This is a genomic window from Levilactobacillus tongjiangensis, from assembly GCF_003946345.1.
GTDB lineage: Bacteria > Bacillota > Bacilli > Lactobacillales > Lactobacillaceae > Levilactobacillus > Levilactobacillus tongjiangensis.
In genome coordinates, this window is sequence record NZ_RHNY01000007.1 from 1 (window position 1) to 56,150 (window position 56,150).

The following is a 56,150-nucleotide window of genomic DNA, read 5'->3' on the forward strand; positions in this document are numbered from 1 at the left end:
GAATACCGGAATGAGGCCGCTTAGAGACAACATAAAATTATATTATTTCGTATGACAACTTGACAGGGACTAGTACAGACAAAGGTCTCAGGCCTTTTTGCGTTCTAAACGTCTATCGTCGAACCGTGGTTAGGTGGTTTAACTATTAAACGACTATGCAGGGCCTTCGATTGGATTGGCTGGCGATTCAGGGTATAAATGAGTAACGCTAGTTTTTGGGGATTTCAAAGAGGAGGACTGTGACATGGGGGAACGACTTTCTTTAGAACCAGCAGCGGTAGCGGTCTGTGAGGATAATAGCGCTCATTCGCGCTCATATGAATTGATTCCGGATGCCGGCCGGCAACTGTTAAGTGATTTTCAGGACCGTCCCATCGCTAAGGATGAGGTGACGATTGAAGATGAACCTTGTGACACTGGTGAATGGGGCATTATTAACGTACGCTACATTCGGCCGATTGGCGCGTTTGGTCGGTTGCCCGTCATTTTTTACATTCACGGCGGTGGGTGGGTCTTTGGGGACAGCCATACGCATGATAAATTAATTCGTGAATTGGCGGTCAGGACCCATTCGGTGGTCATTTTTCCAGAATATTCATTGGCGCCGGAGGCTCAGTATCCCACGGCGGTTGAGCAGAACTACGCCGTTCTTTGTCAAACGGCATCCGCTCACGGCCTGTGGGATGCCAGTCACTTGATTGTGGCGGGGGATGGCATCGGTGGCAATTTAGCCACCGTGATGACCTTGTTAGCCAAGCAACGGAAGGGCCCCAGGATTACCGGTCAGCTACTGTATTATCCGGTAACGGATACGGACTTCGAAACGGCCTCCTATCAAGAATTTGGTGAGGGCTATGGCTTAGCTAGCGCTGGGATGCAGTGGTTCTGGGACCAGTATGCGCCTGACCAAGCGGATCGCGAGAAAAGCACAGTGGCGCCGCTAAAGGCGGACCAGTCGGAGCTAGTTGAACTACCAGCTGCCATGATCCTGACGGCGGAAGCAGACGTGACACGCGATGAGGCCGAAGCCTATGCCTGTCGTCTTCGACAGGTTGGGGTGGCGGTAACGCAGGTTCGGTTCCAGGGGATGGTCCATGATTTTGTCATGCTGAACGCATTGGACAAAACCCGAGCTTGCCGGGCGGCGATGGATCTCTCAACCCAGTGGGTCATGCAGCAACAACACTTGTTGGCCAATATTTTTGATTGAAGTAGCGGGTGTGAATTTGCTGGCCACTTGAATTTTAGGTAAAAACCAGCTGAGGAGGCAGACAATCTGTCTGAAACCTCAGCTGGTTTTATTGGTATCTAACTGAAGATTAAAAGCATTGAAGCACTCACTATGCTTGATACAACAGGGGGTGAGCTTTGGTGTTTAGTCAGACATAGTGGGAAATTACCGCCTTACCGTTTGCCAAATTTGGACTGGAACGCTGTGGGAAGGATGGGACAAGCCAAAGTGCGGTCTTGTCCCTCGCTTGAAGCCGCAAAGCACGTCTCCAAGTCGCCATTTTTAAGAAAATCACTTGAAAATCCCACGGCTGAGTCCAAATTTGGCTCACTCTCGGCTACCCAGTGACGCGCCAATACTACTGAGTAACAGTCTCTTCCAGGTCTTTAAACTAGCTTAGTTTCCAAGAACCTGTTTAACCGGAGGAGGTCAGAGGTGGAGCCAGCTGTGTCGACGGTGTTAGCTGATTTTCGGCTTACAGCGTGGGACGTGTTTGAAGACTGGTGGTTTTTCCAGGCTTCAAACCGAGCCGGAGGACCGGTTTCCAGGCCGCAGGCGTTCCCCACAGCAGGCGGAATCTCTGACAGCCGTAGGTGACTGGTGAGACTAATTTTAAGTCTATAACGCCGTTGGCTTGATAACGGTTTTCAACCTTTCAACCTTTTGGCATCTAACTGAAATCAATTCAGTGGATAGTGCGCTTTAAAGTAAGCCGCCATCGTTTGGAGGTGGTGCTCCAGACTGAGTCGCTTGACCACGCCCAACCCAGGAAAGTGGTGTTGCGTGTGATAGGCTGCGAGTTCTTGGGCCGCCGGTGTTTGAACATTGGCGGGTTGCTGCGGCAACCACTCAGCCAACTTTTTAACGGCCTGAAAGAATTTTTCCTTGGGATGCTTGAAGTCTGAGCGGTCGTCAGAAACGAAGCGATGAATGCGGAGCTGTTCACCTGCAAAGTAGGTCAAATGGAGGGTGACCGCCCGAGCTGGGTAGCCGTGTTCGCTATAGTGGCTGCCGCCAATGGTGTAGTCACTGAATCCTTGATAGTGATTCAAGGTGGCTAGTTCCCAGTCGTTACTGAAGAAGCCGTCTTCAATGTCGGCGTAGCTGCGGTCGTGTTCCGGCAATCAGGCGTGATCAAAAAGACTAATGGTTGGCCGCTGTAGGAGTTGGCGAATCCGCGCTTCTGGTGGGACCAATAGGTAAGTGGCATCGGTTAAAATACCAGCATGATGGGCTGCTAAGAGTTCGTCATACTGCCGACCAATCAGTAAAGTTTGGTGACCAGCGACCGGGGGACTAGCTACCGTGGTGGGAGTCAAGATATGGCCAACGATGAGATTGGGATTATCGCGCCAAGTTTGCCAGTCGTAAAGCTTTTGTTGTGTCAGAGCGTAATCACTGACCGTAGGATTTGTGATAACGACCAGCGGCTGATCATGCTCCACGAAGGCGGCCACAGTTTGAGGGAGGGCCCGGATATCTCGAACGGGCTCAATAATGGGAATGATGTTGTGCGGCAATATCTGTTGTTCAGCAATCTTTTTCAAGGCGAGGAGGTCGTACTGTCGGCCACGAAAGTAGGGGAAGTACAACATTATGAACGCTCCTTTAGTTGGTCTTGTAAGGTGTGAAGCTCTAAGTTCAAAGCATCGACCTCAGTCTGTAGGGCCGTCACAGCAGTCGATTGTGTATCTTCAATGAACTGCTCGTAAAAGTTAGCCTCGGGATCGTAGATATCATAGTGTTGGTGGCGCTTTTTGAGTTCCTGGTAGAGACGATCGGTACTGTATTGTTTGAGACCGGTGGCCGTTTGCTTGGCTTTGCCAACTTCACGGGCCTGTGAAGCAATGAACCGGGTAGTTAACTGGCTAGCCGGTACCTGCAAGTCTTGGTGTCGTGGTGGTCGCATTACAGTAAGATACCCCGGCGCAACGGGAGTCTCAGTTGCGGTGGCCAAAAGTTCCTCGGCGAACGGTCGGTAAATGAGAACCCCAATGCCCGCAGGAATTTCGTCAGCCACTTCCTGATAGAGGTCGAGTGGCAGGACAAAGTAGTTGTAATGACCGACGAAGGACAGCTTGGCTTTAGAATGAAAGTCGCTCTTGGTGACCTTGAGTTCATAGCAGCGCCATTCAATGTCGCCACTAGGTAGTTCTTGGTAACTAAGGGTGTCGACGATGCCTTGATCATCTGGCATGGTGACCTCTTCAACGGCAAAGGCACCGGCTTCTCTACAGTAATAATAGAGGGTTTGTTCCATGGAGAGGGTCAATTTAGTTTTCATCGGATACCTCCTGATGCCAAAAATTCTGGATGGCTGTCGTTAATTGTTCCGGTCGATAGAGCCGTTGGAAATGTTGCCAGTGACGTGGATACAGGTGCGTGTAACGGGGACTAGCAAAGCGTTGATCCATTAATAGGATGACACCCACGTCCTTTGATCCCCGGATCAATCGACCGGCAGCTTGAAAGACGTTGTTGAGGCCAGGTAACTGATAGGCAAAGGCGAAACCGTGTTGGGATTGCGCATCAAAGTAGTCGCGAATCAAGTCGGTCTCAGGATTGATACCAGGGAGCCCGACACTAACGATACCGACGCCAATCAAACGGTCGGCCTTGAGGTCGATACCTTCGGCAAAAATACCACCGAGGAGGGCGAACCCAACTAGCGTTTGCGCTGGGTTCGATACAAAATGAGCGAGAAAGGCAGTGCGATCCGCTTCCGCCATTTGGGCCTCTTGGATCACAGTTTTGACGTGCGGGTAGGCTAGCTGAAAGGCCTGACTCACATCGATCAGGTAGCTACGAGAGGGCAGAAAGATGAGGTAGTTGCCTTTCTTTCCGTCGACCATGGTTTTGATTGCCAACAAAATATTGGCGAGGTTGGCGTTACGTTGCTTGTAGGTTGTTTGAATGTAGGTGGTGACCATAATGGCTTGATGCTGCGGTTCAAAGGGCGAATCTAACCGATAGGCCAAACTGTCAGTGTCCCCTCCCAGGACAGTTTGATAGTAGTCCATTGGTGAAAGGGTGGCCGAGAAGAGCACCGCCCCATGACCAAGTGCCAGGCTATCCGCTAGAAAGTCACTAGGGTCCAGACAGAGTTCTTTCAAGGTGATGTTGCCATCAACAATTTCCAAGCGCATGCGGTAAGTCTCATCAAAATATTCACCGATTCGCTGATAGCTGATGGCCGCGAAATAGTAGTCCAAGATAGCCTGTGTGAACGGCGTTTGTGGTTGATCGACGAGCCAATCGTGAATCGCTTCTACCAAGCGGCCAAGGTCGTGGTCGAAGTTTTCGGGTGGTGTGAGGAAGGTACTGTCCGTCTGATTTTCCGCGAGCAGAGGTGCCGCTACGTCGTCAAAGGTGGCACGCAGGTCGAGGAGGCGGCGGTGCAACTTCTTACTAGATTGGGGCAGGTCACGACTCTGGTTGATCAGGTGGTCGAGTGGTTGGCTACTGATGGCTGCAGAGTACATTTCACGGGAACGGTTGACCAAGTTGTGGGCTTCATCGATCAGAAAGAAGTTGTCAGGATCCTCGGTAGCAAAGAAACGCTGGAGGTGGACCTGGGGGTCGAAGAGGTAGTTGTAGTCACCAATAATGACGTCACAAAAAAGGCTGGCATCCAGTTGGAACTCAAATGGGTCCAGGGTGTGCTTGCGCGCGTATTTTTCGATGACGGGGCGGGTCAGTTGATCATTATTCTGAATAAGATCTAGTAACGCGGGTTTTAACCGATCATAGTAACCCAACATGTATGGATTTTCCTCGGGTAGTAAGTCAGCTTCCTCGGGAAATTTAATTTTTTCCTTGGCGGTCAGCGTGATACTTTTTAGCTTGAGTCCTTGTGCGGCCATCATGGTGATGGCTTCTTCAGCCACTCGGCGTGTACTTTGCTTGGCGGTCAGATAAAAAATTCGTTGGATCAAGCTTTCGCCAATGGCTTTGATGCTGGGGAATAAGGTTGAAATTGTTTTACCCGTTCCAGTGGGGGCTTCAGCAAAGAGGCGTTTATTGGTTAGAATCGTTTTGTAAACAGCGACGGCTAGCTCACGTTGCCCCGGTCGATAGTGGTCGAATGGGAAGGTCAACTGATGAATCGTCGGGTCGCGCCGCGCTTGCAGATCCGAGCGAAACTTGAGCCAGGTGACGTACTCAGTGATGACATCATCAAAGAATGTTTGGGCATCTGATTTACTAATTGTCTGAGTCTTCTGGGTGGTGGTTTCAGTATTCGTCTGAAAGTAAGTCAGGGTGAGGGTGACTGCGTTTAAGTCAGATTCCTTTTCCATCAGCAGGTGCGCGTAGATCTTGACCTGGGCCCAGTAAAGGGTCAGGGTGTTCTCACTCAGCTGGTCAAAGACCGTTTCGGAAGTTTTGATTTCTTCAATTTCAGCCGTGTCATCCGTGAGTATCACGCCATCGGCCCGGCCGTGAAGGAGGTATGGATTACCGTTGAGCATTAATTCTTGTTCAAGGTAGTACTCTTTTTGATAGTTTTCGTCGCGTTGTTTCTGAAGACGACGGTGAATCTGGGCGCCTAACAGGGCGGTGTTTTGACTACCTGAAGTGCTACTCAGGTCGCCCGTGCGTAGGGTGAATTCAACTAATTCACGAACCCCCAATTTATTTGTCATACCGGCGTCTCCTCCATTTCTGGCAATATCATACCACACTTTCAACCTGGTTTGAACGCGTGTTCGCGAAGCGGAAAGATTGTGAAAATGTTATAAAAGGTATTGGCAAGTGTAAAGTAAGCGCTTACAATATAAATAGAGGTGAGACAAATGAAGACGATAGGATTTCCTCTTTACCAAAGTATCCCAACGACTGAGCAGACCGATAGCTTACAGAGAGCTTGTCAACACTATCGTGGCACGGCTATTATCAAAATCAATGATGTTGAATTGGACCCCTTGGACCCGGAACTAGGACGTGAATTGGCCCAGTATGAGGGGCAGTTCGTGCAGATCATTACGGACGGTCCGGATGAGGCCAGTCTTGCGTCAACGATTCATCAGGAACTGGTGGCCAAAAAGTTCTGTTACTGATTATCTTGACGGCATTGCGTGATTTCGCTAAGCTCAGAGTAAATATTGAGGAGGCGTTGTACGTGACGCAAGAACAAGTTGAACGGTTATGTCAGATTGCGCCTAAATATGGACTTTACTTGGAGCATCAAGGGTCAGTCATTACCAAGGTCGATGAACAAACCACGGACCTGGACACTGCCAAATATATGCCAGATCAGTTTATTGACCTTCTCTCCCAGATGATTGCAACTAAGATGAAGGCGGATCTCTGGCAATGGCAGTAAATATGTCAACCAAAGAGTGTGCGTCAGAAGGCGATTAGCTGCCTTTCAGCGCACGTTTTAGAAATACAGCAAAAAAGGTTTGAGACTTTGTCCCAAACCTTTTTTGCACTCTGAACGTATATAGTCAAAACGTGAGGCAACAGGCAGTCAACCCCGCTTAACCTCGCTAGACAAACGATTCAAGACCAAGATTATTCGTCTAAGGATGTTAATGCTTATTCACTAACCGCCTCTTGCTTCACTCTCTTTTGCTACGCTTCTTCCCAACGGTCGAAATCTTTAGCGTGACTGTCTAAGTAAGCCAGGGCCTCTTTGGCCAGGGCCTCGCTTGCAGCGGTAAAGTCATGTTCAGTATCTTCGCCATCAGCGTCGGCTTCGTCACGAAGGAAGCCAGCAGCCAGGTCAACATACTTGGTTCGTCGACCAACCCCGTTGTCTTTAAATAGGTCATCTAATCCGGTTAAATCTGTTTTAGCTGCAGCTGACACCTGCTGTGCCAGGTCCTTTTTGGGACCTAACTTGCTAGCAGCGTAATCCATTAAGAAGTCGTTCATGTCAACGATAATGGCATGACGGGCTGCCCGTTCATTTTTCTTTGCCACTTTTGGTCACCTCTTAATTTCATTCTAGTCAATTCCGTTATATTACGCAATTAATTCCCTGAAATTAAATGATTAATCGGTTATGGGGGTCAAATACCGTGATATTAGAGAATTTATACAGAAACTGGCAACATTTACCGAAAATTTACACGATTGCGACGAAGAATTTATATTCATCGCTTAGAATCAAGGTTGTAAGTTAAGGGGAGGCACCACGAGTATTGCTGCTTAGCTTACGTGTGGTGGTTCTACTATTCTTAAAAAAGACATGGAGTGACTGAGATGAATAAGGGATCAAAATTAGCAATGGGGATTGCAACAATTAGTTTACTTTTGGTAGGTTGTGGCAAGGCAACGAGCTCAACTAGTAGCAAGAGTAGCAGTAGCAGCGAGGCTTTATCGGGGAAGGTTACCGCAGTTGGTTCAACCGCGTTACAACCATTGGCAGCCAAAGCAGGTGCTAATTTCCAATCCAAGAACAGCAAGGTTAACTTGACCGTTCAAGGTGGGGGTTCTGGGACTGGGTTAAGCCAAGTGCAAGCCGGTGCCGTATCAATCGGTAACTCAGATATCTTCGCTGAAGAAAAAGACGGCATCAAGGCTGACAAGTTAACTGACCACAAGGTCGCCGTTGTTGGGATGGCTCCCGTTGTGAACAAAGATACCGGTGTTAAGAACTTGAAGATGGCGCAATTAAAGCAAATCTTCACGGGTAAAATCACGAACTGGAAAGAGGTTGGTGGTAAGGATCAAAAGATCGTTATCGTTAACCGGGCACAAGGAAGTGGGACCCGAGCAACCTTTGAAAATGCTGTCTTGAAGGGTGCAACTGCCATCAAGTCACAAGAACAAGATTCTAACGGTGCCGTTCAAAAGATTGTTTCCTCAACTCCCGGGGCTGTTAGTTACTTGGCCTTCTCTTACTTCACGAACAAGTTACAAGCCGTTTCAATCGACAACGTAACGCCAACGGACAACAACGTTGAAAACAACAAGTGGAAGATCTGGTCTTACGAACACATGTACACGAAGGGGACACCTGACAAGGTCACTGCTGCCTTCCTGAAGTACATGGATTCCAAGACGGTGCAAGACAGCTTAGTTAAAGACATGGGCTACATCAGTATCCACGACATGAAAGTGACGAAGGATGCTAAGGGTACGGTTACCCAAAATTAGGCACAACTTAGATTATTAGTGGTAAGTCACAGGGTGGAGGTGCGGTCGTAGCACCTTCATTTTTTTTAAGGGGGAGTCAACCTATGGAACAAACAAATTTTCAACTTAAGAAACAAGACGTCCAGTCCAACGAGTGGTCGGCGCGGCTACACCATGCCACCCGCGCAACGCGTGAGGATTGGCTGGGGCGTGGAATCAGTTATCTCTGTATTGGCGTCATTATTCTAGTAGTGGCTTCGATGCTTTGGTTCATCACGTCTAAGGGATTGGCCACGTTTACTCAGAACCACGTGAACGTTTGGCAATTCTTAACGGGGACTAACTGGTCACCCGATACCGGTCACATTGGGGCTGCGCCGATGATTGTGGGGTCCTTTGCGGTAACCTTTGCGGCAGCCATCGTGGCAACACCGTTTGCAGTAGGAACGGCGATCTTCATGACGGAAATTTCGCCTAACAAGGGGCGGAAGTTGCTGCAACCAGTCATTGAATTGTTGGTGGGAATTCCTTCCGTTGTTTATGGGTTCATTGGTTTGGCAGTAGTTGTGCCATTCATGCGTCACTTGGTGGGGGGCTCCGGGTTTGGGATTATTTCAGCCACGTTTGTCCTGTTCGTCATGGTATTACCAACGATTACGTCAATGACGGTAGACAGTTTGCGGGCAGTTCCTCGTCATTACAAAGAAGCTTCACTGGCACTGGGGGCCACTCGGTGGCAAACAGTTTCACGGGTGATTTTACGTTCTGCCACGCCCGGTATTTTAACGGCAATTATCTTTGGGATGGCGCGGGCATTCGGTGAAGCTTTAGCGGTTCAAATGGTAATTGGGAACGCCGCTGTGATGCCTAAGAACTTAATTTCCGCTGCCTCAACACTGACAAGTCAATTGACTTCGGGTATTGGGGACACGATTGACGGCACGTTGCCCAACAATGCGTTGTGGTCACTGGCGCTGATCCTGTTGCTCATGTCACTGTTCTTTAACGCATTAGTCCGGGTCATTGCTAAGAGGGGGCAACTGAAACATGAACGCTAAACGCAAAGATTTTGTCGCAACGGTGATGATTAACTTGATTGTTGCCGCTGTGGTTGGTATCTTGGTTTTCCTGTTGACGTACATTTTGGTTGCCGGCTTACCGCACGTTAGTTGGACGTTCTTGACGGGAACAACGGACGCCTTTTCTGGAGCAGGTGGCATTGGGGTTCAACTATTCAATTCTTTTTATCTGCTAGTTTTGACGATGCTCATTTCAATCCCGATTTCATTGGGTGCTGGGATTTACTTAGCCGAGTATGCCAAAGATAACTGGCGAACGAGTCTGATTCGTTCGGCCATTGAAGTGCTGAGTTCCTTGCCTTCTGTGGTGGTTGGGTTGTTTGGTTTCCTGTTATTCGTCGTGAAGTTTAAGATTGGGTTTTCTGTTATTTCAGGGGCCATTGCGCTGACCTTCTTTAACCTCCCACTTTTGACGCGGAACATTGAAGAATCATTGAGTGCAGTCTCTAGCAGTCAACGAGAGGCTGGGCTGTCGTTAGGCTTGTCAAAATGGAAAACTGAAATTGGCATTATCCTGCCGGTTGCTTTACCCGGAATCGTGACCGGGGTCGTTCTGAGTGCCGGCCGGGTCTTTGGGGAAGCCGCAGCTTTAATTTACACGGCTGGTCAAAGTGCCCCAGTGACGAACTTTGGTGACTGGAACCCAATGAATGCGGACAGTCCGTTGAATCCATTCCGACCGGCTGAAACTTTGGCGGTTCATATTTGGAAGATCAACACGGAAGGGCTCGCGACGAATGCTGCAGCGTTGTCTGCTGCGGCCTCTGCGGTTCTGATTATTGCCGTGTTACTGTTCAACCTGAGTGCGCGGTTACTGGGAAACTACCTGTATCGTCGCGTGACGGCCAGCAAATAAGGAGGAGCTGCCATGTTAAAACAATATTCATTTGAAAAGACGGCCGTGCAGACCTTCGATGACAGTGTCTCGCTGGCCTTAAAGACGGATAACTTACAGGTGTTCTATGGTGCCAACCATGCCATGCATGACGCCAACCTAGAATTTCCGAAGAACCAGATCACGGCTTTGATTGGTGCCTCGGGTTCCGGCAAGTCCACGTACTTGCGGTCGTTGAACCGGATGAACGATGGAATCGCCACGGTAACTGGTAAGATTTGGTATCACGGGGTTGATATCAACGAACCAGATGTGAACATCTACGAGATTCGGCGGCACATTGGGATGGTGTTCCAACGACCAAATCCGTTTGCTAAATCAATTCGAGAAAATATCGTGTATGCCCTGAAAGCTAACGGTATCAAGGGTAAGGATGAACTGGCTTCTCGCGTTGAGAAGAGTCTCAAGGGGGCGGCTCTCTGGGATGAGGTTAAAGACAACCTCGAAAAGAGTGCGCTCTCCTTGTCCGGGGGTCAGCAACAGCGGTTGTGTATTGCACGCTCAATTGCCATGGAACCCGACGTGTTGCTTTTGGATGAACCTTGTAGCGCGTTGGATTCAATTTCCACGGTGAAGGTTGAAGAAACCCTGCTGGAATTGCAGAAGAAGTATTCAATCATTATCGTGACGCATAACATGCAACAGGCATCGCGGGTCAGCAGTCAGTGTGCGTTCTTCCATCTGGGTCATGTGATGGAGTACACGCCAACGGCCACGATGTTCAGTAATCCCCAGATTCCAGTCACACAAGATTATATTGCCGGTAGTTTCGGCTAAAAAAACTCGTGAGCAACCAATGCTCACGAGTTTTTTGGGTTAATGGTGCATTTTGAATTCTAGGTAACGGTCGTTGTAGAGCTGGACCTTGGCCGGTGAAAGGTCTTGGTAGACCTGCAGGTGTTGCAAGGTTTGCTGGTTCGGGTAGAATTGTTGGTCGTCACGAACCGAGCGGGGAAGCAACGCTTTCGCTGCCTTATTCGGCGTGGCATAGCCAATGTATTTTGCATTTTGCGCGGCATTTTGTGGTTCACTCATAAAGTTGAGGAAGGCGTAAATGGCTTTGGTATGCGTTGCGGTCTTAGGAATCACGAGGTTATCGAACCACAGGTTACTGCCTTCGCTAGGAACAATGTAGTGGAGGTGGGGATTGTTGGCTAACATTTCGGCTGCTTCTCCCGACCAGTCAACGGCCAGCGGGGCTTCGTTTTGAATCATGTACATTTTGATTTCATCAGCGACGACGGCCTTTACGTTAGGAGCTAGGTTGTTCAACTTCTTTTCAGCGGCCGACAACGTTGCTGGATCAGTTGAATTCATGGATTGGCCTTGTGTAATCAATGCCATCCCCATGATGTCGCGAGCGGAGTCGATGAGCATGATTTTATCGTGGAACTTTGGGGACCACAGGTCTTGCCAGTGTTGGACCTCATTAGCTCGAACGTACTTGTCGTTATAAATGATGCCTAGCGTGCCCCAGAAATAGGGCATGGAGTAACGATTTCCGCGGTCAAATGATTGATTTAAAAAGCGTGGGTCGTAGTTGTGCCAACCGGTTAATTTCCGCTGATCTAGTGGTTTTAGTAGGTGAGCCCGTTTCATTTTGGCCACCATGTATTCACTGGGAATGGCCAGGTCGTACTGGGTGCCGCCTTGTTTGATCTTGGTATACATGGCTTCGTTACTGTCAAAGGTTTCCACGTTAACGTGGTAGCCCGTTTCTTTTTGAAATTTTGTCAGGAGGCCGGGATCGATGTAATCCCCCCAGTTGTAGAGGTTGAGCACGTGACTACCGGTGCTCCCACTCGAAGCCTGCAGGCGGTCGCTGGAATAACCCAGTAGTCCACAGATGGCAAGTAGGGCCACGATAATACTAATTAGACGTTTCATGAGGTCACCCCCCGTTTACGTTGCTTGTGACGGTGGCTGGCCTGTTGAATCCAGTAGTAACCACCCACGAGTAGCAATGAGAATAAGAACATGACACCGGATAGGGCGTTGATTTCGAGGTTGATGCCTTGCCGCGCCCGTGAATAGATTTCTACAGATAGGGTTGAGAACCCATTACCGGTTACGAAGAAGGTGACGGCAAAGTCATCAAGTGAATAGGTGAGGGCCATGAAGAATCCCGCAAAAATTCCCGGTGAGATGAACGGAATGACGACTCGTGATAACAGTTGGCGCATCGTTGCCCCCAAATCTTGGGCTGCATCCAGCATGGAGGAGGACATTTCCCGCAGACGGGGCAGCACCATCAGCACAACAATGGGAATCTCAAAGGCAATGTGACTCATCAGTACGGAACCGAATCCCAGTGGAATTCCCAGCATCGTGAAGAAGATTAGGAAGCTGGCCCCAATGATAACATCGGGGGAGACCATTAGAACGTTGTTCATGGTCAACAATGCTTCGCGGGTAACCCGTTTCGTGGTGCGGTTAATACCAAGTGCTCCGAGAGTTCCCACCAGCGTGGCAATCAGTGAGGAGAGCAGTGCAACTAACAAGGTGTTGGCCACAATAGCCAGCATCCGGGGATCAGTAAATAGCGTGTGGTAGTGACTCCACGTGAAGCCGTGGAAGTTGGTCATCGTTTCGCCTTCACTGAAGGAATAGACGATCAGGAAAATGATAGGCGCGTACAAAATAATAAAGACCAAAATTAGGTAAAGGTTAGCCAATTTTCGTTTCATCGTGGCGTCCCTCCCTTCGGCTTCTGGTCACCGGTCAGGAGCATGACGACGACCATGGCAATAATCAGGACCACACCAATCGTTGAACCCATTCCCCAGTTCATCGTCGTCAGGAAATGTTCTTCAATCGCCGTCCCTAAGGTAATAACCTTATTCCCACCAATCAGACGTGTCAGCATGAAGAGTGAGAGTGAAGGAATGAAGACGGCTTGAACACCGGCCTTGACGCCGGGAAGGGTCAACGGAAAGACGACTTTGCTAAACGTCTGCCAGCCACTGGCACCTAGGTCTTGACTAGCATTGATGAATGCCGGATTCAAATCGTCGAGTGCGTTAAAGATGGGTAGAATCATGAACGGAATCTGGATATAGGTTGCCACGAAAATAAAGCTCGCGTTGGTAAACAGAATCTGTTGCGGTCCAATGCCAATAAAGCTGAGAAATTGGTTGGCCAGTCCGGCCTGACTGAAGATACCAATGAATGCGTAGGCCTTCAGTAGAATGTTGATCCAGGTGGGCAGAATGACCAACAACAGCCACAGTTGGCGGTGCTTCAGTCCGTGTAAGAAGTAAGCGGTCGGGTAGCTGATCAAGCCCGTGAAGAGGGTAATCAGGAAGGCATACCAAACCGAGTTGAGGGTCATTTTTAAGTAGGTTGCTGATTGGAAGTAAGCGCTGTAGTTTCCCAGCGTGAAATGATGGCCAAGATCAAAGAATGACTGGTAAATAATCAACGCAACCGGCGCAATGACGAAGAGGGCTAACCACAGGCCATAGGGGATGAAGTAGAGCCACGTTCTACGTTTCGTCAATGGTCTCGTCCTCCGTTTCCTCGTAGGTTTCTAGCCGCGCGTCAAATTCGGCTTCCTTTTCACCAAAACGCATGACGTGTAGGTCCTGTGGTCGGAAAGTGATGCCCACATTTTCACCATCTTCAGCCGGATTGACGGAGTGAATCTGCCAATCGTTGCCTAGATTGTCGGTAGCGGCAATTTCGTAATAGTTGCCCCGGAAAAGCTGGGTATCGATGGTGACGGTCAGCTTGGCCTCTTCGGGCGTGGTGAGGTTCAGGTCTTCTGGGCGAATCACGATTTCGACGGGCTCACCGGCTGGAATCCCAGCGTCTGAACATTCAAACTCGTGGCCACCGAAGGCAACCTGAAAGTCTCCCAGCATTTTGCCTTGAAGAATGTTACTTTCGCCAATAAAGTCGGCGACAAAGTGGTTGATGGGTTCGTCGTAGATGTCCTCCGGGGTGCCGCTCTGTAGGACCTCACCTTGGTTCATGACGAAAATCTCGTCACTCATAGCCAGGGCTTCTTCTTGGTCATGCGTCACGAAGAGAAAGGTAATGCCGAGTCGTTGCTGCAGGTCACGCAGTTCGTACTGCATCTCTCGACGGAGCTTGGCGTCTAAGGCCGATAGGGGCTCGTCTAAGAGCAGAACTTTGGGCTGCATGACAATGGCCCGGGCAATGGCAATTCGTTGCTGTTGGCCACCGGAAAGGGCACTGATGTCGCGATCACCGTAGTCGGCCAGCTGGACCAGCTTTAGAGCCTTGGCGACTCGCTCGGCAATTTCTGCCTTGGGCATCTTTTTCAGGGTCAGTCCGAAGGCCACGTTTTCCGCCACGGTCATGTGGGGGAAGAGCGCGTATTCTTGAAAGACCGTATTAATGTTTCGTTGGTTGGCAGGGACTTTGTTCAGGCGCTTCCCCGCAAAGAGCACGTCCCCTTCAGTGGCGTCACTGAAACCGGCAATAATCCTTAAAATCGTTGTTTTGCCGCAGCCTGACGGTCCGAGAAGCGTGTAAAACGTCCCGGGCTCAAGCGTTAGGTCAACGTTCTTTAGAATGGTGTTGGTTCCGTATCGCTTGGTGACATGTTTCAGCTCAATAATTGGTTGGGTCATCAGGCTACCTCCTCTGGTAAATGAATTTTGGTTGGGAAAAACCCGCAACCTCTTTGATTATATCGAGTTTACCGTGAAAAAGATATGAAAAAAGCAGGACCGCCCCGCTGATAATTAAGGGAGGAAATAAACAGGGTGGTCGATTGGTTTGATGGGGGTAAGTCAAGCTAGGCTGATAAGGGGATGAGAGCGGCGGTTTCATGAAAATTGCTACTAATATCGGGCCATAGTAAACGCTTGCAAGGCTGTCGAAAAATCTCTGAAAATGAAAACGTGCGACTCTCGTTAAGCAACGGGAGTCGCACGCTTAGTTTTAAGCTATTAGTTAGTTTAGAAAATGCCCTTGTATAGGAGTGTAGCTGCGGTTGCACCAGCAATTGGCGCGACGATAGGCACCCAACTGTAGGCAAATTGTGAACTACCCTTGTGGGGAAATGGCCAGATGGCGTGGAGTAGACGAGGACCAATATCTCGAGCAGGGTTCAGAGCTGGACCAGTCGCACCACCAAGGGAGACGACCAGACACATAACCAAGAAACCTAATCCAATAAAATCAGCGCGGGGGTCGACTTTGTCGGCGGTCATGGCGACGGCTCCGAGAACTAACAGGAAAGTTCCCAAGAATTCGTTAATGAATCCGTTCAATTGGCTGTTGGCTGCGTCAATCGTAGAGAAGGTTCCCAGGATTGCTTCCGTATCCGTTGTCCGGTCGTAGAAGGGTTTGTAGGCCAAGACCACTGCTAGTTGGCCGAAAATGGCGCCTAGTAGTTGAGCGACCACGTATGGCAGCACCTCTTGCCAGGGGAAACTACCGGCAACGGCACTGGCAATCGTCATTGCGGGATTGATCTGGGCACCGGAAATCGTGGCGAACATTAGGGCTGGAATCATGACCCCAATACCATAACCAAACCCAATCAGGACCCACCCACCGTGGTAACCTTTGGTATTTTTTAACTCGACGTTGGCAACGGATCCGTTACCGAGGGCAACCATGATGGCCGTCCCAATGAATTCGGCAATGCACCGAACCAATAAAGAATAATGCATGATTTCAACTCCACATAATATTTTTCTTACCGTTCATGTCAGCGCCCACCGACCACCGGTGATGGCTAAAAGACAGCAGTATTTCTATAATACGCTACGGACAGGTTGTTTTCATCATTATTTTCAATTTAAATAATAATTGATGGAAACCATCAGAAAATGGAGATGGTTTGGCGGCAGTTAAGAAAAGGCGCCCGAAGAAGTTGGTCAGCCTTCTCCATGAAGGCGATACACAAGTACCAAAAAGCTCCCGACTTGGTGTGATAGTCGAGAGCTGATTTTTAAAAATAGTCAGGTGAGCCGTTTCAAGGTGGGCCCATGAATTAAGAGGGGGGACCATTCAGGGCATTCAGAACGTGTGGGTGATTATTTTAGAAACTGGTTAGCTTGTTTAACGAAGTCGGCACTAAATTGGAAGACGCCCGCGTGGCCGGCATCTGGATAGATGACGAGTTTACTGTTGGGGAAGGCTTTGGCCAGGTCATAACTATTTGGTTTCGTGGGGACCATTGCATCATGATCACCGTTTGCGACCAGCACTGGAATTTCCAGTTTGGAAAAATCAATTGGTTGCTCAGAGCCCCATTGGTTGATGGCTTTCAGTTGTGTTCGGTAAGCGGGCCAACCGATTGAACGGTCCCGGTTCGTCTGTCGGGTCTTGATACGCTTTAAGAATTCGGCAGCTTCGTGCTTACCATTATTGGTGCGGGTGAAGAACAGGTAGGTTTTCACATCAGTGAAGGTGAAGATGGCCTTCGCTAGGGATTTGTCAGAAATTTTAGTTACGTTTCGAATCCCCTGACCGCCGCGGGGGCCGGTTCCGGTCAACAGAGCTCGACGAATCAACGTTGGTTCTTGATTGATGACTTCTTGCGCAACGAAGCCGCCCATTGAAAAGCCAAATAAGTCAATTTGTTTGAAGCCAAGTGCATGGATGAATTCACGAATCTCTTTGGCCATTCCTTGAATCGTTGGCGCTGCTTTACCACCTGAACCACCAACGCCCTGGTAATCGGGCAGAATCAAGTGGTGTTCCTGGGCAAGGCCATCGATGACGGTAGGATCCCAGTTATCGAGATTACCGGAAAGGTGAATCAACCCAATTACTGGCACCTCGGAGCTCACGCCAATCTCACGGTAGGCAAAAGTTTTGTTCGTCGGGGTAACCAGAGTTTTAGTTGGTACGTCAATGTATGAAGTCATTAGAATAGGTCCTTTCCAGCAAAGTCAGTGGGGTGCTTTGCACTTGGGGGTATTGGTTGTGGATAAATAATTCCACTGTCTGTTTCAGTAATTTTTTTGATTAAGGTCATTCTACACTTAGAAGTGACAAAAATCAATAATTGTTACTTTTGGATTTGTAACATGGTTTTGAGGATGGGGTTGGTTTGTGGGCAATCGTACAGATTGGCCGTAATTACAAAGTGTAGCCTTGTTGGGCTATTTTTGTACAAATCTAATCAACTAGCACCAAGCATAACCTAATAGTTTTTCATAACTGGTACACAATTTGACTATTTTTATTCGAATCGTTTCCCCTCGTTACCAGTGGTATACTTTTACTATTGCGAGGAGGATTTACCTATGAAAAAGTTCAAGCTAGTTTTACTGCTACTACTAGCAACGTTGACCCTAACCGTGCTGTCCCCCACGACGGCCAGTGCCGCCCGTCAAGCGCCGACAATTCCTAGTGCACTGCGGGGAACCTGGTACCTCTGGAATAAGAAGAACCATCAGCGACTGAAGATCAATCGCCACAGCTTTCGGTTATCCACCTACCGCCGCGGTAAATACAAAACGGTCGTTGCCGTCAACGGTAATAAGTGGCTTTCGAAAACAACTAGTTACTTAACGTTTTCCGCACCTAGCAGTAAGCATGGCTTTTGGTATCTCGGTCAAAACTCTGGTGGGGCCAATCTGTATCTGAAACGGACCACTCACAAGCACCACACTGCGATTGCCCGGCAGATTAATGTCGTTGATAATGACGTAAAAACTTCCGCCCATATCGTGTATTACACCCATAAGAAATAGAGGTGAAAAGAAAAATGTGGAAGCTAGCTGTAGATATTTTTAGTCAAATGAGCCCTTTTCTATGGTTTACTACTATTTGTGGGGGAATTTGGACTATAGCCAAACAACATGATGCAGAACAATCAAGAAAAAATACTGAGAAAGAATTGGAATCGTTGAAGCATAAATTGAATGATAAGTCCCACGTTAGTCAAAAACGATTTGATTTGGAATTAGAGATTTATAGAGAACTATCCAAAAGCTTAGTTGAAGCATACGATACTTCGAACTTATTACAGCCAATTATGGATAATTTGCCAGAAAAAACAGATGAAAAGTTAAAAATTATGAAGAAAAGGGATAGGGAGTTTGCTCAAGCGTTTAACAATTTTTCTAAAATTAGACGCGAAGACGCTCCATTTTACTCTAAAGATGTCAACAGTGAATTAGAAATGATTTCTAAAAGCATGAGTGAGTTGCATGATCTTTTTACATATAGATGGTTTATGGAATCTATGAAGGATTTTGCTACAAGTTTGAAGGGAATAGAGCGGAATTTTGAGTTACATAAGACTATAAAAAATAAAACAGATCAAGTTACGAACAAAATACGAGATAGATTAGACAATTTAAGTAATCAAATTTAAGCTCAAAAGTGAGGCCCTTGTCGGTTAGTAATTTACCAATTTTCGAGATTAGTCGTCGATTGAAATGGGTAAAATGAATTGACATTTCATATGGCACACTTTGATATAATTCAAATAGTCAACTATCTATATTTAAAACTAACTTTTACGGTTAATAGAAAAAGCAAAGGTAATAAGGTTCAGTGGCAAGGGGAGCAGTATGAAATCAATGAACTCTTAGATGCTGCCAAGGGTGATCGTCGAATCATTACTTTGCTAATACTGAATACTTATAGTGTCCTGCTATCTAGGGCAACGAAGTCAATGGGGATATGGTTTAAGGACGATGCTACAAGGAAACATGTTGCGGAATGTTTGAAAATAAATTAATAGTATCAGTATCTAAAAGCTCTCGGCCTCAATTGATGGTCGGGGGCTTTTGTACGGCTATGCATTCGGAAGAAGTGAAATAAAAAACTGCTAGCCATTAAGCTAACAGTTCCCACCGCCCTTGCATGATGATTCTTGTGTGCCGGTTACCAGTAAAAATAGTAAAAATTGAGAATGCATTAATACCGCTGTTTACAAGCTGTATTTTACTTCCTGAAACTCACGCAATGGACCCTACCGGATTTGAACCGACGACCTCCTGCATGCGAAGCAGGCGCTCTCCCAGCTGAGCTAAGGGCCCAAAAAAACTACCCACTTATTATAGCACTCTAGTGCCAAAAGTTAATGGGTAGTTCGTGGTTTAACGGTGGCGAATGCTGTGGAACAGGTGTTGCCAGAGACTTTGACTATCCGTCTGTAGCATCAAACGTTGGTATTGCTTCCCAATGTAGACAGAAAATAGGGCAATCGCGACAATCAAAACAGCCAGCGATGAGAGTTGCTCGCCTAGGCCAACGTGACCGTTAATGATTCGCATCGGCATAAAGTATGACGAGAAGAATGGCACGTAGGAGAGAATTTTTACCAGGAACGCGTCCATGTTATTTTGGAAGGGGAAGGTGGCAAAGAAGCCAAACATCCCCAACATAATGACGGGTTGAGCCGCCTTGGAAGCATCCTCGGCCCGAGCCACCAGAGCACCTGAGTAGGCCGCGAGAATCGTGTAGATAATGACCCCTAAGAACAGATACAGGAGGTTCAGACCCAACAGGTTGTGAATCACCGTATCGATCAATGATTGATTTTGTGTAATCAAGGGACTGACTGTCGCATTTCTCGTAGCAATCGCGTAACCGGCCCAACCACCGCACAGGTAGATAATAATCTGGGTGGCAATCACCAACAGAATCCCTAATATCTTACCCACAAAGTAGCTCGTTGCCGTGGTACTGGAGAAGATGATTTCCATAATCTTCGTCCCTTTTTCTGACGCAATTTCTTGCGCCGTGATGGACGAGTACGTAATCAAGATAATGTAAATCAAAGTGACCAGAACCCAGAAGGAAATAATCTTAGCTAAGTTGGCCGTCCCATTCTTCGAGACGATGTGGGTCTTGAGTACCGGTGTGCGAGCTAGTAATTTCTGCTGTTTAGGCGTCAGCTTAGCTTGTTGGTAGTTCTGGGCTTGTTGGTAACCAGTTAAAAAGTTCTGGACCTGGGCCTTGAGTCCCGTCCCCATCGCGTTATTACCGTGGTAGTCGCCCTGAACGGGTTGCCCGGACGTTTTAAATGTTAGATAACCCGCCAATTGGTTGTCAGCCATGGCAGCCTTGGCCGCTTTGGTAGTTTGAATTTTACGATTAACGTTGTTGGAATTCTGTTGCAGATAAGCCTGACGCATTGGCCGTGAATCACTAATGACGGCGATTTCGCGGCTCTTCGAGGTACTGTTAGCACTTACGTAACTGATACCAATGGTTAGGCCAACCATCAGGAAGGGGCCGAGGATCATGAATAGGAAGCTCCAGGATTTAATCTGGCGGAGGTACGTTTCAAAGGTGACAATCCAGGTTTTAGACATTCGTTTCACCCACTTTCATACGGAAGATAGCGTCCAGCGAAGGTGGTTGTTGACTGAATTCTTCAATGTAGTGGCCCTGGGTCAGCGCATCAAAGATGGCTGGACCTGCAGCGGGATCGTCCAGGTGTAAGAGGTAGTGACGACCATGCCGGGACTCAACGGTTTGCACGTGAGGAAGGTCGGCCAATTGAGACTGTGACCAGTCCGTGGTGACGTAAAGTTCAGACTTACCGAATTGATTGCGGACTTCATCCAACGTTCCGTGCAGAACCACGTCGCCCTTACGAAGCATAACCAGTTGGTCACATAACGCAGAGACGTTTTCCATATCGTGACTGGAAAAAATGATTGCTGCGCCGCGGTCCTTAGCTGCCAAGATGGCTTGTTTAAGTAGGTCTGCATTGACAGGATCCAAACCACTGAAGGGCTCATCCAAAATCAGCAGACTGGGTTCATGGATCAGGGTACAGATCAACTGAACCTTTTGCTGATTACCTTTGGAGAGATCCTTGATTTTGCTTTTTCTAGTGCCTTTAACGGCGAAACGAGTTAGCCAATCATCAATCTGGGGACGAATCTCTTTGGCTGAGCGCCCTTTGAGCCGGGCCAAGTAAATAATTTGCTGTTCAATCGTCAACTTGGTCATGAGACTCCGTTCCTCAGGCAGGTAACCAATCTGATTGAAATCGTCGGCGGAAAGGGAGTGGCCTTGCCATTGAATTTGGCCCTCGTATTGAATGAAGTTGAGGATACTGTGAAACGTGGTTGATTTACCGGCACCGTTTTGGCCGATCAAACCCAAAATTTGACCGTTGGGGACGTCAAAGCTCACGTCGTTTAGCGCTTTAACGGTCTCAAAGTGTTTACTGATATGTTGAATGCTTAGCATGGGCAATACTCCTATCCGAATTAATATCCTCATTATACGCGCAGATACTCGCGAAACTAAGAAGATGGGCGCGCTTGGTAAGGTTGTTGTCACGTGGCGACTAGCTGAGACACGGGTAGCTTGCCCGTCGATGAATATAACTAGTTTACCATGAAAAAACTGGCGAACAAAGTCGTTTCTACGATGAATAAGATATAATGTTAATCATAAAATTGCATGGTGGAATTGCTGGTGATGGGGGCTTTCTGAAATTAAAAACTGGTCAAGCTTTTTGGCTTGACCAGCTTCTTGTAAGGAATCTATTTATTCTGTAGTTGGGCCTCGCTGTTGACCTGTACTTGGGCCGGCGCAGTTGCCCGGTGTGGTCGCATATTGAAGATGATGTTTAAGAGGACGGCCGAGAAACTCCCGATGACGACGCCGTTATTAAGAACAATCTGTAAGGATTGCGGCATCGCTTGAAAGATTTGTGGGTAGACGGTTACGCCTAGGCCCAGACCAATTGAAATGGCAGAGACTAACAGATTGTTGTTGTCCTTGAAATCCACTTGCTGGAGCATCCGAATGCCTTGGACCCCGACCATCCCAAACATCACGATCATGGCGCCACCTAACACGGCATCGGGGATAACCGTGGCCAGTGCGCCAATCTTAGGGAGCAGACCCAGCAACATGAGAAACGCTGCTGAAAAATACAGAGGCTGCCGCGTTTTGACACCGGATAGCTGAACAACCCCCACGTTTTCGGAGAAAGTTGAGTAGGGGAATGTGTTGAAGAGGCCGCCTAGAATTACGGCGAGACCTTCAGCGCGGTAGCCCCGTTTTAGGTCCTGAGAGCCAATCTTGTGGCCGGTTAGATCGCCCAGTGCAAAGAACACGCCGGTTGACTCTACCATGGTGGTCAGGGAAACTAGAATCATGGTTAAAATTGAGGACCACTCAAATTTGGGCGTTCCAAAGTAGAAAAATTGGGGCAGGTGGAACCAGCTAGCCTGGCCAACTGCCTTTAAGGAAACCATTCCCATTGCTCCAGCAATGAAGGTTCCAATCAGGATGCCGGCAAGGATGGCAAGGGACTTTAAAAAGCCCTTAGCAAATGCGTTCAACCCGAGGATGATCCCCATTGTCAGAAAACCAACTAGGAGCATCTTGGGGTCGCCAAAGTTCTTAGCTGTCGCGTCCCCGCCACCGAGGTCCTGGAACCCAACTGGAATCAACGTGAACCCAATGATAGTGATCAGCGAACCCGTGACGACTGGTGGAAAGAAATTTTTGATTTTAGAAAACCAACCGGAAATCAGGAGGATGAAGATGCCGGCACTGATAATGGCGCCGTACATGACGCCCACACCATACTGATTACCAATAGCGCTGAGGGGCGTGACGGCCTGAACGGCACATCCTAAGACAACGGGTAACCCAATTCCCGTTAAGGGGGTCCGTTTCAGTTGGAGAAGGGTTGCAACCCCACACATAAAGATATCCGCACTGATTAAGTAGGCCATTTGCATGGCGTTAAAGTGGAGCGCACCACCAATCAGTAAGGGAACGATGACGTCACCAGAATACATCGCTAATAAGTGCTGGAAACCTAGAATGGCGGCCCGCCACATGGAAAGTGGCTGGGTATTGGCTGATGACGGAGTGGTTGAAGCGGATTTTGTGGACTGCAAGAATGTTTCCTCCTTCTCGTGATGTCCATACGCCGCCAAGGTCATTTTGGAAACAAAAAAAGCTCCCTTGCAAAAAGGGGGCTAAATGAAAACTCTGCCGACGAACTCTTTCATCGGCAAAAAGAGTTTCGTCCTCAATTTGCTTATAGTCCAGAGTTTACGGCTCTGGGTAGAAACTCGCCAACCTTATTTTGGCATTATATAGGCAATCACTTATTTTTTTAATAGAATGTCATTTACCTTACCACGCGCAATTCAAAATAACAACCTGCGGCATTACTTTTTTAATTTTTGCCAGAGCTTTTTGAAAACGTCACCAAACCAAGTCAGTAGGGGGCCCCAGTCGGCTAAACCGCCGGAAGAACTATATTTTTTGGGATGAACGTGGGGACCTGGTTTGTAATATTTGTCGGAATCATTATCTTTTAGCATTTTTCACCAGCATCCTTTCTAAATTCTAACTAAATTGTAGCGCAGATGCGGTACAATGTGGGTAACGAATTAGTTATAGTAACAAACTAAATTTAGAAAGAAGTTGACTGTTGTGAAGAAAATCTTAGCTATCCATACAGGTGGTACCATCTCTATGTCGCAAAACGAGAAGGGCGAGGTCGTTCCAAACGCGCAGAATCCTATTGCGCAGCAGGAAACGATTATGGAAGGTCGTGTGCAATTACACACGGACGAATTATTTAACCTGCCTTCTCCGCACATGACTCCGGTGGAAATGTTAAAGATCAAGGAGCGCATCATGGCGGCCGAAGCGGATGGTATTGACGGGGTAGTTGTCACCCACGGGACCGATACGCTTGAAGAAACAGCTTATTTCTTGGATTTGACGTTGCCTAGCACGATTCCAGTTGTGGTTACTGGGGCAATGCGTTCCTCCAATCAAGTTGGTTCTGATGGCTTACATAATTTCCAGACGGCCATTGAAGTGGCAGCTGATGATGCTTCACGGGACAACGGTGTCATGGTCGTCATGAACGATGAAATTCATACCGCGCGTTACGTGACGAAGACCCATACTACCAACGTGGCTACCTTCCGGACCCCAACCTTTGGCCCAATCGGCCTGGTTGCTAATGGGCATCCGATTTACTTCCAACAATTAATTCAAAAAACTACGTGTGATATTGACCACGTTATTGATCACGTTTACTTGATCAAGGCATACGCGGGGATGGATACGGCTTTGTTTGATTGCTTAGACAATGATCAAACGGCAGGTTTAGTGATTGAAGGCTTAGGTGCCGGGAATGTACCCCCAGTGACCTTACCAGCCATTCAACGTTTGCTTGACCGGCATATTCCTTTAGTTTTGGTTTCTCGGTGCTATAATGGCGTCGCTGAAGACATCTATGGATACGAGGGTGGCGGAATCGGCCTGCGCAAGATGGGCATGATGCTTTGCCAAGGCCTGAACGGTCAAAAGGCGCGGATCAAGCTCTTAGTTGGCCTTAGCGCTGGCATGAAGGGTGAACAGCTGGAAAAGTTTTTAAGCACAGCTGTGTCATAAAACAAGTCTTTTAAACGGGCTATTTTGCGCAGAATATGGTAAGATTTTCAGAATAATATTTAGAGGGGGTCGTCATGTGAATTCAATCGTAAATGACTTAAACCGTGCGTTAGCTCAGCGATTACTGGTTAACGTTTATCAAACGACCCAGGACGTCGTGTACACGGGTTATGTGACTGCCGTAGGGGAAACTGGTATTGCTTTAGCAACCTACGATGATTATGGATTAGCGGATGGTGCGGTCTTCTTAGATTTGAAAATCGTTGATGAGGTTGAATTTGCCAGCGACGACCTGGATAACATGGCTTTTCGAATTCAGACGGCGCAGATCGAACACTTTAATCAAGTGGGTGGCCAAACGCTAAAGTTGGACGCTCGCCGGGATATTCGGGGACAGATTCTCAGTCAGGCTTGGGTTGATCAGCTGGTCCTCATGCTGGTATTGCGCAATGACAATCGTTTCTACGAAGGCCAGGTCACTAGTGTTGTGACGGATCAGGTCACGATTAAGTTGTTAAATAAATTTGACTACAGTGACCAGTCCACTTTACACGTCAACCCCGAGGATATCGAAGTTATCGAGTTCCAAGGGCAAGAGTTATCCTTGCAAGGGGCGGCGTTACCCCAGCTTAAAAAAATGCAGCACGTTGCGCAAGTGGCACTGACTGATGAGGACGTTTTCCGTCCCCAGCTCCAAGAACTCGCAGAAAAGGATAAGTTGGTGGCACTGATTCCCCAACATAATCATGACATGTTTTTTGTTGGTCGGATCAATGTGGTCGCTGGGGATTCTGTGATTATGAACCTGGTCGACATGACCGGTCAGTTTGGCGGGTACACGTTAACCAGAATTGATGCGCTGCACGCCATCGTGCTGGAATCGGACTATCTACAAACGGTCAGCCTATTCACTAAAATCAATCAGAGCAGTAAGCAACACATTCAGCCGGTTTTAAACGACGAGCGGCTGTTTGACCCGACGGAAGAACAGTTCAGTTCACGACTGACGCAAGCCGCAGCTTTTCAAACGGTTATTCGGGTGAAGGCCCACAAAGGTGACAGTATGTTGGGTTATCCGAGCGACGTGGGTGCCGAGCGGTTCATCTTCCATGAATTAGAGGATAATCAATTGGACCAGGTTGGGAAGGCCCTGCGGATCGCCGACATTGAAGAAATTGATTTTGGCTATCTCGATGCGTATCTGGTGGAACACCAGTTGCGAGTTGAAGGCGAGATTTAACGTCGTTATCAGGTGTCGTCAGTCTTGGCGACACCCTACATAAGGAGCTTACAAGATGAAATGGCGACAGATACCCCGGTGGTTGCGCGACACGTGTTCCGTTGTTGGGGCCATGTCAGTGCTACTGATCATCTATGATTTGTGGTTTGCCAAGCACGTTAATTGGGCGATGGTGCCTTTGCAAATTATCGTAGCCTTCTTAGCGGTCGGTGCGTGGAGCTACTTCAGCGCTCGCAGTCAAGCTAAACGGCGGGTTGCTGAGCAACGGAAAGCGGCCGCGGAAAAACAACGGCAAGCCGCGGCGGAACAGCGACAACGTGAAGCTGAAAAGAATGCCGCTGCGACGAGAGAACGTAACGCAGCACGTAATCGTGCGCACAAACAACGGCGAAAGTAGGAGGCAATGCATGGCTGAAGAATTAAAGTTTTGCCCGCATTGTGGCGCGGCCGTCACGGTAACCGATGATGTCTGTCCGCAATGTCAGACAGATCTGCGACCGTATCGTCAGTCCAGTGAGTCGCAACCGGCATCGGCAAAGCTCAATTTGAATTCACTCTACGCCAATCCGTACCGTGAGGGTATGAAACGATTAGAGAAACGGGACGGGACTAGTGCTAAGAAGAAACGGTGGCATTGGCCCTGGTCAAAGGAGTGAGCAGTGTGGCAGATTTTACGGTGATTCAAGGAGACATTACGTTGAGCCAGGTAGATGCGATTGTGAACGCCGCGAATACGACTTTGTTAGGCGGTGGCGGCGTGGACGGTGCAATTCATCGCGCAGCCGGTCCTGAGCTGTTTGCGGCCTGTGCGCCACTCGACGGTTGTCTAACCGGTGAGGCAAAGATCACACCGGGATTCAAGTTACCCGCTAAATGGGTAATTCACACGCCGGGCCCCGTTTGGCGGGGCGGCGATCATCAGGAGGCCACGTTATTGGCCAGCTGTTATCGCAATAGCCTGAAGTTAGCAGCCGCCCACGATTGCCAGACGGTGGACTTTCCGTCTATTAGTACTGGTGTGTATGGTTATCCGGTAGAGGAGGCCGCGGCGGTGGCCGGTGAGGCCATTGCTGATTTCTTGGCGCACACGTCGACAATTCAACGCGTGCGGTTGGTGGCTTTTGATGAAAACACGGCTGCCACGTACCGAACGGTTTGGTCCAAACTTAATTCATGATTGAAGAATGATGTTGTCCTCTTCTGGCTGATGTTGTTTTCTTTCACAATGAAGTGTTGCAAGGATTTATCTGAGCATGGGGCAGTTTTGTCATTCTGAATTTTTAAAGAATTGATGAGTGTCCAAAAAAGGCGCCGAGACATAGTCTCGACGCCTTTGATAATTAACGTGGTTTTGCTGTGATGAAACTCTTTAGCGATTTTTGTTCATCACTAGTGGGTTGCAGTTCGCCGGATTTGATTGCGTGGAACTTCTCAACAGAAATTCGTGACCCGAAGGCCATCTCGCCGTCCGTTTTATCGTATTTCTTTTGGTAGGCAATGATTGCTTCGGCCAGATCGTTCAATTCTTGACTCATAGAATCCCTCCAAATGATAATCGTAATGACTGCACATGTTCATTATACTAAAGTTTTCAAAAAGCGGCGAAATAAGTCCCAGTTTCTGGAAGTTTTTTTGTAATTCACTTGATGAACTGTCCAAAGTTGCGTAAACTAGTACACAATATGATAATCGGTGAAGTAGCGCTTAAAGGAACCTTCATCGAATTGTTAACAGAACTTCGTCAGCCTGTCATGGGTTTGTGACATTGAGTCGTTAAGCTAGTTGATAGATTTAAACCGCTAACAACTAGCGAGGTGACGGAATGAATCTAAAACGCGTGATTACAGGCTTAATCATGGCAGTGGTGCTCTTAGCGATTACCATAGGTCTGTCATGGGCCACAATGGGGAAACGAACGGTTACGCAGGTAAACGTGCATTCCGCCATTGAACAACCAGTGCGGCCACGCATTCCTAAAGTGGTTAGCGATTAATGCGGTAGGATACCGCCCCGGGGCCGGAATTATTCCGGCTGTTTCATCTTAATCTACGGTAATCATAATGATTACATGACTACAGTCACTTGTAGTTTATCAAGCAGGGAACCAGGTCAACCTTCGGGTTGGCCTGGTTCTTTTTGTGGTGAATTTCTGTTGAAACAAATTGGTATTTCGAAATTAGTCGCACTCCGAAGACCAGAGATGTAGCCAGCTGTGGGGACGCTTCAGCCAAAGAACGGGCTTCTCGCTCGATTTGAAGCCACGAAGACCCCGTGTCTTCAAAGTCGCCTGTGCTGTAAGCTGGAAGAGCACCAGCAAACACCACTTTCACGGCTGGCTACATATCTGGCCTTCTCTGGTTACGATTGTGGTGTAACATGATTCTCACCAAAAGGGCTTAGTGAGAATCATGATAGTTTCACTGAAGGCAGACAGAGCTGATAGTAAAATGCTGTGTGAGCCGAGAGGTCGCCAGATATGGGCTCAGGCGCGTCGTTTTGCTTTGTCAGTAGGCGATTTTCCTACTGGCTTAGCAGAAGACCAAGCTTGAAGACTCGGTACTTTCGAGGCTTCAAGTTGTGTCCGCACCGCTCCAGCCCATATCTGGCGACCGGTAAGGCGATAGGGGAATACTAAGTTGCTTAACCGGCATTTAAAATCGTTCGAACTTTAGTTGAAAACAAAAAAGGACCGAGACGTTTGTCTCAATCCTAATGAAGATTTGTGGTCAAGAGATTATACAGTCAGTTGCCAATCTAAAAGTGAAACCACTCGCTTTGTCGCCGGCGAACGTCGTTGCGGATGCCAAAAAAGTAAATCAAGAACGCTGCCACGGCAATTGCCAGAATAATCGTCCAGAGCCAACTGTGAGTATGGATAAACGTGAAGTCAGCAAAACCGAGGGTACTGAGGGTAATTAAGATTAGGTTGAAGGGTAGGTGTGGGCTGTGGATGAAGGCAACCGCGATTCCTAAAACCACGGCTCCCCCAAACATATCATCGCCACTAACGCGACTACCGGGATTATCGAATAAGGCGTATAACTCAATCAATAGGCCTAGCACCAATGCTAAGTAGCCAAAAAATTGCAGGAACGTTAACTCTCGTACACGTTTCATAGACGACACCTCTTTCTCTGTTGCGGTGTCTACATTATAGCCTATGAAGACGTTTATGAAAATGGGGTGGCTTGTGATGGCGTCGTTAGTGACCAATCTTCATGATTTAACGCCATTTGCCAGAACTTGAGTTCATACCAACTACTCTTAGCAAAGATATCGAGTAATTGGTCCGTGTTAGCTGGGGTGGCAACCGCATTGGCCAGACCCAACTGGTCAGTCATTGAGTTGGTGTAATCGTCAGCGTTGTAGGTATCGATCCAAGCCTGAAAAATTGGAACGGGTGACCCGGTTCCGGCAAGGCTGGCACCAATCTCTGCATAGAGCCAGTAGCAGGGGAGTAACCCTACCACAGCGCCAGCAGTCCCGGCGGTCGCTAACGCGCGGTAGAGATGGCTGGTGTATGCGTAGCTAGTAGGTGCAACCGGAGTGGCAGCAATGTCAGCCGGAGTAATGTTTAACCGGTCAAAGAAGGTTTGGCGAATGGCAATCTCTCCCTGACGGAGGTGCTCTGCGCCTACCCGCAGTTGTTGAGCAATCTGTGCGTCCGTGCTTTGGTCAGCGGCAAGGTCGTGGACCTTACCGAATTCGTGTAGGTAGTAGTGATCTTGAATCAGGTAATAACGGAAGGTGTCCATCGGCAGAGTCCCTGCCTGTAGCTGTTGGATGAAGGGATGATGTTTGGACGCTGCCCAACTGGCCAATGTTTGTTCATGTGCTTGATCAGTAAACATTAAAAAACTCCTTTGTTAAGTTGGTTAAGGTAGTCCCAAGAAAAGGCCCAGTTGGACAGCTAACAGACTCACGGCACAGGCCCACCAATTCCACGTGGGTAAGGGGACCCTAACGGCGTGGGTGCGTGGGGCCCCTTCAACAAAGCCGTGAGAAGCCATGGCTGATGCCAGTTGGTCGGACCAGTTCATGGCCACCAGGATAACTTTAAAGTATAGCTGCGGCGACCATACGTGGAGAACTTGGCCCCGCATCAACGCAGCTGCACGGATAGTGGCCACTTCTGTCCGAATTTTGGGCATCAGATTGAAAGCCGCCAAAAATCCGTAGGCAAATTTACTGGGAAGTTTGGCGTTTTGTTCTAGTGAACGCGTCAGCATTAAAGGTTCAGTTGTTTGGGTGAAAACGCCGCCCATGTAGACGTACACAAACATTCGGGTGAAAATCACAATGAGAAAATGGGCGCTAGCCGACCCCTGGAGACTCAGTGACCAAACTAAGGCTGTTGCAAAGAATAAGGGGACTAGGGTTAGCCATAGCAGGCGTTTTATTTTAACTCGGTAAGCAATCATTAAGATAAAACAAACGACCAGTAGGACAACGTTTACGGTCCAAACCTGTGTGAAGGAAATTTCTAGTGCAATAATTAAGACGAGCGCTAATTTTAATGTCGGATTCATTCAGTCACCCCCTCATAAAGTAAGCGGTGATCCATCAGTCGTAGATGGTGGGTCACGAGGCCGTCTAACCCGCTTAGCTGATGGCTGATCAGAATCAGGGTGAGACCTAGATCTCGCTGGACTGATGTCAGAATGTGCATCGTGGTTTGAATGGAAGCTAGATCCAAGCCCTTGAGGGGTTCGTCTAACAATAAGACTTGAGGCGCCATGATTAACATGCAGAGTAGTTGGGCCTTCTTTTGTTGCCCACTACTCAGTGAGTAGATGACTTGGTTCCGGTGCTGGGTCAGACCCAACTGGTCCAAGAGTTGCGTCACCCGTTCCGGTGTAAAGTAGGCGCGATTGCCGTTCTTTTGTGAGAGGGTCAGCTCTTCATCCAAGGTCACATTGAGAAATTGAGCCATGGCGGATTGAAACATGAGTCCCACTTGGCGCGCGTATGACTTACGTGAAATTTTTTGAATGTCTTGTCCTTGATACGTCAATGTGCCTTGGTAGTGGCTCAGACGAACCAGCGCCCGAAAAAGCGTCGACTTGCCGCTCCCATTTGGCCCGGTGATTAACGTGGCTTGCCCCGCAAAGAAGGCGAGGTCTTGGGGATGAATGAGTTCTCGTTCGCCGCTGAACAGGCCCAGTTGCGTTCCTTGAAGGCACACGGTTTCAGTATCTTGCGGTGGGGTCACCCGTGTCAGTTGTAAGCGGTCTGGTGTGAATGCCGCAAACCGTTCCTGTGTTTCTTCCGTTGACAGTAAAGTGAGGTGACCGGCGTCTAGAACGGCTAGGTGGTCGACCCAGTGGGCGTAGCCACTCAGGTCGTGGTCTGCCAAAATGACGGTCTTATGTTGCTGGGTGCAGAGCGTCATCAACTTTTGAAGAAGCGTCAACCGCGTGGGCGGATCGATACTGGCAAAGGGTTCATCCAGCAAAATCACGTCACTATTCATGGCGACGATGATTGCCAGGGCGACCTTCTGCTGTTCGCCCCCAGAAAGTTGCATCAGAATGCGGTGTTTCAACTGAGCAATACCCACAAAATTGAGGGCTTCATCAATGGCGGCGGGGATGTCGGTAGCAGCCACCCGTTGATTCTCTAAGGCAAACCGGAGCTCATTTTCCACGGTATCCATCGTGAACTGCGTGCTAGGTTCTTGAAACATCATCGCCACAGTATTGGCACGCTTGGTTGCAGGAATCTCGGCTAGGGGGTGACCGTCAAATCGGATGGCGCCGGGAGCTGGTAGCGGCGTGAGACCTGCAATTAAATTTAAAAGAGTTGACTTGCCACCACCTGAAACCCCAGTCAGCAGTGAGAATTTTCCTGCTGGAAAGGTAACGGCTAAATCATCCAATACTGGATGTGTCCGCTTAGGGTAGGTGAAAGTCAGTGAGTCAATCGTGACAGTAGCCAAACAAATTCCTCCAATAACAATTAGTGCGCGGCACTAGGTAACACGTGAGCACGAACTAACAGGTTTGCAATCAACTTGGTGAGGACGCCACCAAAGAAGAAAATCGAGAGTAGCCGGACAACGAAGAGCAGTGCCATGAAGCCTAGATGATAGGAGGCGTAGCCATTCTTGATCATGTCCCAGCCAAAGGTGACAATGGCGGTGGTCAGTGAACTGAGGGCTAGCGTGAACCAGCCGTAGTGCTTGTAACCAGTGAGGGCAAAGCCTAGCTCGGAACCAATTCCCTGGAGCGCACCGGAGATCAAGGTACTAGCCCCCCAGATACCGCCGAAAAACATTTCGACGACGGCACCCAAAAATTCCCCTAAAGTGGCTGAGCCTGGAATCCGGATGATAAATCCAGCCAATGGACCTGCCATGACCCAAATGCCAAGGAGTAATTCATTGGCTAGGGGTTGTAATCCAGCAGGTGCTAATGCCGCTGCCAGAACGGTATAGAGTGGGCCAGTGACGAAGAAGATGGTCCCCATAAAGATTGCTAAGATAGTGACGAAAATAATGTCGCGAACGTGCCAGCCTTTCATGATATGTAGCCTCCTAAAAGTGTACGCTGGAGTACCCTTTAGCTAAAAAAAGCCCCACTAAATCTCGTTAGTGGGGGTCATTGAATAGCTTTATGGTACGCGTTCCCTTCGCTGGTACTAACCAGATCAGGTTCAATGGGTTTGTTCTCAGCCGCGATGGCACCCCAGTCGTATTTGAATGACTTAAGCGTAACCAATTTATCTGTGAATTGCAACCATTCGTCGTAGCAACCTGGTCTAGGGCATTAGTGGTTCAAAGCTGAAAAGGTTCTTTACAAGAACATTACGGGATAAACAAGGCGGTTACAAAGCAGTAGCGCCTCTGTTCCTTCACCTAAAATAGTGCTAATGTAATAGTTAGTTGCATTAATTATTTAAAGAACGGAAAGGACCAATGACATGACAAGTTTACGTATTCGGCGGGGCATGGTGGTGCTCCTGGCCGCCGTCACAGTTGGCGGAGTCGTCAGTCAGGAAGTACCTGCTGACGCTGCTAGCTATCAGACGGTTTCAACCAAGAAAATTAAGAAGACGGCTTACCATAAGAAGAGTAGTAAGGGAGCCATCTTTAACAAGAAGCACACCAAGAAGGTCAGCAACTTAAAGGCCCATCCCAACACGACTTGGTATGCCACCAAGCAAGCGACGTTGAAGCACGGCAAGACCAAGGGGATTTACCTGTACGTGAACAACAGTAAGAAGAGCGTCAAAGGCTGGGTTTGGCACAGCTATTTGAAGAAGGGAAAGGCGCCATTTGTCTTAAAAAAGGCGAAGGCTGCGGTAGCTATGGACGCCAAGACTGGGAAAGTTGTTTGGTCCAAACATGCCAACACGGCCCGGCCAATTGCATCTGTCTCCAAAATTATGACGCTTTACCTGACCTTGAAGAAGGTCGACGGTAAGAGTAGCAACTGGAACAAAAAGATTAAAATCAAGAGTAAAGGTCTTGTTCGGATGAGTCGGACCTCTGCCTACGGTGGCTTTCACTTTAAGCTGAACCACAGCTACACGGTCAAGCAACTCTACGACGCGGCCTTCCTGGATTCTTCGAACAACTCCGCGATTGCTTTGGGCCAATGGGTGGCCGGTAGTAATGGCAAGTTCATTAAGAAGATGAACGCACAGGCCAAGGCTTGGAAGTTGGGTCACGCTCACTTCGTTTCCGCCTCTGGTTTGGAAAATAGTGACCTTCGTCAATTTGGGTATAAATATGGTTCCGCCAATGCCAACAAGGTTTCTGCTAAGGACGTTGCCTTGATGGCCCGCCACTTGATGACGGACTTCCCTCGCGTTCTGAAGGACGGTAAAGTTGGTTCCAAGCGGGTCAATGGACAACTCTGCTACAACTACAACAATATGTTGAAGGGTCGGAAGTACTACCAAGCTTCACTGAAGGTTGATGGGCTGAAGACCGGGTACACCCCATTGGCTGGTTACTGCTTTGTCGGGACTGGTCAGAAATCTGGCAAGCACCGGGTAATTACGGTGGTTCTGCATGATGAAAACGAGTTCTCTGAAACGCGTTCACTGATGAATCACGTGTATGGCTTCAGTAGCATGGCTAACTAAACGGCGAATAAAGCAGTTAGCTAATGAGTCTTTTAGAACCGATTTCAGCAGGATAAATTTGTAAATGAAATAGGGGACTGAACGTTGTCCTACAATTCAAAATCGCGCCAACCATCACTGTGGTTGACGCGATTTTTTGGTTGAACTGTCTAACGATTAGGTGGGTGATTTGAGTTGCTTAGTAAATTAATTAGTTCAGTCCCTGACCGGTGGATTACGAAATAGTTACGACCCCAACAAGCAGATTACAAAACGATTGAAGAGCTTGTGAGACGGCCCTGCCACGTGCTAAGCTGACCTTTGGATAATTTACACGATTATAATCGGAAAGAGGAATAGTTATGGGAATGTCTAAGTTTAAAGGGGTCGTTTTGGCCGTGTTGTTCACGGTGACCCTGGGTGGGGCCGTAGCCACGGGGACAACGGCACACGCCGCTACATATACCACGGTTTCCACGACCAACGTGACGAAAGCTGCTTATCACAAGAAGAGTACCGCGGGGGCCATTTATAATAAGGCACACAATCGTCGGATCGCCACGATGAAGGGCTATCCGAACACGACTTGGTACGTGACGCAACACGCGACGTTGAAGCACGCAAATTCCAAGGGGATTTACTACTACGTTCAGAACAAGGCTGGGTCCGTTAAGGGCTGGATCTGGCACGGATACCTGACTAAGGGGAAAGCACCATTTGGCTTGAAGTACTCTAAGAATGCCATCGCCATGGACTATACGACGGGGAAGGCCGTTTGGTCAAAGAGTGCTAATACTGCGCGGCCAATTGCTTCCGTCTCAAAGTTAATGACGTTATACCTGGTTCTCCAAAAAGTCGATGGTAGTTCCAGCAAGTGGAATGAAGTTGTTGATACCAGTAGCAAGGGCTTGATTTCCATGAGTCAAAGTTCGTCGTGTGGCGGGTTCCTGTTCAAGACCGGTCATAAGTACACGGTTAAGGACCTTTACGACGCAGCACTATTGGATTCGTCAAACAATGCCGCTATCGCACTGGGGCAATGGGTGGCCGGTTCTAACGCGAAGTTCATTCAACAAATGAACGCGCAAGCTAAGACTTGGAATTTGGATAAGGCCAGCTTTGTATCCGCCTCAGGTTTGGAAAACAGTGATTTAAAGGTCTTTGGCTACGCGTACGGGAGTGCGAACGCCAACATGGTTTCGGCCAAGGATGTGGCCTTGATTGCGCGCCACTTGATTCAGGACTATCCACGAATCTTGACTGACGGTTCCGTTGGGTCTAAAACGGTGGATGGCCAATTGACCTACAACTACAACAACCTGTTAAAGGGGCGGAAGTACTATCAGGCTGCCCTTAACGTTGATGGGTTGAAGACAGGATACACGCCATTGGCTGGTTACTGTTTCGTTGGGACTGGTCAAAAGACCGGTAAGCACCGGGTCATCACGGTCGTTCTGCACGATGAGAACGAGTTCACGGAGACTCGTTCGTTGATGAATCAGGCGTACAGTTACAGCAGCATGTCAGACTAATTTTAAGTCGATAATGCTTTACTATTCTTGGTTTGATAACAGTTTTCGAACTTTCAACCTTTAGCTATATATGTTTAGAACGCAAAAAGGAGTTGAGACAAAAGTCTCAACTCTTTTTTATGTTCTAGTTTAGTTTGAAGTAATTAGTCAGTCGTTAACCAAGCCTCAGGTTGGGCCATGGCATCCCGTAAATCCTGATAGAACTGGCTGACATGATAGCCATCGGCAACGGCATGGTGAATGGTAAATGAGAGCGGCATAGTGGTCTTACCGCCTTTTGTCGTATATTGCCCAGCCTGGATGACCGGGAAGTACGTATTGAGTGGCGTGAATGGTAGCGGCGTGTAACTGGTGAAGTCCAGCCAGGGAATACTACCGATCATGTAGAGGTTAGCGCTTTGTGGTGCTTTAGGCATGGGCGTGTGTTGGGACCCAAAACGCTTAATATCCTGCAAGTAGTCTTGATAGAATTGGGAAAAGTTAGGGCTGTATGCCGTCCAGAGGCTAGAAATACTGTGATCATCTTCATGCAGGACACTGTATGAGGGATGGACGACGTCGAATTCAACCAGTTGATCGTCGACCATGCCGACGCGAAATTCTGGATGGCGCGTCAGCACCTGGCTAACTAGAAAAAGGTAGGCGGCGTTGAACTTGACTTCGTGACGATGAGCCCAGTCTAAAGTTGCTGTGATATCAATCGTGGCGTTGACGGTGAAACCGGTGGGCATCATTTTAGTAAAGTAATAGAAATACTCGCGGCGCGGCCAAGTTGTTTGGTTGATTGGGTGGTAGTTGGTATTAATGGTTGTCATGAAAACTCCTTATTTTTGGTTATAGGCAGGCTGACATTTAGCGAGCCAAGTTTGTTTGAGGTCCTTGAGTGTTTGTCTGAGATTCGTCACCTCGGTGGTTTCCTCTTCCCACAGGACTTCGTAGGTGAAGGCAGACTCGCCAAAGGTGTTCCAGTCGGCTTGCAGCGGACTGGTCCGGTAGAAATTTTTGTTGAGGTTGAGGCGATAATATCCCCAACGATTATGCGTGTTGGCAACGGTGTCGATGAAGGTTTTACCATTCTTGGTGTTTTTGATTTGAATGACGCCGTACTTGGTCGGGGTCGCTTTGTATTGTCGAATGCGTTCTTTTTTGTCCATGATTACTCCTTAAAAGTGAGGCGCCAATAGTCCTGACCATCCGCGGTCCGTGCCAGAAATCCGTAGTCGATAAGGTAGCGGCGTAACCGGACGTAATCGTCAAAGATTGGGACTAACAGGTCGTTCATGGTGCGCTCAGTAAAATGCTGGGTCGTTGGAATTTCTAAGCTCACCCGCTTTAATACCGCTAAGATGGCCTTGTGTTGCTTAGGCCAGCGTTTGAGCCGCAACTTATCGCCAGGCTCGAAATACTTTTGAAGGATCTGATGATAGTCACGCTGTGTAATAGCAATGGGGCCGTTAGCTTGGGTTGCTAGTGGCAGTGCGATGGGGGTATCTCGTTCAGGGTTATTGAAGACTTGATTATAAATAGCGAGGTAGAGCTTGGCCTGCTTGGCCTTTTCGCGGAACGTAAATTTTTGGTGACGAATGGTGGCGGCTGCCACGTGGTTGTCCTGAGCAATTGTGGCATCCTTGACACCTTGACTAAATGCAACGAGTAAATCACGTTGCTTGGTGGTCAACGTGTTGTATTTGGATGACGATTGAATGAGTTGGTTGATGGCGTCCGGATGGGCTGATTGAATATGGTGATTGATCATTTCAGCGGCCGGGTAAAAGGCATCGTGTAGGTGGAAGACCTGATCTTGTTGAAAGTCTTGACCACAATAATTGCAAATATAAGCGGTAGCAGTGGTGTGCCACCCCTGTTCAATTTCAGATAGTGTTAATGTTGCGAGATCCATAGGTATCCCTCCAATAGCCATAATCATACAGATGTTTATTGAATCTGTCAACACAATCTACAAAAGTGGCCAAAATAATTACAATTCCGATGGAAATCATGCTACCGTTGGTTGGCCCAAGGGGTTAGGTTAGTATGATTTTATTTGTAAGCGGCCTGCCTTGCTTGGTTTCGATGGGCCAGGTATGATTGGGTCATGTTATTTTGACGGAGGGGTTGAGTAGATGCTACCAAGACTGATTGCCACGGACTTAGATGGCACCTTTTTAGATGTAAATGGGGCGTATAATCGTCAGAAGTTTGATGCCATATTGGGCGAAATGAAGGCTCGGGGCAGCCGATTTGTTGTGACGACTGGCGATCCCTTGGACCATGTGCAGGCGCTCTTTGCCCCGTTGCGGAACCGAGAACAGTTAACCTACGTGGTTGAGGATGGCGCCTTGATCACCACCGCCAGTGGTAGTCAGCTTCAGATGACGACCTTACCCCAGTTACATTGGCAGACGGCCGTCTCTTGGCTGGAAATGACGCCCATTATGGCGGGCTGCTTCATCATTGTTTGCGGTGCGGAGCGGGCATATACGACGTTGCCGGCCGACAGTCAGCGGTTTGCAGAGTCCCGCGAATTTTATCCCAGTCTGACTTCGGTGGTAGATTTAACGACAGTGAGCGCGGCTATTTTGAAGCTTGATATTACGTGGCTGAGGACGGACGTCGTGGCGCAAGTTGCAGCGTTCAATACACGTTTTGCCGGCGAATTAGTCGGTGTTAGCAGTGGCTTGGGGGGGATGAACGTCTCACTCCCCCAGGTTAGTAAGGCCGCAGGATTGGCCTTTCTTGGCCAGCAGTGGGGCATCACGCCAGCAGAAATGGCTGCTTTTGGCGATTCTGGAAATGACCTGACCATGTTACAGCTGGTGGGTCAGGGATTCGCAGTGGCCAACGCTGCACCTGAACTGGCAACACAGCCGCATTTGAAAGGAACAAATGAGCAGGGCGCGGTCATGGCGCAGATTGCTGAATGGCTAGTTTGAGTGGCTAGTTTCCGTATCAAATAAAAGTTGGCGCCCTGAGTCACGGGTAGGGGGTACACTCGCTGGGAGTAGGGGGCGAGTAGCGATGACGGATAGGATAGCACAACTGGGGATGAGGCTGGTCAATGGTGAGGTGCGTTTTTACCGTAACCGGCAGATCAGTGCCATTCGCCAAGCGTTACGGTTGATATTCCCCATTATTTTATTGGGGAGTCTGGCGGATTTCTTGGAGCAGTCCTGGTTACGAACGGATGGCTATTACTATCAAACACTGCACGTGGCGCGGTGGCTGTTTCAAGTGAAAATTCTACGGCAGTATTTGCGATTGATCGGCGCGGGTACCCTGGGATTGGCCGGAATCTTAATGGCATTTGCGGTGAGCTTTTACCTGGTGGTACCAGTGACCCGGCACATGACGGATCGCCTGATGGCCGGAACGATTGCCGTGATTAGTCTGAAATTTTTTAACGTGACTCGGACCTCAGTTCTGGGTGGTCACACGATCAAATGGGTGGCGACTGACCTGGGGATTCAGGGAATTCTAGTCGGTATTTTGGTGGGAGTACTCGTGGGAAATGGTTACCGTTGGGCACTCGGTCATCGTTCACCAGACTTGGAACAGATTCCAAGTACGCTGGTCATCACCTGCACTTGGTTAGTTGTGATGGCAGCTTTAGGTTTGCTTTGGGTCAGCACACAGACGGTTAGTCTCAATTCTGCTTTTGCCAGCATCATTCGGTGGCCGTTTCGCTTGCCCCATTTCATTCTGGGCTTGCTGGGATATTGCGTTTTAAATGGGGCCTTTGAGTGGTTGGGGGTTCTAGGGCCGTTGTCAGCAAGCAGCGGGCAATCAATTGAATCTGCCCAGAATTTAGCAGCCGTGTTGGCACATCGTGGCTGGCAGTTGCCGCATCCGCTAACGCTGCATACGGTCGTCAGCGTTTATGCCAACGTTGGTGGAACGGGCATGATGCTCGCACTATTGTTGGCACTATTTTTGAGCCGCCCCACGGCGTGGCAACGGCGAATCGGTTGGCTGAGTCTGGTTCCAACCTTGGGAAACTTTAATGCCCCCATGATGGTCGGCTTACCTGTCATTTTAAGCCCCCTGATGAGTATTCCATTCATTCTGGCTCCAAGTGCCTGTATTACACTTAGCTGGCTCTGTATCCGGCTTAAATGGGTTCCTACGGTGGCATATCCATTATTGACTGGGACGCCGGGACCGTTGCAGGCCTATCTGGGAACTGGTGGTAGTTGGACCGCACTGGCTTTATCGTTGGCCGACTTAATCTTAAGTACGGCAATTTATTATCCCTTTGTTAAATTGGTGCAAGCGGCTCACCGGCAATTAGACGGGGAGGTGGCTTAAGATGCGGCATACAAATTTGCACCGACTTTGGGCAGTCTTATTGTTGTTGGTAGTGCTGTGCTTACCGGGATTTTGGTGGCAACCACATCAGGAGAAAATCGTGCGGGCTAACTATCAAAGCCTAATGGCACCGGTGTTCTTCGTCCCCGGTTCAAGTGCGACCCAGAATCGGTTCAATGCGTTAGTTAAGGAGTTGAACCGGGAATCACCAACGACCCATAGTCTATTACGGGTTGAGGTCATGACAAATGGTCGCTTGGAATACAGTGGAAATTTGAAGCAAGGGGACGAGCGGCCGTTCATCGTGGTGGGGTTTCAAAATCATCGAGATGGTCCCGTCAACGTTCGCAAGCAGGCGGTCTGGTTTGCGACGGCCTTTCAGGCTTTAGAAAAGACGTATCATTTCACACACTTCTCGGCTATGGGCCACTCTAATGGTGGCCTGGTTCTGACATTGTTTATGGAACATGACCTGGCAAAGACTAAGACCAAAATTGATCGGTTAATGACCATTGCCACACCATTTAATTTGGAAGAGCAGGATGCTGCGGTCGACACTGACCTGTTCAAGGAGCTGAGTGGCGACCGCACCAACTTACCACGCAATGCAACGGTCTACTCCATTGCTGGGAGCAAAACATTTGCGAGCGATGGTATCGTCCCGTTCGACAGTGTGAATCGCGGGAAGTATATATTTCAAGATCAGGTGAAGCATTTTACGCAAATTACGGTGACTGGAGCAAACGCTAATCATGCTGACCTGCCGGAAAATCAGCAGATTGTCGCACTTATTCGTCAAGACCTTTTATCCTAATTGCGGTTTATTTCACAACCTATTACGTGTAAACTGGAAGGTAAATGGAGGCCAAAGACGAATGATTAAAATGATTGCGCTCGACCTAGACGAGACGTTACTGAATACAGATAAAACAATCAGCGAAGAAAACGTGACAACGTTGCGTAAGCTGCATACGGCAGGTATCAAGGTGGTTCTCTGCACTGGCCGACCAATCAATGCAATCTGGGATTACCTGGAACAATTGGGGTTGACCACGGAAGAGGACTTTACGATTACGTTTAACGGGGCACTGGTTATTCAAAATACGACCAAAGATGAGCTGGCACAGAGTGGGTTAAGTCGGACTGATTTTGAACCCCTCCACGCGTTTGCCCAAGAGAATGGGTACCCTCTGGATATTTTGGATTTTGAACAGGTTTATCCGGTAGCTGACTTGAAACCTTCCATCTATCAAAAGATGTTGAAGGCGCCGATGACTTTTACGCCCACAAAATTTGACGATTTACCTGATCATTTATTTAGTAAGGCGGTTATGGCTACGGACCCTGAAACCTTGGATCACGTGGTTGCCACCATTGGTGAGGGCCTGCGTCAGGAATATCACGTGGTTCGGTCACAGCCCAAAATTCTGGAATTCTTGGCAGCTGGCATGGATAAGGCGGTTGGTTTAGGCCAATTGTTAACTCACTTTGGTTGGGACTTCGATGACCTGATGGCGTTTGGTGATGCTGAAAATGACTTGGGCATGATTAAGGCAGCAGGTGATGGTGTCGCGATGTTAAACGGTCAGCCGGAGGTCAAATCCGCTGCAAACCATATCACACCAAAATCAAATAATGAGGCAGGAATTGCGGCTTACCTACAGGAGAAGTTCCCGGAATTATTAGGTTAAGTGAAACGCTTGCAATTTAGTTAATGAAGTGGCACTATAAATGATGTATAGGATGAATATTAAGGAGGACAAGGGTTATGAAACGTTTTATGGCTAAGCTAGGATTAGTGGCAGTGGCGCTGGGTACCCTCGGTGGGGTAGTTGCACCAACCGTTGCTAGTGCTAAAACCAAGCCAACTTTCACGAATACCGACTTGAAACGTTACTATAAGAATGCGACGTCCAAGACGGCGTTTTACTTCAAGACCTACAAGTCTGGTAAAAAGACTGGTGAAATGTTGATCTTTGGTGACTTTAACGGTAAGAACGCGAACGTGAAATACGGTGTGCCAACTTCCGTGAAGTTCAGTAAGAACCGGCGAACGATGACCACTAAGTACAAGTTGATTGAGTTCAAGACCACGAAGGGTAAGACCACAACGTCACTGGCGAAAAAGGCCTATACTTTTAAGCTGACTAAGAAGAGTTCCACGAAGTTCTCTGCTAAGTTAACTGGGTCCAAGTTTAACCGGCGTTTAGGAACTACCGGGAAGACATACAGCTACACGAAGACTAAGACTAGTCCAGCTAAGAGCTACGCAAACAAGTATGTGAAGCCAGCAATGAAGAAGGCTTACACGGAAGCATTCGACTCCTTACCAGCTGCTGATAAACAAGCTGCGGTAACGAAGTATACGAATAACGCCGTGAACACTATGATCAAGAACTTTAACTACAAGAGCTAATTAGATGAATCTGTTTGGTGACTGAAATTATTTCAGTCACCTTTTTTTGTGCTTAAGCCATTTCGGCCTGGCTAAGTTAACGTTGATGAGCTATTGAAAAGGTCGGTTAGTAGGATTACCTGGAACATAGAGGCTACGGACCGCTTTTGTTTAGGTCAACGTAGCCGAAGGTTGTCAGGGTGGCGGCCTGCTGTGTCGGTGTTACTGGTCTGGGCGAGCCCAGGTCAGTAACAGGGGACGAGCTTGAAGACCCACATGGGTTTTGGTGGGGCTTCAAGTCGAGCCGGAAGCCCGAACTTTGGCTGAAGGCGGCCCCACAGCAGGCACCCACCCTGACAACCGGAACCGGCATTAGAACCGAACAACAAAAAAGTCCCGGACAAATATCCAGGACTCTCAGTGAAATAAGTATTTGGGATAAAGCTTAGTTTTGCTTGAACAGGTTCGTCAGGTATTCCATGAAGGTCTTCAGGTAACGATCCTTGTCGACCATGACAGAAACCTTAACGTTAGTAGGTTCGTTTAACCGGTTATCATCACCGATAGTCCGACCGTAAGTTTCCTTGTTGTAGTTGACCACCATGTTTAAGTCAATCGTGGTAACGAAGCTAGGATCCAACGCAACCCCAACAGCCAGTGGGTCATGCAAAGCACAGCCACCCAGGTTGTCGTTAACGTCAACGTAGGCTTGGATGTAGTAGTCCACGATGTCAGCAAATTTTTCACCGGCAACGGTCCCCAAGTCACGCCATTGTTGTGTTTCCTTCTTAGTCAACAGGGTCCGCAGGGTAACATCCAGGCCAACCATCGTTGAGTGCAATGGGCTCGTCAAAACAGCGTTAGCAGCTTCGGCATCTTGGTTGATGTTCGCTTCGGCATAAGCGGTAACGTTACCAGGAACGGTTAAAGCACCACCCATGAAGGTGACGTTGCCAATTTCCGTAGCGATTTCTGGGGCCTTCTTGATGGCAGCAGCCAAGTTGGTCATTGGACCAGTAGGAACTAACGTCAAGTCTTTGCCGTACTTGTGAACGGCGTCAATCAGGAAGTCCACACCGGATTCCTTTTCAATCGACCGTTGTGGATCTGGTAAGTCGACTTGGCCAATTCCGTTTTCACCGTGAATGTCTGCACTAACTTGCATCCGATCAAAGTGATCACTGGTTGAGGAATGACTTTCACCCAGATATACAGGGATATCAGTGTGTCCAAGCAGTTCCAAAATCTTCAAAGAGTTTTGGCCACCGGCTTCGACGAGCACGTTCCCGTAAGAACCGATAATCCCAATCAAATCTACATCAGGAGCACCCAATGCGTAAGCAATTGCGAGTGAATCATCGATACCAGTATCTAAGTCTAAAATCAGTTTACGTTTTGCCATGATATAATTGTCTCCCCTTTGATCCTATATTAGCTAAAAAGCCTACTCTAAGTGTAATGTAACTGGTTACATTTATCAAGCTCACGAAGTCACCAAGTTGAAGCAATTGGCCGTTCACGGTAAGATAGAAACCAGGTTAGATTTACCATTGAGGGGGAATTCGGTCATGGCCGATAAACAGTCTGTAAAACCGGTAAAGCGGCATTTTGAGTACCACAATCATTTGCTGGATGATGCAACGAAGGAAATGAATGAGTGGACTGGAGAGAATAAGGTTGTTGAAATCCACCTATTTCAAATGTTCTCAGAAGTTTTTAAGCATCACGATTTAGACGATTCAGAAGCTTTATTTATCGTCGGCACCAAAGAAACCACGCCATCCTTAGAAGCCGTATCGGCGGCACCAGTCAAGCCGTGGTTATTCTCACGAGTTTTTGCATTACTCGGAGCCAGTTTCGTGTTGCTAGCGCTGCTATTTCTAGTTTTCCGAAGTAATAACGCTGTACCGGGGATGATTTTCATTGGTTCGTTGACGGTGCCATTTTCCTTGTTGATCATGTTTTTTGAAATCAATGTTTTTCGGAATATCTCAGTCTATCAATTGATGACCGTCTTTCTAGTCGGTGGAATTTTGTCGCTGATTGCGACCATGATTTTGTATTCTCTGATTCCATCGGGAAACGGGACATCCTGGGAGTCTGCATTGGTTGTTGGTTTCATTGAAGAAACAGCCAAGATGTTAGTCATCGCTTACTTTATTAACCAATTTAGACTGAATTATATCTTTAACGGTCTGCTGACTGGTGCTGCTATTGGTGCCGGGTTTGCGGTCTTTGAGACGGCAGGGTATACCGGACAATATGGTCTGGTCACGCTGCTGATGCGCAGTTGGCAAGCAATTGGGACGCATACGATTTGGTCTGCCATCATGGGGGCGGCCATTATTCTGGCCAAGGAGCGTCACCAGCCAATTACTGGGAGTAACATGGTGGCCCCGAAATTTCTGCGGTTCTACTTGTTGGCGATTGCCCTCCATGCGTTATGGGATTGGAACGCGCCCTTTGCCCTGTTAGATATTCTCTACCTGCAACAGTGGGTCTTGATTGCAGTTGGTTGGGTCGCGATTTTTGTCCTGATTAATGCGGGCTTACGTGAGGCACGAACCTTACAGGGCCAACGGATCCTCAAGAATACTCAGCTCGGTGGATAGAGAAAAGTAATCATCTTGCGATCCAATGCCGGATTTTCATGTAACAGGGAATGCTGCATTTGCCAAATAGGACCGTGTAGTGGTTCATAACGGTAGCTCCCCACGTGACCTTGAACCAGTCTGGCCAGTGGGGTAACCGTGTTGTCGGGAACTTCACTGTCGTTGTCTGTGCGACCAATGTTGCCGGCTAAATTTAGGATGTGTAACTGGGGTTCAGCTGTTCTGAGCCCCGTTCTTTCTGGAAAATCTGCCCCAATACAGATCCAGCGATTGACCGTAACGGGGGCCTGGGATTGATGATTCAGATAGTCGTAGGCAATCGTTCCGCCGGAGGAATGGCCCACGAAGTTGACGTGGGTCACGCCATACCGTTGATGCAACTGCTGCAAGACCGTTCGTAACTGGCGAGCTTGTTTTTGAGGATGTGTGTTGTCCTTAAAAATGACGGGAACGAGCGGGTTGTTGGCGGCGACTGGTGCGTGCTGTTGCCAGGAGACGTGACCAGCGTAACTGACCCGGGCGGTTAGGCTAAATGTGGCGAGCTCCGGACGATTCAAGCTGACGACCATACTGCGAACGGAGAGCCAAGCACCACTATTTCCTGGCAAGAAGAGGGTGGCCGTACGGGTCTGAGGGACCCGTGTGGTGGCCAATGCAGACCAGCGACTGTTCCACCAACCGATTAGACCAGTTAAGACAAGCAAGGTTGTGACGATAACGGTTAATCCACGTTGATGCTTCATGAAAGTCACCTCCTTGATACGATAAGAGATAGAGAGAACGGAGATCAGTTAAATGATAGAGTCTTATGACATTACCATCATTGGGGGAGGTCCCGCCGGCATGTTTGCCGCCTTTTACGCCGGGATGCACAACGCCAAGACGCAGGTGGTCGAGAGCCTAGCTGAATTAGGTGGTCAGGTGAATGCGTTGTACCCTGAGAAAACAATCTTAGACGTTGCTGGATTACCCGCCATTAGGGGGCGCGAGCTGATTGCTGGGCAACGGCAACAGTTAGAGCAATTTCCGTTAACCATCAAGACGGGGCAGGCGGTGACTAACGTTTCCCAGAATGAAAACGGGTTTACGGTGACGACGGCCCAGGAGACGACTCAGACCCGGGCCGTCATTGTGGCGGTCGGTAACGGGGCCTTTACCCCGCGTAAATTGAATGTTGAAAACGCCGAGCAATTTACCAATCATCAGCTATTTTACAGTGCCCGGAATCTTGAAAAGTTTCGCAATCAGGAGGTTATGGTCGCGGGTGGCGGCGATGCGGCCATTGACCAAGCCCTGATGTTGGCGCCCGTGGCCAAGGCCGTGACCCTGTTACATCGGCGCAGCCAATTCCGGGGCTTGGCCCACATGGTGGATCTGCTCGAGCAATCACCTGTGAAAGTGGTGACCCCCTTCTTAATCAGTGGCTTGCAGGAAACGGCCAACGGCGCCTTAGATGTGACACTGAAGACCGTGGGTGGCTCAGGGGAATTAGCCCATCAGACGGTGGATAAATTGGTGGTCAGTTATGGATTTACGGCAGACCACCAGGCACTGGATGCTTGGGACGTCGACTTGGCGGAGGATCACCGGTTGATTGCGGTGGATTCGACTATGGCCACCAGCGTTGCGGGAATCTATGCCATTGGGGATGGCGTCATGTATCGGGGGAAACAACCATTGATTGCGACTGGTTACGGGGAAGCACCAGTGGCAGTTCAGGCCATTATGACCAACTTTTTCCCTGACCGCCGGGGGCCGGTTCACAGTACATCGTTGACCCCTAAACAATAAACGTGTTTATTCTAAACGACAAAGAAGCTGTCCGCACGATCATAAGATCGAACGGACAGCTTCTTTTCGTTGCTCGAGCAGCAGTTATTTGCCGCTGGTGTCATCTTGATTGGTAATCTTGATTCGATTAGAATCGGTGGACTTATGATGGATCTCCGGCGCGTCCGTCTTGTAGAACGGTTGCGTGGACTTGTCACCATTTCTGGAGAAGAGACTCGTGGACTTTAAGCCCAGTTTCTTTTCCAGCTTTTCCGCTTTTTGTAGACCATCGGAATAGTTATAGTCCTGAGGATCAACCGTCTTGAAGCCCTTAGGATGGTAGAAGCGTAAGAGGTTCTTCTGGTTAAGGGAGTCGGAATAGTTCAGCCCAGTAGTCACGTGTTTCTGAATGGCTTCGATTTTTTCCTGCTGCTTACCAGTTGGATGAATCTCCTGCTGGGTCTTGTTACTATAAATGGTCCCGTCGATCGATGTGTAATCAGCGCTGACCCAATCGCGGTTACGGAAGGCGACGACGGGGTAGTGGCCAGGGGAGAGTAAGTCCGTCCCAAATTGCAGGTACTTCTTACTATTGATTCCCATCAGGTGCAACAGGGTCGGTAAGACGTCAACTTCGCCACCATAGGTGTGTTCGATCTTACCCTTCTTGTAGCCAGGCATATTGAACATCATTGGTACCCGTTGGAGTTGAGCGTTGTCATAGTCGTTCCAATCGTCCGGATCGACTCCCAGCAACTTGGCAAGGCTCTTATTGGATGAATTGGAAATACCATAGTGGTCCCCGTAAATCATAACTAGTGAGTTTTTGTCCAAGCCAGACTTATGCAAGTAGCTGTAGAATTCCTTGATGGACTGATCGAGGTAGTGGGCCGTCTTGAAGTAGTTATCAACGGTCTTATCGCCAGTATTCGGTGTCTTGAACGTTGAATCTTCCTTGTCCAGAGTGAACGGGAAGTGGTTCGTGACGGTCAGGTACTTCACGTAAAATGGTTGTTGCAGGTGTTGGAGGTATTTGACGGAGTCGTTGAATAATAACTTATCTTTCAACCCATAACCCAACGATTTATCGCCGGAAGTGTCGTAGTAACTGGCATCGAAGAAGTACTGATAACCGAGGTTCTTGTACGTGTTGTTCCGGTTCCAGAAGCTCCCCACGTTTCCGTGGAAGACGGCGGTGGTGTATCCCGACTGGTCGAAGATGGCAGGGGCGGCTTGGAAAGTGTTGTCGCTTCCTAGTTGCGTAAACAGCGATCCCTGAGGAAGGCCGTAAGTTCCAGTCTCCAACATAGTCTCCGCGTCGGACGTCTTACCTTGGCCGACTTCGTGGAAGAAGTTGTCAAAGCTATAGGTTGCTTTACTCTTATAGAGTTTGTTGAGAAACGGTGTCACTTCTTGGCCGTTGACTTTTTTGTTAATTAAAAACTGTTGGAAGCTCTCCAAGTGAATGACGATGACGTTCTTTTTCTTCGCCACACCATACAGGCTCTTATCGGGCGCCGCGTAGTTTTTGTGGACGTACTTAAGAATTCCAGTTAACTCGGACTTCTTCGCGTGAGAGCGCAATTCACTGGTATGACCGGACTTGATACCATCGTAAACGGTAAAGGCATCCAGGCCTAAGTATTTCACAACATAGGTTCTGTCGAACGTCCGGGTCAGCAGTTGTGGCCGGTCCATTTCGCCTAAAGTTAGGTTGACCCCAAAGAGGAGAATAGCAACGGAAGTTACGGCAAAACCGACCCGTTTATTCAGTGGCCGCGGGTCGATATAGATGCGGCGAGTCGCCAGTAACAGGAGCACTATCACGAGGTCTAACCAGTACAGAATATCGTGGGGTGAGGTCAGGGCTAAGGAACTTCCTGACAGGCCTTGGTCGACCTTGGAGTACCCCAGCATGGTGCTTACCGTCATGAAGTCGGTAAATTCTCGGAAATAGATGACGTTGATGTAGAGTAGCAGGGTATTCAGAATATCGATTAAAAATAAAAAGGGATAGAAGAATCGTGCCCGTTTAAAGTATAGCGCCAACCCAAATACCAATAGGGTGGCAGCAATGGGGTTGATCAGTACAATTAGAAATTGAAACGGATCACTCAGATTTAAGTTGAAGTCGACGAAGTAGGCGACTAGGGTCTTCGCCCAAAACAGGACGACCATCAGGGTAACAAACCCCATGCGGGTCCCTGTTCTGGCCCATATTTTTTTGAAACGTTCCACGTAATTTCGCTCCTTCGTTTACGGATAAGTAGTCCTATTTTACCATAGTTACGGGTGTTATAGGTTGCCCTCCGTTTTTGGCACATTTTCATCATCGTAGCAAATTGGGACGGGCCTTGACGCTTTCGGGAGGAAGTTTAGGAAAATTTTAAGTGGGTTGCGAAATTGTAACCGCTATCGCAGAATAATTTGGTACACTAGAGGTAATTCAGACGGAAAGGTGTGGAAACGTTATGAACAAGCAAATCACGCTTTATTTGGTTCGGCACGGCCAAACTTATTTCAACATCTATAACAAATTACAGGGTTGGAGCAATTCTCCGCTGACGGATGCGGGAATCGCGGACGCCAAGGGGGCCGGTGAACGGCTCAAGGATGTCCAGTTTGCCGCAGCTTACTGTAGTGACACCACGCGGGCTGAGCAAACGGCTCGGACCATCTTAGCGGCGAACCTGTCGCAACCATCCGCTGATCTAACGTCTTCCCATTTCTTCAGAGAAGAGTTTTACGGTTATTACGAGGGAACTGACATGGCTCAGGCGTGGTACGTTGCTGGGGCCCCACACGGTGTTCCGTCGTTTAAAGCAATTGAAGAAAAGTATTCAATTGGTCAGGCGAAAGACTTCTTGAAGGAGGCCGATCCTTTCCGTCAGGCCGAAAATAACGAGGAGTATTGGGCGCGGGTCGACCAGGGGTTTAACATGATTCGGCAGAATCCCATTCTAAAGGATGGCGATAATGTTCTGGTAATCAGTCACGGCAATACGTTGCTTAGTCTGATGGAACGTTATGGTCAGGGGAAGTATGACCTGAGTGTTCGGCCAGCTAACGGGAGTGTGACCAAGCTCTCCTTAACGCCCGATGACATTAAAGTATTGAGTTATAATCAGAAAGATTAGGAGCGAGGACGATTTGATGGAATGTAGAATGGCTTGGGGTAAAATGAACCCCGTCTATGATGATGCCTTAGGTATCCGTAAGGACGTTTTTATTGAAGAACAGGGGATTGACCCCCGCGACGAGTTAGATGGCGCTGACGAGGATAAGATGCACTACGTGGGCTACGTGGATGATAAACCAGTCACGACGGCCAGAATTGATATGCTGGCTGGGAATCGTGTCAAGATTCAACGAGTGGCTACGGTGGCTGACGAACGCCAACACGGGTATGCTGGAGAACTCATTAAGCAGATCATCAGCGATGCCAAGAAGTCTGATGTCAGTCGGATCGAGCTGGATGCCCAATTGACTGCGCTAAATTTCTACCAGCAACTGGGATTTGAACCAGTGAGCGAGCCATTTGAAGAAGCTGGTATTCAACACCGGACGGTTCAGTATCAAGTTAAATAGGTTTTGTAAATTGATGAAGGATGCGTGATCGGATTGATTGCGCATCCTTTTTACTGTTGTGAGTTGTGATGTAATTGCCGCCTCCGGCAGCCAGAACTGGGGCTCAGCCGTGGGGACCGGATAAAGCCATAGGGCGGTCTTTATCCTCGGTTTGAAGCCTCGAAAAACCCACCGAGTCTTCAAACACGTTCCACGCTGTGAGTCCGAAAAAAACGCGAACTAACACCGTCGACACCGCTGAGCTCCAGTCATTTACAATAATTGCCACCTCCGGCAGCCAGGACTAGGGCTCAGCGTGGGGACCGGATAAAGCCAAAGGGCGGTCTTTATCCTCGATTTGAAGCCTCGGAAACCCCACCGAGTCTTCAAACGCGTCCCACGCTGTAAGTCCGCAAAAACGCGAACTAACACCGTCGACACCGCTGAGCCCCAGTCCAGACTACCTCCGGCTCCAATGGTTGTGAAGGACGGAGTCAATCTTGTGAGTTTAACTAGCAGTTAGCTTAATGTTACTGAGGTTGGGCGATCGTCCTAGGTATTGATATTGATGATAGTCTGGTCAGTCAGTCAGTCTGTTACGGTTGTTAGACGAGTATTGAACGGTTGCTCTTAATTAAATAAGAGATAGCAATTGATCAGCTATGGTGCCATGTTTACGTGAGCATACACCAACCGCCAATTATCATATTTTTCGGTTACATTTAAGACAGTCTAAGCCGGAGGTGGACAGGGTGGGCCAGCCGTGAAAATAGCGTTAGCTAGCGTTCCTTGCTAGGTTAGGCTATGGGCGACTTTGAAGACACGGGTTTATCGTGGCTTCAAATCGAGCGAGAAGCCCAGTCTTTGGTTGAAGTGTCCCCACAGTGGGCTTACTCTGTCCCCCGGAGCGCGCCAATAGTAAACTGATTTTGAATAAAAAAATCGCGTTGCCATAAGCCAAATGCTTATGCGCAACGCGATAATACTTTAACGTTCAGTTGATTTCATGAGGTGTTTGTTTACTGAACTATGAAACGGGTTAATCGGCGTCAGTAGCAACCGGCGTGTTAACACGTGCGTAACCAACAGCGTGCCACCATGGGGCATGAACGGCTTCGCGAACGACACCACGGTTTTGAGCATCGATCATCTTACCCTTGCCAATGTACATCCCAACGTGGGAGATAGAGTACGTGCTACCACCGAAGAAGACTAAGTCACCCTTCTTGATATTCTTGTAAGTGACGTGCTTCAACGAGTTGTATTGTGCTTGAGCGGTCCGTGGCAACGTAACCTTGGCACCCTTTTTGTAGATGTAACCAGTAAAACCTGAGCAATCAAATGATGAAGGACCAGTAGCACCGTAGACGTAACGTGCGCCTAAGTGAGACTTAGCAACCTTGTACACTGAGCTGAAGCTAGTCGTACTCTTGGTAGCTGCGGAAGCGGACGTTGTCGTACCGGCGTTAAATGCAAAGAAACCTGCGAAAACTAATGCTGCTGTTGCAATTGTTTTAATAACTTTCTTCATTGTTATAAACACCCCTCATGAAATTTACATCTATAAGAGTACCAATGTAATGTGACAATCATGTAACAGCGCAATTGCAAAGCCGTTAAATGTCTTAAACAAATCGTTACTTTTCGCAATAAACTTGCAATTTAAGCGGTTTACTTGGTAAAATCTAACATAATTGGTAAGCAAGTTTACAAGCATGAGGAGGAGAACATCGTGGCTAAATTTACGGAGGAAGTACGGGAATTTTTTGATATTCGTCGGTTGGTTTTTCGAATTGGGGAACTGGCTGCGATGACCGATGTATCAGCTAGACAGTTGCGCTACTGGGAAAAGAAGGGACTCATTGCGTCGGAAGAACGTGAAGATGGCCAACAGGCTCGGGTCTACACCTTCAAAACGTTCGTTCGGGTTTCGATGATTAAGTACTACTTGGACACCGGTTATACACTCGCCGCAGCTGGGAAATTAGCTGCTGAACGGCAAGACCGGGTGCAATACATTCATCGCTTTATTACAAGGGGCATGCGGGGAATGGCTCAGGTGGATGGCCAAATGGCGATTAATCTTGGCCCGTTTGATGAGACAAAAACGTTGATGGCACTGATTCCGGAGGCTGATACTGACGCCGTTCATTACAAGTTGTTACCAAATGAAGAGGCACAACGGGTCACACAAAACACACCGGCATAAATCAAAAATTACAACGTAAGTTACTTATGTTACAAATGAAATATTTCTTCAGCAGGTTCTGGGATGAAAGTCTCAGAACCTTTTTTATGGCCACGTTTAGTTAACTGAATTTCTACAAAATTCCCTTGGCATGTATCTGGCCGATATATTATACTTTAGGTCGAGGAGTTGAAGAGCATGTATGATTTATTTGTTTTGGGCCAATTAATGGATCAAGACATGACGGGCTATCAGCTACGGAAGGCGTTGAAAGCGGTCGTTGGTACTGAACAAACGATGAGCTATGGGGTGCTGTATCCGTTGCTGGAACGTTTAGCCATGGCAGGGTCTTTGCAGCTGACTACTGAACAGACGGCAGCACGGACAAAAAAATGGGCAGCCATTACGGAAGCTGGCCGCCGTTCTTTTCATCAGCTGGTTCTGACACCAGTCGTCATTAATAAGCAAGCCCAGTTGATGTTTCAAATAAAATGCAGCTGTTTACACCTATTAAGGACTGCGGAAAAGGTGACCATTTTACAGGATTTTCACGCATTTACGCAGGGGCAATTGGTGCAGCTGCGTGAGATTCAAGCGTATTTCAAGGACCGACCACGGATGCAACCCAATGATGTGGTCGATGAATTACAGATCAATCAGTTACAACAATTAAGAGCACAGGCGCAGGCGGATTGGATAACCAGCCGGCTAGCGTCTCTGACTGAGGGAGAGTAAGCATGGCAAGAAAGAATTTTACGGATGATCCACAAATCCAACAACATCGCTGGTGGATTTTGGTGGCAGTATGCTTGTTTATTTTTATGTCAACGTTGGATGGTAGTATTGTTAACATTGCCTTACCCGTAATGAGTAAGGACATGGCGATTCCCATGAATCAAGCGGAGTGGGTGGTTTCCATCTACTTAATTATCATTTGTGCACTACTGCTATTATTTGGGAAGTTGGGAGATACTCGTGGGAAGATCCGTATCTTTAAGCTGGGGTCTATCCTCTTTACCGTGGGGTCATTGCTCTGTGGATTCAGTGTTAGCTTGCCGTTCCTATTGGGTGGTCGAGCAGTTCAAGCCGTAGGGGCGGCGATGACCATGGCGACCAGTAACGGGATTATTACAGAAGTTTTTCCTTTTAGTGAACGCGGACGGGCTTTAGGGATGATTGGCTCGTTTGTTGCCTTGGGGAGTATTGCTGGTCCTGGAATTGGTGGAATTATCCTGGCCCACCTCAGTTGGGGATATATTTTTTGGATTAACGTGCCTGTCGGAATCGTAGCCCTTTTGCTAGGACAACGAATCTTGCCCCGTGATTTGATTGTGACCAAAGAGGCCATCGATATTCCTGGTGCAAGCTCGTTTGCTGTATTGATGGTGAGCCTGTTTGCCGGCGTCTTTATTGGTCAGGAGGTTGGATTTGGGCGACCAATGATTCTTGGTCTATTTGTCATTGCCGAGTTTGCCTTGATTTTCTTCATTCGCGTTGAGTTGCGAGTGGCCGACCCAATCTTGGCATTACATTTGTTTCAGAACAGAGAGTTTTCTATCAGTATTCTCTGTGCCTTCCTAATTTTTGTGGCGAACTTTTTCTTCAACGTCATTGCACCGTTCTACCTAGAAAATGCGCGGGGCATGGCCGCCAATTACGCGGGGTATGCGCTGATGACTTTTCCCATTGTGCAAGTAGTCGTGGCACCGATTGCCGGTGCTGTTTCGGATAAGATTGGGCCTGAGCGATTGACGTTTGTCGGCCTGATTCTCATTTCTATCAGTCAAGTTGGGTACATGTTAGCCAATCTCGTGACGCCGTTGTGGGTCTTCATGTTCTTCATCGGTCTGGTTGGCTTGGGTAACGGGATCTTCATGTCACCCAATAACTCGATTGTCATGAGTTCGGTGCCGGTTCAAAACTTGGGGGTTGCTGGGAGTATCAACGCTCTAGCCCGAGAACTGGGCATGGTTATTGGTATTTCCATTGCCACGACGGTCCTCTTCTCGGCGATGGGCCACTATGCAGGCCATCACGTGACCGCCTATTTACCTAGCCATCCTGAGATTTTCATCGCTGGTATGCGGGTGGCGTTCATGGTATCTTTGGCCATTTGCCTGGTTGCCACGGTTGTTACGGGCTGGCGAATGTTTAGCCACCGGTCGGGCAAACTAGCTGACTAAGACACAATCGCAACAGGATAAGTCACTTTAGTTGGGCGGATTAGCACACGTCAAAAAAGGCTCACCACAATTTCTGCGGTGAGCCTTTTAGGTTACTTAAGCTTATTTAGTTTCTTTGTCTTTCTTAGTAGGCCGGTCAGCGCGTCGTTGCCGACGGAACTGATGAGGCTTTTGAGCGGGAATGATAACTGACAGTTTCCCGAATGAGGATGCCATCAGTGGCAGTGCCAAGTTGAAGATGATTGCCGTAAAGATGGTAATCAGGGTAACCGCCGTTAACGTTTGTGATTCAGCAGCTAAGAGCCCGAGTACCCCGGCAATGATGATAAACAGGGAGTGTCGCATCGTTTGGCCAACTTCATGAATACCAGGAAGTAACCAATCAAGCAACGGTGCATCATTTAGTCGGTAACTCAACGCTAACTGGGTCAGTTCCACAACTGCGAGAACCGTCAGTGGGACGAATGCCAGCAGGGGAACCTGCCAGTTGAAGTCGCCATCGCCGGTCAACCACTTCATAATGAGGTGGGTCAGTTGGTAACTAGCCAATGTTGATGCCAGGAACGTTAAGAACCAGTAGCTGGCTTGCAAGAGGGACCGACTGAAGATGATCAGCAAGAGTAACGTAATGCCGAAGACTAACAGGAGCACTCTTGGTAGGTCGTGCTGGTATTGATTTTGGATGGTGGCCATCGTGACTGGTTGGCCAGTGAAGGTCAACGTTGAGCCTGCCAGGACGGTTCCACGTAATTGACTGGTAGCTACCTGACGTAGTTGGTCCAGAGTTTTGGCCGTGTTCTTAGCGTTAGGTTCTTGCTTCAACGTAATCGTCAGGTACGTGGACTTCACATTTTGGTTCGTGAAGTTAGCCATGGATTGCTGGAAGTCACCGCTAGCCAATTGAGTTGGTGTGAGGTAGAGGGCCTTAGCAGCTTCAGACGTTTGCAAGCCACCTAGATAGGTGTACATCTTGTTCAACGTCTTTTGCATGCTAACAACTTGCTTCCGAGAACTCTTCAGGCTATCGTTAACGGCCTTCAAAGTATCGGCGTAGTTACTCAAGTTGGAGTGGGCGGTCGTTGCATCGGTATTTGACGTATTAACGCCCGTAGACAGGGTGGTCAACGTACTCAATGCTGAGTTTAACTCGGTGTTGACAGCGTTCAATTGGGCAATGTAGCTGGTAACCTTCTTGGAGGCACTGCTACTGCCGGAAGCATTTGAACGGGATAAAGCACTTTGTAAGGATGTTTGTAACGTGCTGCTGTCGCTGACCAAGCCATTGGTCTTGGTGGTCAGTGATTGAAGTCGTTTAACTTCCTTATTCAAGTCCTTTTGACGGAGGTTGGAGCTGTCAGACTTCAGATCGTTACGAACGGTCCCAAGCTGGCCAACAACACCAGTCAAGTCTTCGTTCAACGTGCTCAACTGATTGGAAACGTAGTACTGGGTGATTGGCTGACCACCGGGTTGCGTGACCGACGTAACGGAAGCAACACCAGGTTGGGCCCGCAACTTTTTGGTTAAATTATCTAATTGGAACAGTTGATTTTGATTGTCCAAGCGCTTGTTGGTTTGCAGGTAGAGGGTCACAGGAGTGGCCTTTCCTTGACCAAAGTGTGCGCTTAATACCCGAGCACCCTGCACGGCTTGATTATTC

General features: G+C 48.4%; 56 protein-coding genes, 1 tRNA gene, 1 pseudogene and 2 riboswitches (1 of these 60 running past the window's edge). Of the genes and pseudogenes, 29 read left to right on the forward strand and 29 right to left on the reverse strand.

The window, feature by feature from the left end:
• Window positions 1-244: 244 nt before the first annotated feature.
• Window positions 245-1,210 (forward strand): alpha/beta hydrolase, encoded by a 966-nt coding sequence (locus EKM75_RS05215; RefSeq protein ID WP_125692694.1) that lies wholly within the window; start codon window positions 245-247, stop codon window positions 1,208-1,210.
• A gap of 701 nt (window positions 1,211-1,911) precedes the next feature.
• Here the strand turns inward: EKM75_RS05215 and EKM75_RS05220 are convergent.
• From EKM75_RS05220 to EKM75_RS05230, 3 genes and pseudogenes are all read right to left on the reverse strand, one after another.
• A pseudogene (locus EKM75_RS05220) lies at window positions 1,912-2,826 on the reverse strand (sce7725 family protein).
• A complete protein-coding gene (locus EKM75_RS05225; protein ID WP_125692696.1) occupies window positions 2,826-3,515 on the reverse strand; it encodes a hypothetical protein in 690 nt (229 codons plus the stop codon). The pseudogene EKM75_RS05220 and the gene EKM75_RS05225 overlap by 1 nt, the downstream one beginning before the upstream one ends.
• Window positions 3,505-5,874: an ATP-dependent DNA helicase gene (locus EKM75_RS05230; protein ID WP_125692698.1), complete on the reverse strand. Its 2,370-nt coding sequence runs from the start codon at window positions 5,872-5,874 to the stop codon at window positions 3,505-3,507. Before EKM75_RS05230 ends, EKM75_RS05225 begins: the two co-directional genes overlap by 11 nt.
• 150 nt (window positions 5,875-6,024) lie before the next feature.
• On the opposite strand from EKM75_RS05230, the gene EKM75_RS05235 reads away from it, so the two are divergent.
• Both EKM75_RS05235 and EKM75_RS05240 read left to right on the forward strand, forming a co-directional pair.
• Window positions 6,025-6,288, forward strand: coding sequence for a PTS sugar transporter (locus EKM75_RS05235; protein ID WP_125692700.1), 264 nt, complete (start codon window positions 6,025-6,027; stop codon window positions 6,286-6,288).
• A gap of 62 nt (window positions 6,289-6,350) precedes the next feature.
• Entirely contained in the window at window positions 6,351-6,554 is a 204-nt protein-coding gene (locus tag EKM75_RS05240; protein ID WP_125692702.1) for a hypothetical protein, read from the forward strand.
• 251 nt (window positions 6,555-6,805) lie between these two features.
• Here EKM75_RS05240 and EKM75_RS05245 read toward each other — a convergent pair whose 3' ends face one another.
• Window positions 6,806-7,156, reverse strand: coding sequence for a hypothetical protein (locus tag EKM75_RS05245; protein ID WP_125692704.1), 351 nt, complete (start codon window positions 7,154-7,156; stop codon window positions 6,806-6,808).
• 282 nt (window positions 7,157-7,438) lie between these two features.
• Between EKM75_RS05245 and EKM75_RS05250 the strand changes: the two genes are divergently transcribed.
• The 4 genes from EKM75_RS05250 (at window position 7,439) to pstB (ending at window position 11,065) form a co-directional block, all read left to right on the forward strand.
• A complete protein-coding gene (locus tag EKM75_RS05250; RefSeq protein ID WP_125692705.1) occupies window positions 7,439-8,335 on the forward strand; it encodes a phosphate ABC transporter substrate-binding protein PstS family protein in 897 nt (298 codons plus the stop codon).
• 83 nt (window positions 8,336-8,418) lie between these two features.
• Complete coding sequence (gene pstC, locus EKM75_RS05255) at window positions 8,419-9,372, forward strand: phosphate ABC transporter permease subunit PstC (protein WP_125692707.1); 954 nt, start codon at window positions 8,419-8,421, stop codon at window positions 9,370-9,372.
• Entirely contained in the window at window positions 9,362-10,249 is an 888-nt protein-coding gene (pstA, locus tag EKM75_RS05260) for a phosphate ABC transporter permease PstA (RefSeq protein ID WP_125692709.1), read from the forward strand. The genes pstC and pstA overlap by 11 nt, the downstream gene beginning before the upstream one ends.
• Before the next feature lie 12 nt (window positions 10,250-10,261).
• Entirely contained in the window at window positions 10,262-11,065 is an 804-nt protein-coding gene (gene pstB / locus EKM75_RS05265) for a phosphate ABC transporter ATP-binding protein PstB (RefSeq protein ID WP_125692711.1), read from the forward strand.
• A 39-nt stretch (window positions 11,066-11,104) separates the two neighbouring features.
• Here pstB and EKM75_RS05270 read toward each other — a convergent pair whose 3' ends face one another.
• The 6 genes from EKM75_RS05270 to EKM75_RS05295 all read right to left on the reverse strand — a co-directional run bounded on the left by EKM75_RS05270 (window position 11,105) and on the right by EKM75_RS05295 (window position 17,139).
• A complete protein-coding gene (locus EKM75_RS05270) occupies window positions 11,105-12,175 on the reverse strand; it encodes an ABC transporter substrate-binding protein (protein ID WP_125692713.1) in 1,071 nt (356 codons plus the stop codon).
• Entirely contained in the window at window positions 12,172-12,975 is an 804-nt protein-coding gene (locus EKM75_RS05275; protein ID WP_125692715.1) for an ABC transporter permease, read from the reverse strand. The genes EKM75_RS05270 and EKM75_RS05275 overlap by 4 nt, the downstream gene beginning before the upstream one ends.
• Entirely contained in the window at window positions 12,972-13,787 is an 816-nt protein-coding gene (locus EKM75_RS05280) for an ABC transporter permease (protein WP_125692717.1), read from the reverse strand. Before EKM75_RS05280 ends, EKM75_RS05275 begins: the two co-directional genes overlap by 4 nt.
• Window positions 13,774-14,886 carry an ABC transporter ATP-binding protein gene (locus EKM75_RS05285; RefSeq protein ID WP_125692719.1) on the reverse strand — a complete coding sequence of 371 codons (1,113 nt, stop codon included), beginning with the start codon at window positions 14,884-14,886 and terminating at the stop codon, window positions 13,774-13,776. Before EKM75_RS05285 ends, EKM75_RS05280 begins: the two co-directional genes overlap by 14 nt.
• A gap of 330 nt (window positions 14,887-15,216) precedes the next feature.
• Window positions 15,217-15,936, reverse strand: coding sequence for an MIP/aquaporin family protein (locus EKM75_RS05290; RefSeq protein WP_125692721.1), 720 nt, complete (start codon window positions 15,934-15,936; stop codon window positions 15,217-15,219).
• A gap of 366 nt (window positions 15,937-16,302) precedes the next feature.
• On the reverse strand, window positions 16,303-17,139 hold the full coding sequence (locus EKM75_RS05295) for an alpha/beta fold hydrolase (RefSeq protein ID WP_125692723.1): 837 nt from the start codon (window positions 17,137-17,139) through the stop codon (window positions 16,303-16,305).
• A 381-nt stretch (window positions 17,140-17,520) separates the two neighbouring features.
• Between EKM75_RS05295 and EKM75_RS05300 the strand changes: the two genes are divergently transcribed.
• Complete coding sequence (locus tag EKM75_RS05300) at window positions 17,521-17,970, forward strand: hypothetical protein (RefSeq protein ID WP_125692725.1); 450 nt, start codon at window positions 17,521-17,523, stop codon at window positions 17,968-17,970.
• Between the two features lie 14 nt (window positions 17,971-17,984).
• A complete protein-coding gene (locus EKM75_RS05305; RefSeq protein WP_125692727.1) occupies window positions 17,985-18,596 on the forward strand; it encodes a hypothetical protein in 612 nt (203 codons plus the stop codon).
• Between the two features lie 597 nt (window positions 18,597-19,193).
• Here the strand turns inward: EKM75_RS05305 and EKM75_RS05310 are convergent.
• The 5 genes from EKM75_RS05310 to EKM75_RS12705 form a co-directional block, all read right to left on the reverse strand.
• Window positions 19,194-19,266: transfer RNA gene (locus EKM75_RS05310), tRNA-Ala, on the reverse strand.
• Window positions 19,267-19,326: 60 nt separating this feature from the next.
• The gene (locus tag EKM75_RS05315) at window positions 19,327-20,547 is read right to left on the reverse strand and encodes an ABC transporter permease (RefSeq protein WP_125692729.1); all 1,221 of its coding nucleotides are present in this window, start codon (window positions 20,545-20,547) and stop codon (window positions 19,327-19,329) included.
• Window positions 20,540-21,436: an ABC transporter ATP-binding protein gene (locus tag EKM75_RS05320; protein ID WP_125692731.1), complete on the reverse strand. Its 897-nt coding sequence runs from the start codon at window positions 21,434-21,436 to the stop codon at window positions 20,540-20,542. The genes EKM75_RS05315 and EKM75_RS05320 overlap by 8 nt, the downstream gene beginning before the upstream one ends.
• A gap of 299 nt (window positions 21,437-21,735) precedes the next feature.
• On the reverse strand, window positions 21,736-23,049 hold the full coding sequence (locus EKM75_RS05325) for a nucleobase:cation symporter-2 family protein (protein ID WP_125692944.1): 1,314 nt from the start codon (window positions 23,047-23,049) through the stop codon (window positions 21,736-21,738).
• Between the two features lie 186 nt (window positions 23,050-23,235).
• Window positions 23,236-23,334, reverse strand: a riboswitch (purine riboswitch).
• 51 nt (window positions 23,335-23,385) lie between these two features.
• The gene (locus EKM75_RS12705; protein ID WP_164506425.1) at window positions 23,386-23,541 is read right to left on the reverse strand and encodes a hypothetical protein; all 156 of its coding nucleotides are present in this window, start codon (window positions 23,539-23,541) and stop codon (window positions 23,386-23,388) included.
• A 103-nt stretch (window positions 23,542-23,644) separates the two neighbouring features.
• Between EKM75_RS12705 and EKM75_RS05330 the strand changes: the two genes are divergently transcribed.
• The 5 genes from EKM75_RS05330 (at window position 23,645) to EKM75_RS05350 (ending at window position 27,045) form a co-directional block, all read left to right on the forward strand.
• Entirely contained in the window at window positions 23,645-24,628 is a 984-nt protein-coding gene (locus tag EKM75_RS05330; protein WP_318530958.1) for an asparaginase, read from the forward strand.
• Window positions 24,629-24,704: 76 nt separating this feature from the next.
• On the forward strand, window positions 24,705-25,868 hold the full coding sequence (locus EKM75_RS05335) for a hypothetical protein (RefSeq protein ID WP_125692732.1): 1,164 nt from the start codon (window positions 24,705-24,707) through the stop codon (window positions 25,866-25,868).
• A gap of 55 nt (window positions 25,869-25,923) precedes the next feature.
• The gene (locus tag EKM75_RS05340) at window positions 25,924-26,265 is read left to right on the forward strand and encodes a hypothetical protein (protein WP_125692734.1); all 342 of its coding nucleotides are present in this window, start codon (window positions 25,924-25,926) and stop codon (window positions 26,263-26,265) included.
• A 10-nt stretch (window positions 26,266-26,275) separates the two neighbouring features.
• Window positions 26,276-26,524 (forward strand): zinc ribbon domain-containing protein, encoded by a 249-nt coding sequence (locus EKM75_RS05345; protein WP_125692736.1) that lies wholly within the window; start codon window positions 26,276-26,278, stop codon window positions 26,522-26,524.
• A 5-nt stretch (window positions 26,525-26,529) separates the two neighbouring features.
• Window positions 26,530-27,045 carry an O-acetyl-ADP-ribose deacetylase gene (locus EKM75_RS05350; protein ID WP_125692738.1) on the forward strand — a complete coding sequence of 172 codons (516 nt, stop codon included), beginning with the start codon at window positions 26,530-26,532 and terminating at the stop codon, window positions 27,043-27,045.
• Window positions 27,046-27,208: 163 nt separating this feature from the next.
• On the opposite strand, the gene EKM75_RS05355 is transcribed toward EKM75_RS05350, so the two are convergent.
• Complete coding sequence (locus tag EKM75_RS05355) at window positions 27,209-27,403, reverse strand: LBP_cg2779 family protein (protein ID WP_125683059.1); 195 nt, start codon at window positions 27,401-27,403, stop codon at window positions 27,209-27,211.
• A 287-nt stretch (window positions 27,404-27,690) separates the two neighbouring features.
• Here EKM75_RS05355 and EKM75_RS12710 point away from each other — a divergent pair, with 287 nt between their 5' ends.
• Window positions 27,691-27,861: a hypothetical protein gene (locus EKM75_RS12710; protein ID WP_164508734.1), complete on the forward strand. Its 171-nt coding sequence runs from the start codon at window positions 27,691-27,693 to the stop codon at window positions 27,859-27,861.
• A 761-nt stretch (window positions 27,862-28,622) separates the two neighbouring features.
• On the opposite strand, the gene EKM75_RS05360 is transcribed toward EKM75_RS12710, so the two are convergent.
• Genes EKM75_RS05360 through EKM75_RS05380 form a run of 5 tightly spaced genes read right to left on the reverse strand, consistent with a single transcriptional unit; the run spans window position 28,623 to window position 32,390 of the window.
• Window positions 28,623-28,985: a hypothetical protein gene (locus tag EKM75_RS05360; protein WP_125692740.1), complete on the reverse strand. Its 363-nt coding sequence runs from the start codon at window positions 28,983-28,985 to the stop codon at window positions 28,623-28,625.
• Between the two features lie 53 nt (window positions 28,986-29,038).
• Window positions 29,039-29,719 (reverse strand): thiaminase II, encoded by a 681-nt coding sequence (gene tenA / locus EKM75_RS05365; protein ID WP_125692743.1) that lies wholly within the window; start codon window positions 29,717-29,719, stop codon window positions 29,039-29,041.
• A gap of 24 nt (window positions 29,720-29,743) precedes the next feature.
• Window positions 29,744-30,397: an energy-coupling factor transporter transmembrane component T family protein gene (locus tag EKM75_RS05370; protein WP_125692745.1), complete on the reverse strand. Its 654-nt coding sequence runs from the start codon at window positions 30,395-30,397 to the stop codon at window positions 29,744-29,746.
• Complete coding sequence (locus tag EKM75_RS05375; protein WP_125692747.1) at window positions 30,394-31,806, reverse strand: ABC transporter ATP-binding protein; 1,413 nt, start codon at window positions 31,804-31,806, stop codon at window positions 30,394-30,396. The genes EKM75_RS05370 and EKM75_RS05375 overlap by 4 nt, the downstream gene beginning before the upstream one ends.
• A 20-nt stretch (window positions 31,807-31,826) precedes the next feature.
• Window positions 31,827-32,390, reverse strand: coding sequence for an ECF transporter S component (locus EKM75_RS05380; RefSeq protein WP_125683069.1), 564 nt, complete (start codon window positions 32,388-32,390; stop codon window positions 31,827-31,829).
• A gap of 85 nt (window positions 32,391-32,475) precedes the next feature.
• A riboswitch (TPP riboswitch) is annotated at window positions 32,476-32,567 on the reverse strand.
• A gap of 222 nt (window positions 32,568-32,789) precedes the next feature.
• Here EKM75_RS05380 and EKM75_RS05385 point away from each other — a divergent pair.
• Entirely contained in the window at window positions 32,790-33,959 is a 1,170-nt protein-coding gene (locus tag EKM75_RS05385) for a D-alanyl-D-alanine carboxypeptidase family protein (RefSeq protein ID WP_125692748.1), read from the forward strand.
• A 341-nt stretch (window positions 33,960-34,300) separates the two neighbouring features.
• The gene (locus tag EKM75_RS05390; RefSeq protein ID WP_125692750.1) at window positions 34,301-35,470 is read left to right on the forward strand and encodes a serine hydrolase; all 1,170 of its coding nucleotides are present in this window, start codon (window positions 34,301-34,303) and stop codon (window positions 35,468-35,470) included.
• Between the two features lie 143 nt (window positions 35,471-35,613).
• Here EKM75_RS05390 and EKM75_RS05395 read toward each other — a convergent pair whose 3' ends face one another.
• Genes EKM75_RS05395 through EKM75_RS05405 form a run of 3 tightly spaced genes read right to left on the reverse strand, consistent with a single transcriptional unit; the run spans window position 35,614 to window position 37,370 of the window.
• The gene (locus EKM75_RS05395; RefSeq protein ID WP_125692752.1) at window positions 35,614-36,285 is read right to left on the reverse strand and encodes a chloramphenicol acetyltransferase; all 672 of its coding nucleotides are present in this window, start codon (window positions 36,283-36,285) and stop codon (window positions 35,614-35,616) included.
• 9 nt (window positions 36,286-36,294) lie between these two features.
• Window positions 36,295-36,624 (reverse strand): GIY-YIG nuclease family protein, encoded by a 330-nt coding sequence (locus EKM75_RS05400; RefSeq protein ID WP_125683077.1) that lies wholly within the window; start codon window positions 36,622-36,624, stop codon window positions 36,295-36,297.
• Window positions 36,625-36,626: 2 nt separating this feature from the next.
• A complete protein-coding gene (locus EKM75_RS05405; protein WP_125692754.1) occupies window positions 36,627-37,370 on the reverse strand; it encodes a DUF2087 domain-containing protein in 744 nt (247 codons plus the stop codon).
• Window positions 37,371-37,593: 223 nt separating this feature from the next.
• Here EKM75_RS05405 and EKM75_RS05410 point away from each other — a divergent pair, with 223 nt between their 5' ends.
• The 5 genes from EKM75_RS05410 (at window position 37,594) to EKM75_RS05430 (ending at window position 42,191) form a co-directional block, all read left to right on the forward strand.
• Window positions 37,594-38,403 carry an HAD-IIB family hydrolase gene (locus EKM75_RS05410; RefSeq protein WP_125692756.1) on the forward strand — a complete coding sequence of 270 codons (810 nt, stop codon included), beginning with the start codon at window positions 37,594-37,596 and terminating at the stop codon, window positions 38,401-38,403.
• A gap of 85 nt (window positions 38,404-38,488) precedes the next feature.
• Complete coding sequence (locus EKM75_RS05415) at window positions 38,489-39,775, forward strand: PTS transporter subunit EIIC (RefSeq protein ID WP_125692758.1); 1,287 nt, start codon at window positions 38,489-38,491, stop codon at window positions 39,773-39,775.
• A gap of 1 nt (window position 39,776) precedes the next feature.
• On the forward strand, window positions 39,777-40,589 hold the full coding sequence (locus EKM75_RS05420; RefSeq protein WP_125692760.1) for an alpha/beta hydrolase: 813 nt from the start codon (window positions 39,777-39,779) through the stop codon (window positions 40,587-40,589).
• A 61-nt stretch (window positions 40,590-40,650) separates the two neighbouring features.
• Window positions 40,651-41,466, forward strand: coding sequence for a Cof-type HAD-IIB family hydrolase (locus EKM75_RS05425; RefSeq protein ID WP_125692762.1), 816 nt, complete (start codon window positions 40,651-40,653; stop codon window positions 41,464-41,466).
• A gap of 77 nt (window positions 41,467-41,543) precedes the next feature.
• A complete protein-coding gene (locus tag EKM75_RS05430; RefSeq protein WP_125692764.1) occupies window positions 41,544-42,191 on the forward strand; it encodes a hypothetical protein in 648 nt (215 codons plus the stop codon).
• A 424-nt stretch (window positions 42,192-42,615) separates the two neighbouring features.
• Here the strand turns inward: EKM75_RS05430 and EKM75_RS05435 are convergent, their stop codons facing one another.
• Window positions 42,616-43,572 carry a nucleoside hydrolase gene (locus tag EKM75_RS05435; protein WP_125692767.1) on the reverse strand — a complete coding sequence of 319 codons (957 nt, stop codon included), beginning with the start codon at window positions 43,570-43,572 and terminating at the stop codon, window positions 42,616-42,618.
• 166 nt (window positions 43,573-43,738) lie between these two features.
• Between EKM75_RS05435 and EKM75_RS05440 the strand changes: the two genes are divergently transcribed.
• Window positions 43,739-44,782: a PrsW family intramembrane metalloprotease gene (locus tag EKM75_RS05440; protein WP_125692769.1), complete on the forward strand. Its 1,044-nt coding sequence runs from the start codon at window positions 43,739-43,741 to the stop codon at window positions 44,780-44,782.
• Here EKM75_RS05440 and EKM75_RS05445 read toward each other — a convergent pair.
• Complete coding sequence (locus tag EKM75_RS05445) at window positions 44,767-45,525, reverse strand: alpha/beta hydrolase (RefSeq protein WP_125692771.1); 759 nt, start codon at window positions 45,523-45,525, stop codon at window positions 44,767-44,769. The genes EKM75_RS05440 and EKM75_RS05445 overlap by 16 nt on opposite strands.
• 52 nt (window positions 45,526-45,577) lie before the next feature.
• Between EKM75_RS05445 and EKM75_RS05450 the strand changes: the two genes are divergently transcribed.
• Window positions 45,578-46,573: an NAD(P)/FAD-dependent oxidoreductase gene (locus tag EKM75_RS05450; RefSeq protein ID WP_125692773.1), complete on the forward strand. Its 996-nt coding sequence runs from the start codon at window positions 45,578-45,580 to the stop codon at window positions 46,571-46,573.
• Between the two features lie 84 nt (window positions 46,574-46,657).
• Here EKM75_RS05450 and EKM75_RS05455 read toward each other — a convergent pair whose 3' ends face one another.
• A complete protein-coding gene (locus EKM75_RS05455) occupies window positions 46,658-48,748 on the reverse strand; it encodes an LTA synthase family protein (RefSeq protein WP_125692775.1) in 2,091 nt (696 codons plus the stop codon).
• Window positions 48,749-49,023: 275 nt separating this feature from the next.
• Here EKM75_RS05455 and EKM75_RS05460 point away from each other — a divergent pair, with 275 nt between their 5' ends.
• Entirely contained in the window at window positions 49,024-49,689 is a 666-nt protein-coding gene (locus tag EKM75_RS05460) for a histidine phosphatase family protein (RefSeq protein ID WP_125692777.1), read from the forward strand.
• A gap of 16 nt (window positions 49,690-49,705) precedes the next feature.
• The gene (locus tag EKM75_RS05465) at window positions 49,706-50,140 is read left to right on the forward strand and encodes a GNAT family N-acetyltransferase (RefSeq protein ID WP_125692945.1); all 435 of its coding nucleotides are present in this window, start codon (window positions 49,706-49,708) and stop codon (window positions 50,138-50,140) included.
• A gap of 1,018 nt (window positions 50,141-51,158) precedes the next feature.
• On the opposite strand, the gene EKM75_RS05470 is transcribed toward EKM75_RS05465, so the two are convergent.
• Window positions 51,159-51,650, reverse strand: a complete 492-nt coding sequence (locus EKM75_RS05470; protein ID WP_125692779.1) for a C40 family peptidase — start codon at window positions 51,648-51,650, stop codon at window positions 51,159-51,161.
• Between the two features lie 201 nt (window positions 51,651-51,851).
• Here EKM75_RS05470 and EKM75_RS05475 point away from each other — a divergent pair, with 201 nt between their 5' ends.
• From EKM75_RS05475 to EKM75_RS05485, 3 genes are all read left to right on the forward strand, one after another.
• A complete protein-coding gene (locus tag EKM75_RS05475) occupies window positions 51,852-52,328 on the forward strand; it encodes a MerR family transcriptional regulator (RefSeq protein ID WP_125692781.1) in 477 nt (158 codons plus the stop codon).
• 177 nt (window positions 52,329-52,505) lie between these two features.
• Entirely contained in the window at window positions 52,506-53,042 is a 537-nt protein-coding gene (locus tag EKM75_RS05480) for a PadR family transcriptional regulator (RefSeq protein ID WP_125692783.1), read from the forward strand.
• 2 nt (window positions 53,043-53,044) lie between these two features.
• The gene (locus EKM75_RS05485) at window positions 53,045-54,490 is read left to right on the forward strand and encodes an MFS transporter (RefSeq protein WP_125692785.1); all 1,446 of its coding nucleotides are present in this window, start codon (window positions 53,045-53,047) and stop codon (window positions 54,488-54,490) included.
• A 102-nt stretch (window positions 54,491-54,592) separates the two neighbouring features.
• Here the strand turns inward: EKM75_RS05485 and EKM75_RS05490 are convergent, their stop codons facing one another.
• A protein-coding gene (locus EKM75_RS05490) for an MMPL family transporter (RefSeq protein WP_125692787.1) crosses the window boundary here: on the reverse strand, window positions 54,593-56,150 show its 3' portion. 1,196 nt of this gene lie beyond the right edge of the window; 1,558 of the gene's 2,754 nt are visible here — the last part of the coding sequence; the start codon falls outside the window, past its right edge; its stop codon occupies window positions 54,593-54,595.

Excerpts from the sequence above, each read along its gene's own strand:
- EKM75_RS05215 (WP_125692694.1), top strand. The coding sequence starts at position 245 with ATGGGGGAACGACTTTCTTTAGAACCAGCAGCGGTAGCGGTCTGTGAG.
- EKM75_RS05225 (WP_125692696.1), bottom strand. The coding sequence starts at position 3,515 with ATGAAAACTAAATTGACCCTCTCCATGGAACAAACCCTCTATTATTAC.
- EKM75_RS05230 (WP_125692698.1), bottom strand. The coding sequence starts at position 5,874 with ATGACAAATAAATTGGGGGTTCGTGAATTAGTTGAATTCACCCTACGC.
- EKM75_RS05235 (WP_125692700.1), top strand. The coding sequence starts at position 6,025 with ATGAAGACGATAGGATTTCCTCTTTACCAAAGTATCCCAACGACTGAG.
- EKM75_RS05250 (WP_125692705.1), top strand. The coding sequence starts at position 7,439 with ATGAATAAGGGATCAAAATTAGCAATGGGGATTGCAACAATTAGTTTA.
- pstC (WP_125692707.1), top strand. The coding sequence starts at position 8,419 with ATGGAACAAACAAATTTTCAACTTAAGAAACAAGACGTCCAGTCCAAC.
- pstA (WP_125692709.1), top strand. The coding sequence starts at position 9,362 with ATGAACGCTAAACGCAAAGATTTTGTCGCAACGGTGATGATTAACTTG.
- pstB (WP_125692711.1), top strand. The coding sequence starts at position 10,262 with ATGTTAAAACAATATTCATTTGAAAAGACGGCCGTGCAGACCTTCGAT.
- EKM75_RS05270 (WP_125692713.1), bottom strand. The coding sequence starts at position 12,175 with ATGAAACGTCTAATTAGTATTATCGTGGCCCTACTTGCCATCTGTGGA.
- EKM75_RS05275 (WP_125692715.1), bottom strand. The coding sequence starts at position 12,975 with ATGAAACGAAAATTGGCTAACCTTTACCTAATTTTGGTCTTTATTATT.
- EKM75_RS05285 (WP_125692719.1), bottom strand. The coding sequence starts at position 14,886 with ATGACCCAACCAATTATTGAGCTGAAACATGTCACCAAGCGATACGGA.
- EKM75_RS05290 (WP_125692721.1), bottom strand. The coding sequence starts at position 15,936 with ATGCATTATTCTTTATTGGTTCGGTGCATTGCCGAATTCATTGGGACG.
- EKM75_RS05295 (WP_125692723.1), bottom strand. The coding sequence starts at position 17,139 with ATGACTTCATACATTGACGTACCAACTAAAACTCTGGTTACCCCGACG.
- EKM75_RS05300 (WP_125692725.1), top strand. The coding sequence starts at position 17,521 with ATGAAAAAGTTCAAGCTAGTTTTACTGCTACTACTAGCAACGTTGACC.
- EKM75_RS05305 (WP_125692727.1), top strand. The coding sequence starts at position 17,985 with ATGTGGAAGCTAGCTGTAGATATTTTTAGTCAAATGAGCCCTTTTCTA.
- EKM75_RS05315 (WP_125692729.1), bottom strand. The coding sequence starts at position 20,547 with ATGTCTAAAACCTGGATTGTCACCTTTGAAACGTACCTCCGCCAGATT.
- EKM75_RS05320 (WP_125692731.1), bottom strand. The coding sequence starts at position 21,436 with ATGCTAAGCATTCAACATATCAGTAAACACTTTGAGACCGTTAAAGCG.
- EKM75_RS05325 (WP_125692944.1), bottom strand. The coding sequence starts at position 23,049 with ATGTGGCGGGCCGCCATTCTAGGTTTCCAGCACTTATTAGCGATGTAT.
- EKM75_RS12705 (WP_164506425.1), bottom strand. The coding sequence starts at position 23,541 with ATGCTAAAAGATAATGATTCCGACAAATATTACAAACCAGGTCCCCAC.
- EKM75_RS05340 (WP_125692734.1), top strand. The coding sequence starts at position 25,924 with ATGAAATGGCGACAGATACCCCGGTGGTTGCGCGACACGTGTTCCGTT.
- EKM75_RS05345 (WP_125692736.1), top strand. The coding sequence starts at position 26,276 with ATGGCTGAAGAATTAAAGTTTTGCCCGCATTGTGGCGCGGCCGTCACG.
- EKM75_RS05355 (WP_125683059.1), bottom strand. The coding sequence starts at position 27,403 with ATGAGTCAAGAATTGAACGATCTGGCCGAAGCAATCATTGCCTACCAA.
- EKM75_RS12710 (WP_164508734.1), top strand. The coding sequence starts at position 27,691 with ATGAATCTAAAACGCGTGATTACAGGCTTAATCATGGCAGTGGTGCTC.
- EKM75_RS05360 (WP_125692740.1), bottom strand. The coding sequence starts at position 28,985 with ATGAAACGTGTACGAGAGTTAACGTTCCTGCAATTTTTTGGCTACTTA.
- tenA (WP_125692743.1), bottom strand. The coding sequence starts at position 29,719 with ATGTTTACTGATCAAGCACATGAACAAACATTGGCCAGTTGGGCAGCG.
- EKM75_RS05370 (WP_125692745.1), bottom strand. The coding sequence starts at position 30,397 with ATGAATCCGACATTAAAATTAGCGCTCGTCTTAATTATTGCACTAGAA.
- EKM75_RS05380 (WP_125683069.1), bottom strand. The coding sequence starts at position 32,390 with ATGAAAGGCTGGCACGTTCGCGACATTATTTTCGTCACTATCTTAGCA.
- EKM75_RS05385 (WP_125692748.1), top strand. The coding sequence starts at position 32,790 with ATGACAAGTTTACGTATTCGGCGGGGCATGGTGGTGCTCCTGGCCGCC.
- EKM75_RS05390 (WP_125692750.1), top strand. The coding sequence starts at position 34,301 with ATGGGAATGTCTAAGTTTAAAGGGGTCGTTTTGGCCGTGTTGTTCACG.
- EKM75_RS05395 (WP_125692752.1), bottom strand. The coding sequence starts at position 36,285 with ATGACAACCATTAATACCAACTACCACCCAATCAACCAAACAACTTGG.
- EKM75_RS05400 (WP_125683077.1), bottom strand. The coding sequence starts at position 36,624 with ATGGACAAAAAAGAACGCATTCGACAATACAAAGCGACCCCGACCAAG.
- EKM75_RS05405 (WP_125692754.1), bottom strand. The coding sequence starts at position 37,370 with ATGGATCTCGCAACATTAACACTATCTGAAATTGAACAGGGGTGGCAC.
- EKM75_RS05410 (WP_125692756.1), top strand. The coding sequence starts at position 37,594 with ATGCTACCAAGACTGATTGCCACGGACTTAGATGGCACCTTTTTAGAT.
- EKM75_RS05415 (WP_125692758.1), top strand. The coding sequence starts at position 38,489 with ATGACGGATAGGATAGCACAACTGGGGATGAGGCTGGTCAATGGTGAG.
- EKM75_RS05420 (WP_125692760.1), top strand. The coding sequence starts at position 39,777 with ATGCGGCATACAAATTTGCACCGACTTTGGGCAGTCTTATTGTTGTTG.
- EKM75_RS05425 (WP_125692762.1), top strand. The coding sequence starts at position 40,651 with ATGATTAAAATGATTGCGCTCGACCTAGACGAGACGTTACTGAATACA.
- EKM75_RS05430 (WP_125692764.1), top strand. The coding sequence starts at position 41,544 with ATGAAACGTTTTATGGCTAAGCTAGGATTAGTGGCAGTGGCGCTGGGT.
- EKM75_RS05435 (WP_125692767.1), bottom strand. The coding sequence starts at position 43,572 with ATGGCAAAACGTAAACTGATTTTAGACTTAGATACTGGTATCGATGAT.
- EKM75_RS05440 (WP_125692769.1), top strand. The coding sequence starts at position 43,739 with ATGGCCGATAAACAGTCTGTAAAACCGGTAAAGCGGCATTTTGAGTAC.
- EKM75_RS05445 (WP_125692771.1), bottom strand. The coding sequence starts at position 45,525 with ATGAAGCATCAACGTGGATTAACCGTTATCGTCACAACCTTGCTTGTC.
- EKM75_RS05450 (WP_125692773.1), top strand. The coding sequence starts at position 45,578 with ATGATAGAGTCTTATGACATTACCATCATTGGGGGAGGTCCCGCCGGC.
- EKM75_RS05455 (WP_125692775.1), bottom strand. The coding sequence starts at position 48,748 with ATGGGGTTTGTTACCCTGATGGTCGTCCTGTTTTGGGCGAAGACCCTA.
- EKM75_RS05460 (WP_125692777.1), top strand. The coding sequence starts at position 49,024 with ATGAACAAGCAAATCACGCTTTATTTGGTTCGGCACGGCCAAACTTAT.
- EKM75_RS05465 (WP_125692945.1), top strand. The coding sequence starts at position 49,706 with ATGGAATGTAGAATGGCTTGGGGTAAAATGAACCCCGTCTATGATGAT.
- EKM75_RS05470 (WP_125692779.1), bottom strand. The coding sequence starts at position 51,650 with ATGAAGAAAGTTATTAAAACAATTGCAACAGCAGCATTAGTTTTCGCA.
- EKM75_RS05480 (WP_125692783.1), top strand. The coding sequence starts at position 52,506 with ATGTATGATTTATTTGTTTTGGGCCAATTAATGGATCAAGACATGACG.
- EKM75_RS05485 (WP_125692785.1), top strand. The coding sequence starts at position 53,045 with ATGGCAAGAAAGAATTTTACGGATGATCCACAAATCCAACAACATCGC.